The organism is Paenibacillus lentus, from assembly GCF_003931855.1.
Lineage (GTDB): Bacteria > Bacillota > Bacilli > Paenibacillales > Paenibacillaceae > Fontibacillus > Fontibacillus lentus.
In genome coordinates, this window is record NZ_CP034248.1 from 5,017,422 (window position 1) to 5,075,092 (window position 57,671).

At 46.8% G+C, this 57,671-nt stretch carries 47 protein-coding genes and 2 pseudogenes (2 of these 49 cut by a window edge); 6 read left to right on the forward strand and 43 right to left on the reverse strand.

Annotated features, from left to right (window positions below; genetic code table 11):
• From EIM92_RS22590 to EIM92_RS22690, 21 genes are all read right to left on the reverse strand, one after another.
• Window positions 1-1,863: the 5' portion of an Mbeg1-like protein gene (locus EIM92_RS22590; protein ID WP_125084773.1), read on the reverse strand. It extends 138 nt beyond the left edge of the window; 1,863 of the gene's 2,001 nt are visible here — the first part of the coding sequence; its start codon is at window positions 1,861-1,863; the stop codon falls past the left edge of the window.
• Window positions 1,856-2,596 (reverse strand): hypothetical protein, encoded by a 741-nt coding sequence (locus EIM92_RS22595; protein ID WP_164515190.1) that lies wholly within the window; start codon window positions 2,594-2,596, stop codon window positions 1,856-1,858. The genes EIM92_RS22590 and EIM92_RS22595 overlap by 8 nt, the downstream gene beginning before the upstream one ends.
• 51 nt (window positions 2,597-2,647) lie before the next feature.
• Window positions 2,648-4,660 (reverse strand): Mbeg1-like protein, encoded by a 2,013-nt coding sequence (locus EIM92_RS22600; protein WP_125084775.1) that lies wholly within the window; start codon window positions 4,658-4,660, stop codon window positions 2,648-2,650.
• Complete coding sequence (locus EIM92_RS22605) at window positions 4,644-5,393, reverse strand: hypothetical protein (protein WP_125084776.1); 750 nt, start codon at window positions 5,391-5,393, stop codon at window positions 4,644-4,646. Before EIM92_RS22605 ends, EIM92_RS22600 begins: the two co-directional genes overlap by 17 nt.
• 270 nt (window positions 5,394-5,663) lie before the next feature.
• Complete coding sequence (locus tag EIM92_RS22610; RefSeq protein WP_164515191.1) at window positions 5,664-5,954, reverse strand: hypothetical protein; 291 nt, start codon at window positions 5,952-5,954, stop codon at window positions 5,664-5,666.
• Window positions 5,955-6,379: 425 nt separating this feature from the next.
• Window positions 6,380-7,543 (reverse strand): hypothetical protein, encoded by a 1,164-nt coding sequence (locus EIM92_RS22615; RefSeq protein ID WP_125084778.1) that lies wholly within the window; start codon window positions 7,541-7,543, stop codon window positions 6,380-6,382.
• Window positions 7,544-7,558: 15 nt separating this feature from the next.
• Window positions 7,559-7,879: a WXG100 family type VII secretion target gene (locus EIM92_RS22620; RefSeq protein ID WP_164515192.1), complete on the reverse strand. Its 321-nt coding sequence runs from the start codon at window positions 7,877-7,879 to the stop codon at window positions 7,559-7,561.
• A gap of 77 nt (window positions 7,880-7,956) precedes the next feature.
• The gene (locus EIM92_RS22625; RefSeq protein WP_125084780.1) at window positions 7,957-8,247 is read right to left on the reverse strand and encodes a WXG100 family type VII secretion target; all 291 of its coding nucleotides are present in this window, start codon (window positions 8,245-8,247) and stop codon (window positions 7,957-7,959) included.
• A 35-nt stretch (window positions 8,248-8,282) separates the two neighbouring features.
• Entirely contained in the window at window positions 8,283-8,591 is a 309-nt protein-coding gene (locus tag EIM92_RS22630; protein ID WP_125084781.1) for a WXG100 family type VII secretion target, read from the reverse strand.
• A 38-nt stretch (window positions 8,592-8,629) separates the two neighbouring features.
• Complete coding sequence (essC, locus tag EIM92_RS22635; RefSeq protein ID WP_125084782.1) at window positions 8,630-12,544, reverse strand: type VII secretion protein EssC; 3,915 nt, start codon at window positions 12,542-12,544, stop codon at window positions 8,630-8,632.
• A 12-nt stretch (window positions 12,545-12,556) separates the two neighbouring features.
• On the reverse strand, window positions 12,557-13,372 hold the full coding sequence (locus tag EIM92_RS22640; protein WP_164515193.1) for a DUF5050 domain-containing protein: 816 nt from the start codon (window positions 13,370-13,372) through the stop codon (window positions 12,557-12,559).
• Window positions 13,373-13,386: 14 nt separating this feature from the next.
• Window positions 13,387-13,617: an EsaB/YukD family protein gene (locus EIM92_RS22645; protein WP_125084784.1), complete on the reverse strand. Its 231-nt coding sequence runs from the start codon at window positions 13,615-13,617 to the stop codon at window positions 13,387-13,389.
• A gap of 18 nt (window positions 13,618-13,635) precedes the next feature.
• Complete coding sequence (locus tag EIM92_RS22650) at window positions 13,636-14,139, reverse strand: hypothetical protein (protein WP_125084785.1); 504 nt, start codon at window positions 14,137-14,139, stop codon at window positions 13,636-13,638.
• An 8-nt stretch (window positions 14,140-14,147) separates the two neighbouring features.
• Window positions 14,148-14,651 carry a hypothetical protein gene (locus EIM92_RS22655; protein WP_125084786.1) on the reverse strand — a complete coding sequence of 168 codons (504 nt, stop codon included), beginning with the start codon at window positions 14,649-14,651 and terminating at the stop codon, window positions 14,148-14,150.
• A gap of 33 nt (window positions 14,652-14,684) precedes the next feature.
• On the reverse strand, window positions 14,685-14,912 hold the full coding sequence (locus tag EIM92_RS22660; protein ID WP_125084787.1) for a hypothetical protein: 228 nt from the start codon (window positions 14,910-14,912) through the stop codon (window positions 14,685-14,687).
• Between the two features lie 29 nt (window positions 14,913-14,941).
• Window positions 14,942-15,823: a hypothetical protein gene (locus EIM92_RS22665; RefSeq protein WP_125084788.1), complete on the reverse strand. Its 882-nt coding sequence runs from the start codon at window positions 15,821-15,823 to the stop codon at window positions 14,942-14,944.
• Window positions 15,820-16,803 carry a 6TM ABC transporter family protein gene (locus EIM92_RS22670; protein WP_125084789.1) on the reverse strand — a complete coding sequence of 328 codons (984 nt, stop codon included), beginning with the start codon at window positions 16,801-16,803 and terminating at the stop codon, window positions 15,820-15,822. The genes EIM92_RS22665 and EIM92_RS22670 overlap by 4 nt, the downstream gene beginning before the upstream one ends.
• Window positions 16,781-18,250 (reverse strand): TadA family conjugal transfer-associated ATPase, encoded by a 1,470-nt coding sequence (locus EIM92_RS22675; protein ID WP_125084790.1) that lies wholly within the window; start codon window positions 18,248-18,250, stop codon window positions 16,781-16,783. Before EIM92_RS22675 ends, EIM92_RS22670 begins: the two co-directional genes overlap by 23 nt.
• A 17-nt stretch (window positions 18,251-18,267) precedes the next feature.
• Entirely contained in the window at window positions 18,268-19,095 is an 828-nt protein-coding gene (locus tag EIM92_RS22680) for a CpaE/TadZ family protein (RefSeq protein ID WP_125084791.1), read from the reverse strand.
• Window positions 19,074-19,949: a CpaB family protein gene (locus tag EIM92_RS22685; RefSeq protein WP_125084792.1), complete on the reverse strand. Its 876-nt coding sequence runs from the start codon at window positions 19,947-19,949 to the stop codon at window positions 19,074-19,076. The genes EIM92_RS22680 and EIM92_RS22685 overlap by 22 nt, the downstream gene beginning before the upstream one ends.
• A 4-nt stretch (window positions 19,950-19,953) precedes the next feature.
• Window positions 19,954-21,330, reverse strand: a complete 1,377-nt coding sequence (locus EIM92_RS22690) for a P-loop NTPase family protein (RefSeq protein WP_125084793.1) — start codon at window positions 21,328-21,330, stop codon at window positions 19,954-19,956.
• A 275-nt stretch (window positions 21,331-21,605) separates the two neighbouring features.
• On the opposite strand from EIM92_RS22690, the gene EIM92_RS22695 reads away from it, so the two are divergent.
• Window positions 21,606-22,052: a prepilin peptidase gene (locus EIM92_RS22695; protein WP_125084794.1), complete on the forward strand. Its 447-nt coding sequence runs from the start codon at window positions 21,606-21,608 to the stop codon at window positions 22,050-22,052.
• 99 nt (window positions 22,053-22,151) lie between these two features.
• Here EIM92_RS22695 and EIM92_RS23970 read toward each other — a convergent pair.
• The 3 genes and pseudogenes from EIM92_RS23970 to EIM92_RS22705 all read right to left on the reverse strand — a co-directional run.
• Window positions 22,152-23,315 (reverse strand): annotated as a pseudogene (locus tag EIM92_RS23970) (right-handed parallel beta-helix repeat-containing protein); the annotation flags it as partial.
• A gap of 87 nt (window positions 23,316-23,402) precedes the next feature.
• Window positions 23,403-24,032: pseudogene (locus tag EIM92_RS23975) on the reverse strand (LamG-like jellyroll fold domain-containing protein); the annotation flags it as partial.
• A 220-nt stretch (window positions 24,033-24,252) separates the two neighbouring features.
• Window positions 24,253-25,263, reverse strand: coding sequence for a Gfo/Idh/MocA family protein (locus EIM92_RS22705; protein ID WP_125084795.1), 1,011 nt, complete (start codon window positions 25,261-25,263; stop codon window positions 24,253-24,255).
• Window positions 25,264-25,456: 193 nt separating this feature from the next.
• Here EIM92_RS22705 and EIM92_RS22710 point away from each other — a divergent pair, with 193 nt between their 5' ends.
• Both EIM92_RS22710 and EIM92_RS22715 read left to right on the forward strand, forming a co-directional pair.
• Window positions 25,457-27,406 (forward strand): BglG family transcription antiterminator, encoded by a 1,950-nt coding sequence (locus tag EIM92_RS22710; RefSeq protein ID WP_125084796.1) that lies wholly within the window; start codon window positions 25,457-25,459, stop codon window positions 27,404-27,406.
• 106 nt (window positions 27,407-27,512) lie between these two features.
• Window positions 27,513-29,498, forward strand: a complete 1,986-nt coding sequence (locus EIM92_RS22715; RefSeq protein WP_125084797.1) for a PTS fructose transporter subunit IIABC — start codon at window positions 27,513-27,515, stop codon at window positions 29,496-29,498.
• 64 nt (window positions 29,499-29,562) lie between these two features.
• Here the strand turns inward: EIM92_RS22715 and EIM92_RS22720 are convergent, their stop codons facing one another.
• The 6 genes from EIM92_RS22720 to EIM92_RS24555 all read right to left on the reverse strand — a co-directional run bounded on the left by EIM92_RS22720 (window position 29,563) and on the right by EIM92_RS24555 (window position 36,443).
• The gene (locus tag EIM92_RS22720; RefSeq protein ID WP_246021133.1) at window positions 29,563-29,877 is read right to left on the reverse strand and encodes a copper amine oxidase N-terminal domain-containing protein; all 315 of its coding nucleotides are present in this window, start codon (window positions 29,875-29,877) and stop codon (window positions 29,563-29,565) included.
• A 154-nt stretch (window positions 29,878-30,031) separates the two neighbouring features.
• A complete protein-coding gene (locus EIM92_RS22725) occupies window positions 30,032-30,712 on the reverse strand; it encodes a stalk domain-containing protein (RefSeq protein ID WP_125084798.1) in 681 nt (226 codons plus the stop codon).
• Between the two features lie 103 nt (window positions 30,713-30,815).
• Window positions 30,816-32,159 (reverse strand): MATE family efflux transporter, encoded by a 1,344-nt coding sequence (locus tag EIM92_RS22730; protein ID WP_125084799.1) that lies wholly within the window; start codon window positions 32,157-32,159, stop codon window positions 30,816-30,818.
• Window positions 32,160-32,688: 529 nt separating this feature from the next.
• Window positions 32,689-34,092 (reverse strand): MATE family efflux transporter, encoded by a 1,404-nt coding sequence (locus EIM92_RS22735; protein ID WP_125084800.1) that lies wholly within the window; start codon window positions 34,090-34,092, stop codon window positions 32,689-32,691.
• A 192-nt stretch (window positions 34,093-34,284) separates the two neighbouring features.
• Window positions 34,285-36,240, reverse strand: coding sequence for an elongation factor G (locus EIM92_RS22740; RefSeq protein ID WP_125084801.1), 1,956 nt, complete (start codon window positions 36,238-36,240; stop codon window positions 34,285-34,287).
• A gap of 74 nt (window positions 36,241-36,314) precedes the next feature.
• Complete coding sequence (locus EIM92_RS24555) at window positions 36,315-36,443, reverse strand: hypothetical protein (protein WP_281279645.1); 129 nt, start codon at window positions 36,441-36,443, stop codon at window positions 36,315-36,317.
• Between the two features lie 117 nt (window positions 36,444-36,560).
• On the opposite strand from EIM92_RS24555, the gene EIM92_RS22745 reads away from it, so the two are divergent.
• A complete protein-coding gene (locus EIM92_RS22745; protein ID WP_125084802.1) occupies window positions 36,561-37,145 on the forward strand; it encodes a GNAT family N-acetyltransferase in 585 nt (194 codons plus the stop codon).
• 141 nt (window positions 37,146-37,286) lie between these two features.
• Here the strand turns inward: EIM92_RS22745 and EIM92_RS24430 are convergent, their stop codons facing one another.
• The 11 genes from EIM92_RS24430 to EIM92_RS22800 all read right to left on the reverse strand — a co-directional run bounded on the left by EIM92_RS24430 (window position 37,287) and on the right by EIM92_RS22800 (window position 53,019).
• Window positions 37,287-37,520 (reverse strand): group II intron maturase-specific domain-containing protein, encoded by a 234-nt coding sequence (locus tag EIM92_RS24430; protein ID WP_246021469.1) that lies wholly within the window; start codon window positions 37,518-37,520, stop codon window positions 37,287-37,289.
• 266 nt (window positions 37,521-37,786) lie between these two features.
• Window positions 37,787-39,013, reverse strand: a complete 1,227-nt coding sequence (locus EIM92_RS22755) for an RtcB family protein (RefSeq protein ID WP_125084803.1) — start codon at window positions 39,011-39,013, stop codon at window positions 37,787-37,789.
• Between the two features lie 122 nt (window positions 39,014-39,135).
• Window positions 39,136-39,918 carry a nucleotidyltransferase domain-containing protein gene (locus tag EIM92_RS22760; protein WP_125084804.1) on the reverse strand — a complete coding sequence of 261 codons (783 nt, stop codon included), beginning with the start codon at window positions 39,916-39,918 and terminating at the stop codon, window positions 39,136-39,138.
• A 24-nt stretch (window positions 39,919-39,942) separates the two neighbouring features.
• Window positions 39,943-40,674, reverse strand: a complete 732-nt coding sequence (locus EIM92_RS22765) for an alpha/beta hydrolase (RefSeq protein ID WP_125084805.1) — start codon at window positions 40,672-40,674, stop codon at window positions 39,943-39,945.
• 15 nt (window positions 40,675-40,689) lie between these two features.
• Window positions 40,690-41,955: a GGDEF domain-containing protein gene (locus EIM92_RS22770; RefSeq protein ID WP_164515194.1), complete on the reverse strand. Its 1,266-nt coding sequence runs from the start codon at window positions 41,953-41,955 to the stop codon at window positions 40,690-40,692.
• 317 nt (window positions 41,956-42,272) lie between these two features.
• Window positions 42,273-44,711, reverse strand: a complete 2,439-nt coding sequence (locus tag EIM92_RS22775; protein ID WP_125085326.1) for a beta-glucosidase family protein — start codon at window positions 44,709-44,711, stop codon at window positions 42,273-42,275.
• Between the two features lie 203 nt (window positions 44,712-44,914).
• A complete protein-coding gene (locus EIM92_RS22780) occupies window positions 44,915-45,931 on the reverse strand; it encodes a glycosyltransferase family 2 protein (RefSeq protein WP_125084807.1) in 1,017 nt (338 codons plus the stop codon).
• A 12-nt stretch (window positions 45,932-45,943) separates the two neighbouring features.
• The gene (locus EIM92_RS22785; RefSeq protein WP_125084808.1) at window positions 45,944-46,549 is read right to left on the reverse strand and encodes a hypothetical protein; all 606 of its coding nucleotides are present in this window, start codon (window positions 46,547-46,549) and stop codon (window positions 45,944-45,946) included.
• 30 nt (window positions 46,550-46,579) lie between these two features.
• Window positions 46,580-49,003 carry a glycoside hydrolase family 3 C-terminal domain-containing protein gene (locus EIM92_RS22790; protein WP_125084809.1) on the reverse strand — a complete coding sequence of 808 codons (2,424 nt, stop codon included), beginning with the start codon at window positions 49,001-49,003 and terminating at the stop codon, window positions 46,580-46,582.
• A 71-nt stretch (window positions 49,004-49,074) separates the two neighbouring features.
• Window positions 49,075-51,954: a glycoside hydrolase family 3 N-terminal domain-containing protein gene (locus EIM92_RS22795; protein ID WP_246021134.1), complete on the reverse strand. Its 2,880-nt coding sequence runs from the start codon at window positions 51,952-51,954 to the stop codon at window positions 49,075-49,077.
• Between the two features lie 183 nt (window positions 51,955-52,137).
• A complete protein-coding gene (locus EIM92_RS22800; protein ID WP_125084810.1) occupies window positions 52,138-53,019 on the reverse strand; it encodes a LysR family transcriptional regulator in 882 nt (293 codons plus the stop codon).
• Window positions 53,020-53,198: 179 nt separating this feature from the next.
• Here EIM92_RS22800 and glf point away from each other — a divergent pair, with 179 nt between their 5' ends.
• Window positions 53,199-54,302, forward strand: coding sequence for a UDP-galactopyranose mutase (gene glf, locus EIM92_RS22805; RefSeq protein ID WP_125084811.1), 1,104 nt, complete (start codon window positions 53,199-53,201; stop codon window positions 54,300-54,302).
• Between the two features lie 318 nt (window positions 54,303-54,620).
• On the opposite strand, the gene EIM92_RS22810 is transcribed toward glf, so the two are convergent.
• Window positions 54,621-55,508, reverse strand: coding sequence for a spermine/spermidine synthase domain-containing protein (locus EIM92_RS22810; RefSeq protein WP_246021135.1), 888 nt, complete (start codon window positions 55,506-55,508; stop codon window positions 54,621-54,623).
• 35 nt (window positions 55,509-55,543) lie between these two features.
• A complete protein-coding gene (locus EIM92_RS22815; protein ID WP_125084812.1) occupies window positions 55,544-56,713 on the reverse strand; it encodes an aminotransferase class I/II-fold pyridoxal phosphate-dependent enzyme in 1,170 nt (389 codons plus the stop codon).
• Window positions 56,714-56,856: 143 nt separating this feature from the next.
• Here EIM92_RS22815 and guaD point away from each other — a divergent pair, with 143 nt between their 5' ends.
• Window positions 56,857-57,671 carry the 5' portion of a guanine deaminase gene (gene guaD, locus EIM92_RS22820; protein WP_246021136.1) on the forward strand. The gene runs 403 nt beyond the window's last position, so 815 of the gene's 1,218 nt are visible here — the first part of the coding sequence; its start codon is at window positions 56,857-56,859; the stop codon falls past the right edge of the window.

A 57,671-nucleotide genomic window follows, 5' to 3' on the forward strand; every position in this document is an offset into this window, starting at 1 on the left:
GCAGGCTCTATGGACCTGGTGAACCTGCCTTTGTACATAGGATTCACTGTAAGCCCGCCCTGTACTAGAGGCTATCCGTTCCGCCTGAGTGACCATTTGCTGCACCCGGTTGCCGAGGTGATCCTCAAAACTCTTAAACCTCGATTTCAAGTGGTTTAAACGCCCGAAATCTACTGCTAATTGTGCCGATGTATACGAACTGTATCCTTTCATAATCTTGGCGCTATAACTCTTGTTCTTATTAGAAGAGGCTTTCTTAGCCGTAATAAGTCCCGCCGCTCGCTTAGGCAGCTGAGCTAGCAATTTGACATTGTTTTTAAAAGCTTTATAACTTTTGGTGATTACTGTTTTGGCTTTAGTAACCGCGGTATTGACGCCTTTCGCGACATTGTTGACGGTCTTATCCCAGGCATGCTTAATGGCTGTAAGAATTTTTTTCGTTTTCTCCGCCACACTTTTGAAGAAGCTAGTTACTGCATTTCGCAGCTTTTCTTTAAACCGCTCTATAGCCTGAGCCGCTTTTATTCCGGTAATAACGACACCTTTGGCAAATTCCTTGGCCCGCTCCTTAAATTTCCCCCATTCTACCTTCACTTGTTCTACAAACCTAGTAAAAGCTTTAGCTACCATCTTCCCAGCCTTCACTAACTTGGCAGCGGCAATCGTCAATTGCTTCACGATCCAATCGCCAAACTGGTTGAGCTTATCCATGGCATAATTAATGGCGTTCATGATGTTCTTACCTAGAGATTTCAAGAAATCATCGACGAACAAATAAGGAAAAAGACTTGCCGCTATATAAGTGACCACGAGCTCAGCTGCATCTCCATATTCCTCTGCAATTTTGTTGAACGCATAATCGTCCAGATGGCTTAGCACCATCACCGTACCGACCCATTTTTGGAAATCGCCTTCTTTTTCAAAGCCCTCCGCTCCGCTTTCCATATGGGCCAACACACCATCCAGCGCGTAGCTGCGATACGGCTCCTCCATCGTCTCATTAATATAAATACTGAAGTCATTGATAAATTTAGGAATTTCCCCTCGCTCAGTGGTCTCCCTCATTTGGCCATTCTCATCAAGCACGATATTCGGCCGGTGGTTATAAACAAACTGCTCCTGCTTCTCCGTATCGATATATTTGATCGTTCCCGCAACGGGATTAAGAAGACAGTTCACAAAATCATCTTTGGCTGAAATGGACGTAATTTTATGTGCATTCGCAGCAATTTGATCTTTATATTTCTCCAGAAACTCCTTAGAAAAGCCTTGTCCGTCAAACGACAGAGCTCGGTCGACCTTATCCGACAAAATGGCGACATATTGTGTCTTATTACCGCCTTTGGAATGACCCGTCACGGTAATATTGTCGTATTTCGATCTCTCGATATAGTTCAAGGCGGCTTTTTGCTGCTGTGTATCCGATAGATAACCACCTTGCCCGTTGTCATGCCATTCATAGTCGCCACCCGTCCCCCGGAAAACGACAGTTGCATCCCCCTGAGGATCGACAAATGTCGCTACACGCATCCCTGCCTCAAGCGGCTTGCCATCACTACCCCGAATCGTCTTTCCGCTCTGGTCGACCATAGTTCCCGTTCTACCGTCAGTGACCTTGAGTGAACGCAGCTGCGGATCCTTCTCGATTGCCCGTAAAATAACGAGCCATTCCTCCTTGGACATCTTGCAGGGATATTCGTCATCGGTGCCGATTTTGCTGAGGTTCCGGCTTTTATCGAGACCGTTACCATATAAAAAAGAATCAACGATATCCCCGACCTTCTTGTCGTTGCTATCAGCCACCCCTTGGAGGTAAATCAAGTTGTTCAGCAGCAATAATTGATTCTCTTCCAATTCAGCCATCCACTTGTACCTCCTCTCCGTTCTGCCTGATTGTCATATCCGGAGTTACCATGACCGATTTATAGTCTCCTGCAAAATAACCCTCATCCTGCAGGGCGCTTAAGTTTTGAGGCCCTGATCCGATAGATTCATATTTGTCATCGACTACGACATACAATCGCACGAACCCGACCAATTTTTGCTCACGCATTTTCCCGGCGATTTGCCGTAAGCTTGCCTCTGCATCTTGATCACCTGTCTTGGACTGCTTCACAAAAATGACCGTATCCGAGGAGAAGCTCTCGTCTTTGCGGTAAATCTGATCCACTGTTGTGTCCTTATTCAGACGGTCGGGCAGAACACCTTCGCCAAATTCCGTATATAATTTAAATTCATCATAAGTACCGCCAACAATATTGGAGAGAACCTCTTCATATTGAGGCCGAATGAATATGCCGAAATAACCGTCGCTGATGTTATAGGAGCCGTCTTCCATTTTTGTGCCCCATACCTCAAAATGATCCTCTTCGGTACCCTTTTTCGGATAAGCAATTAATCGGTCATAACTGTATGCCCAACTGCTCAAACTGAGGGATTTAGGAACGAACTCCTCCCCATACTTCTCTTCCAGATGTGACATCATTTGCTCCTTGATCGCTTCCGGGTTCGGTTTCTTATTCATACATCCGCTCACTCCCCATAAAATAATGATCGCTAACAAACTCCAAATAAAACGCTTCGTCCAAATGTTCACCGTACTCCTCCTCTCTATTGAATTCTAATCCTTCCATTTAGGTAACATGCATTATATAAAAGAGACACCCGCTGAAAGGTAGCTCGAAATCATGCTCTCTACTTTTCTATATTGCTGCTCGGCTAGCTGCAGAAACTTCACTTTACTCTGCAGTTTGGCAGCCACCTTATAATTTCTCTGCCTGATTTGTTCGCATGTCCGGTTAAGCTGGTGAACTTGCCTTTGGACATTGGGCTCGCTGTAGGCACGCCCTGTACTCGAAATTGTTCTCTCCGCTTGAGACAGCCTTTGCTGGATCCGTGATCCTATCCGTTCTTCTAAGTTTCTAAATTTCGTCTTTAAATCAGCTAATCGGCTGAAATCTACAGTCAATTGGGCTGAGGTGTACGAGCCATATCCCTTAACTACCTTGGAGGCATATTTTTGTTGGGTCACAGCAGGGACTGTTTTTTGAGCACTCAGATCGTTCTTCCCTGCTACCTTCTTTTGTAGCTCTCTAACTAGAATGATATAGGACAAAAACACAGCCAATTTGGAAGGATGATCCTCCTTCACTTTGTTGAGCATGTTAATTGCACCTTGCTTGGCATGATTTACTGCCTTATTCCATAATCCCTTAATGGCTGCAAGAATCTTCTTAGTCCCTTCTGCGACCTGGATACAGAAATTCGTGACAGCCTTCTTCAACCGATTCATAAAGTGTTCGATGGCCTGCTTCGTCGTGTCTACAAGCGTACGTGAAAAAACGATTACACCTTCCTTCAACTTCTCCCACTCGCTTCTTACCCGTTCCGCAAATTTCGCCGCCCCAACAGCCACCATGTTTCCCGCCTGCTTGAGTTTGGCGATTCCTTTGTTCAACATGCTCATTAGCCAATCACCAAACTGTTTCAGCTTCTCAGTGGCATAATCGATGGCATTCCTCGCATGTTTAATCAAGACCTTAGCTGCATCATCACTAAACAGGGAGGGAAACAGCATGCTTGCGCTAATTACTGCAACGAATTCCGCTCCATCCCCATGCTCTTCAGCAATCCGGGTAAACGTGTAATCATCCAGATGACTTATTGCCATTGCTGCGGCAGACAAAAAATGAAGTGTACTCTCTTTTGGAAAACCCTCGTCTCCCTCTTTCAAATAAGACAACACCCCATCAAATGCATAACTACGAAAGGGTTCTTCCATCGTTTCGTGGACATAAATCGTGAACGAATTAATAAATTTAGGAATGTCCCCTGGCTGATCGGTACGTCCGCGTAACTGACCATTTTCATCCAACATGATGTTGGGATTATGGTAGTGCAGGTGATTCTCTTTCTCCTCTGTATTTATGTAGTAAATCTTCTCAGCGATAGGATAAAGTAGACAGTTAACGAAATCTTCTTTTGCAGAAATCGAGGTAATCTTGTGGGCATTCGCTTCAATGCGGTCTTTATACTTGTCCAAAAACTCCCTCGAAAATCCTTGACCATCAAAAGAGACAGCTTTCTTCACCTTATCCGACAGAATGGCAACATACTGTGTCTTATTACCACCTTTGGAGTGTCCTGTAACGGTAATATTGTCGTATTCTAAACTTTCAATGTATTCTAGAGCAGCTATCTGCTGCGGTGTATCTGCTAAATAACCACCTTGACCGTTATCAAACCATTCAAAGTCGCCCCCCGTTCCTCGAAAAACTACCGTAGCCTCGCCATCTGGATCGACAAAGGTAGCTACACGCATTCCCGCCTCAAGAACTTTGCCGTTTTTCATGATTGGCTGTCCGTTCTTGTCGGGCATTTCTCCGGTTATACCATGATTTATTTTTAAGTCCTTTAACTGCGGGTCTTTATTTATCGCATTTAATATAGCAACCCATTCTCCCCTAGACATATCATGAGGGTATTTCTCCTCTGTACCTCCTCCTTTTTTTTTAACTATTTCTATGTTTTTGTCGAGTCCGCCTCCATTTAGAAGTATATCCACAACCTCTCCAACAGTCCTTTTGTTACTATTGGCGACCCCTTTTAGATACATGATATTGTTTAGAAGCAACAGCTGACTTTCATTTAATTCTGCCATTCGTGTTAACCTCCATTCCGTTCTGTCTGACTTTTAAATCAGGGGTGACCATTACAGACTTGGGATTATCCACAAAATACTCTTTATCTTTCGAAGCACTTATATTCAAGACCTCTTGCCCAATTAAGTCAAATTTTTCATCAAATATAACAAATATTCGTACATATCCTACCATTTGTTTTTGACGCATTTTCCCTGCTATTTGAAGTAAGCTTAGTTCTATATCTATATTTTCTGCCGAAGTTTGCTTTACAAAAACCACCGTATCTGATGAGAAATGTTCATCCTTATTGTATATCTCCTCAAAGGGGGTATCTTTATTCAACCGATCAGGTAGAGCACCTTCACCAAAGTTCGTATAAAGCTTGAACTCATCATAAATCTCGTGTACGAAACCTGACATCACCGCTTCATATTTAGGCTTAATAAATACCCCAAAATATCCATCCCTGATACTGTAGGAGCCGTCTTCCATTCTCGTCCCTTCTACCTCGAAGTAATCCTGTTTGGATCCATTCTTTGGATAGGCCAATAATGTATCATAGCTGTACGCTAAATTACTGAAGCTTAAAGACATCGGCAGGAACTCTTCCCCATACTTCTCTTCCAGATGCGCCATCATTAAGTCCTTGATCACTTCTGCTTTAGGCTTCTTGTTCATGCATCCACTCACTCCCCACAACATGATCAGGCTCAAAAAAACTAGAATGAATCGTTTCGTCCAAGGCTTCATACTATTCCCTCCTTAAAGGGTTCATTTACTATCCGCAACCTCTTCGACAGTTCTTTTGTTGTTATGCGAAGACTCCTTTTAGATAAATGAGATTATTTAGAGCAACAACTGACTTCGTTTAATTCATTCATCCGTTTTGATCTTCTCGCCATACTGTCTAACTTCCAGATCAAGAGTGATCATTACAGACTTAGGTTTATCCACATAGTACTCTTTATCTCTGAAGCACTTATATTCAAAACTTCTATCCCAATGGACTCAAACTTTTCGTTAAATACAACGAACATTTGAACGAATCCCACCATTTGTTTTTGACGCATTTTCCCTGCTATTTGAAGTAAGCTCAGTTCTATATTTATATTCTCTGCCGAAATGAATCGCTTCAGCCAAGAATTCATACTTTCTCTCTCTTAAAAGATCAGGCAGAACTCCTTCACCAATATCCGTGTAAAGCTTGAAATCGTCATAAATCTCACTAACAATATCTAGACATAATAGCCTCATATTCCGGCTTAATATAAATTCCGAAATAACCGTCACGAATCTCGTAAGTACCGTCATCCTCTTTCGTACCCTAGACCTCAAAACTATCTTCGCCACCCAGTCCAGGTTTAGTAGGGGGATCTGAAACATGAAAAATCAAACATACTCCCTTGTACGGTGGCCTGATGAGGAAATGTATATGAAAAACCATACAGAATTCCATGATCTCCTCACCTTAAAACCAACGATACACCTAGGTTGAAGTTTTTTTCCTGCGAAAGTTAAGTTATTAAGAAGTAGAAGTTGATCTTCGCTTAACTCAGCCATCACTTCCACTCCATATTCCTTACTTTCTAATGAATTTACTTTTCCCCAAAGCGTTATCTGGTTTTAAGTGAAGTACTCTTTCTTCTTGACAGGACTAATATGAATGATCAAGCTCATAAAAAACAAAATGAATCGCTTCATCCACAGATTCACACTTGCCCCTCCTTCAGAGCGGATCACCATTCCAATGAGATTTCGGGAAACATCAGCATATTGTCCATGTAATTCTGGAATTCTTGCTCTATTGTATTCGTTATAAACACGATCTCCCTGTCCAGCAATTCGCCAGTTCTTTCATTAAAGCTCTCCATCACAGGAAGGACCGTAATTGTATTCTTATTCATGGCAAACAAAGCAGCCCCCGCTAAAATAGATTCAACACTTCGATAAACATCGTATACCATGTCCACCGCTTGGTTCGTCAACTGCTCTCCGCATTCACGGATAAAATCCTTGATCTGCTCGACCTTAATATGAATGAACTCGTTTTGCAGCGTGCTTCGGTTCTTCTCCAGCTGTTGCTCCGTATATCTAAGTACTTGTTCTATGGAGCGTCCCACGCTCTCTTCCGTTAATCCATCCATTTTTAAAAATAAGGAATATAGCCCGTAATCCAATACCGCCTCTTCTTCCTTATTCTCTCCAAAGAAAATATGCCACACATCCGGACGGATTGTCCCGACCGCATCATAAAACCAACTTACGAATTTAGAATAATCGCTTTGAATACTTGGAATCGTGTTGCCTTCCGAATCAAACTCAAGAATTTTAAAATAAGCTTCCTCCAAATCGGTTTCTTCCGTCTGCTGCTTTACGAAAGTCACCTGATCCAAGTGAGCCCCAACCGGATCATGCTCGGCCACGAGATTTCGTATTCTTCCGGGAAGCTCATCGCCTGTAGGCACGGCGAATACAGTCGCCTCCATTTCCAGCCGCTCGGCAAGATGTGACACGCAGTAACCCCCGGCTCTCATCCCGGTCAATACACAATTGCCCTTGCTCCTCCAATGCTCCACACATTCTGTGACTTCATCCAAAAAATGATGGATATCCAGCTGAATATCCGGGTGTTCCAGCGCATGTGCTACAACTATGCTGTTATCCTCGTGGTCTGCGAATACATACAGATTCATATATTCCAGATTCTTATGCTGCTGCAAAGATAAGCTATGCAGTGCGGGACTCGCGGTAATTTCGCTTATCAAAAGCTCTAAATCCGGGTTTCCGCCCAGTTCCTTCCCCCAGTCAGAAATCTGCTCCAAGGGACGATGAATGAATCGCGCGATATCCCCAGTACTCGCTAGCTCGCATAACAATATTTTATCCTTATCCCTCAACACGCTAGGTACACCCCTTTACTTCTTCGCATTCCTCTGCTGCTCCAGCCGCAGCGCCTTCTCCCGAGCTTCGATGCGCCTTTGTTCATCGGCCCTTCGAACCTCACTAGCTAGCCTTTCCAGTCCCGATTGCAAATCCTCAACTTCCCGATATAATCGATTCAAGTCATTTCTCGTCTGAGAACGATAACTGTCCGTCAACGCTTTACCCGCGTTGCCCTTCCACCAGGAGGTTACTCCGGCAAGCTCCGCTTGAAGCCTGAATTCCTCACGTTTCACATCAGCCAGCTCATTACGAATATTTCGGGCTGTCCCGCTGATCGCGCTTGGTGTGCTCATCTTCCCACCTCCATAAAACATTAGATTTAGAAAATGGCGTGATAACAGCCCTTAACTGTATACCACGCCGATCTTCATTATTTGCGAAGCGCGCTAGCGATATCTCTCTCGCTTTGTTCTTTGATATCAGCGATTTTATCGAGATTTCTGCTGATGTTCTCCACGCATTCAACCAGCTTTTTCAAGTTTGGTTTCAAATCTCTGAACTCTTGAATAAAAGCCTGGGAGGATTCCCCTTTCCACCAGCCCTCAACAGAACTAATTTCTCTGTCCAGTTGCTCAACGATTTCATTCGCATTTCTACCCTTGTTCAGAATGGATTTGGCCACGCTGCGGGCTTGTCCAGGACTAAACGTTAAATTTGACATAATCTCACCTCCTTTCAAGAGTAATTTCCGCTCAGCTACTGCCGCATTGCGCTCATGCCCTGTCTCTCCATAGCTTCACGTCTTCTCTGCTCTTCCGCCCGTTCAACGGCGTTAGCCAGATTATTCTTCACCTTGGATTCCAGGCTATCCAGATTACGAAGCAAAATCCTGATATCATGCTGAATCCCTTCGTATCCAGTTTTGAAGCTCGTCCCAGCCTCACCCTTCCACCAGGTAGTCACATCATTGACCATCCTTTGATATTTCGATGTTTCGCGCCTTATGTCTTCCGTTATCGCACGAACCCCCGCTGCTTTTCTGCGGATTTCTCCTGCTGAAGGCATATACACCCCTCCTCAAATACTCGGCTTGCTTGGATGTTTTATATCATGACCTTCTCATTTTGATGCAGGAACGTGGCCGTGCGCAGGCCCGTAAATTTGTTCTTTACAATAAAGTAGCCATCGCCAAGTTCCATTTCCTTCTCCTGGCTTCCGTAAGGGAAACGTATATTAAACAGATTCTGATCCTTAATGCTGCCGAACAAAAGACCCGTCTGCTCCTCGCGAAGCACCTTCCCAAGGCTATCCCAGTTGTTGGCGAGCTCTGAAGTCTGATCCGCCGCTATGACAGCGACCTTCATATTGCGCTCTTGCTTGATGATGCGCTCAATCAGTTCTTTGAGCGAATATTGATCCCCATTTGTCAGCTCGCTTAAGTTATCAATGACAAATATGATCTGCTTCCAGGAACGCACCATCGCATTCAGGTCACCGTTATCCTGCCTTGTGGCCAGGAACTTCGCCCGGCGATCATCCAGCTCCTGCTTAATCCCATCGATGAAATCATACATATCCTCGATCTGTGACAAATCCGTCACGCAGGGCAGCTTCATCATTTCATAAATTCCCATGGAGCTGGAGTCCAGCGCGTAGACATCCAGTCGATCCGAACCCAGCTTCTCGTCCAGCATGCTGATCCATGAGACGAGCTGCGTGCTCTTGCCCGTCATCGCATCTCCTGCAATCATAATGAACGGAGTCGCCGTTAGGTCAACGTAGACCGGCATCAAGTCATGGTCGCCAAGACCGATAGCGAGCTTTTCTCCCTCACGGTTAATTTCCTGCATATCAATTTTGCTAGGCATAATCGGGATTGGAGTGGCCGGCTCAACCAGGTTCTCCCTCACGAAGTGCTCGAAATCCTGAATCATCTCTTCCATGTTCCGGGCTCTGAACTCCGGCATGGCCGTCTGAAATTCCAGCGGTGGCTTGCCACTAACCAGGCCTCTTCCTGGTACTTTGGCCGGTTCCAACCCTTCCGTCCGTCCAACGATATTGGCGTATTCCCCTTTGTCGGTTAACTGCAGCGCCACCGCCATTTTGAAATTCACGGACAGCTTATATCGGACAAGTGACGCATTCGTTGCCGTCACGACCATATATATTCCGAATTTAGAGCCTTCCCGGGCCAACGTAACCATCTTCTCGTCAATATCTTCATAGGTCTCCGATAAAGCAAAGTAATTGTCAATAATAAGAACGATAGCCGGGAGTTTCCCGCCATGGTATCTATAGTCGTTAAATCCGTCACGCTGGCTCTCTTCAAACAGCTGCTTGCGTTCTTCCATGACTCTGAACAGGAACAAAACAAACTGCTGAATCGTCGATTCCTGCTCCAGCGTCATCACTCCGCCGCAATGCGGCAGCCGCTCGAACAGCTTGAAGGAGGAACCGCCGAAATCCATGACGTACAAATGAACATCCGATGGCGAATACTTGTAGGCCAACGACATGCACAGCGATCTGAGCAGGTATGTCTTGCCTGTTCCCGGAGAACCATAGATGAATAAATTGCCCTCAGTGGCAAAATCGATCTCCAGCGGCTCCTGCAGTTGTCCCCGCGGATCATCCACCAGACCAATCGGTGCGCTCAGAATTGCCTCTTCTCTGGCCCAGCCGCTCTCTGAATTCAGTCCTGAGCCTGGGGCGAATAGATCATCCAAGTACACACTGTCCGGCAGGGGCGGCAGCCATGGCCCTTTTAACGCTTGAACACCGCGATGCTCCGAGAACGTAATGATGTGCTCGACCATGCACTTCAACTGGGATGGCATCTCCTTAGGCGCGATCTTCTCTTCCTCCAGCGGATAAATTTGCTCCGATCGACCATGGAGGGAAACTTCGTAGATACGTTTCGCACGATTCTCGCTCTTCAGCATTTCACCATCGGGGTCATAATCGGCTCCCGAATACGCCGATTGGAACAATTCGAAAATCTCATCATTCCCCACCTGAATATAAGCGCGACCCGGCTCTTTGATCATGGCCGCATCCGGCCGTTTGATCACGTCTTTGCTGTCTGCCTCATCTTGAACCTTCAGACAGATTTTAAATTTAGAGTTACTCCAAATCTGATCATCCACGACTCCTGCCGGCTTCTGCGTGGCCAGAATCAGATGGACGCCAAGGCTTCGGCCAACCCGAGCCGTACTGACCAATTCCTTCATGAATTCCGGCTGATCTTGCTTCAATTCAGCGAACTCATCGGCAATCATGATCAGATGCGGGATTGCCGGCATTCGCCCATCCTCGTTATCGCTGTAATACAGCTTCTGGTATCTGTCGATGTTATTTACCCCGTATTCGGAGAACACGCGCTGTCTTCTCATCAGCTCGCTCTTAATGGACAACAGGGCGCGAGACGTCTGATTTCCACCCAGGTTCGTAATCGTCCCCACAAGATGCGGCATGCCTTTGAATACATCAGCCATCCCGCCGCCTTTATAATCGATTAATACAAAAACAACGTCATGCGGATGATAGTTAATTGCCAGGGAAATAATGATGCTTTGCAGCAGCTCACTCTTCCCAGAGCCCGTCGTTCCCGCGACCAATCCGTGCGGGCCATGTCCGGTCTCATGCATATCAAGCTGGAACAGGCTGCCTCCGGCCTTAACCCCGATCGGAACGCTCATTCCCTTAAACGGCTTATTTCTGGACCAACGGGACAATAAATCGACTTCCGCGGTCGTTTTCGTCTGCAGCATATCCAGCAATGTCAGGGAGGTCGGCAGCGTGAAGCTGGCGCTCGAGTTCTTGATCCGCAGGGGTGCCATCAAGCGAGCCGCCTGCTCCAGCTGCTCCATATGTATTTGATCCGGGATAAAGGTCGATTTCTCGCCAGACTCACGATCAGCGAGCTCACCGTTCTTCCCCTGCAACACAATAACCTGCTTGCAGTTCATTGGGAGATAAGCCTGATTCTTCGCGATATATACGGACGATACCCCAAGCGCAGCGCACTTGTTATACAAATATTTGTTAATCGGCTCCTCTTCCAGCAGGGACGGATCTTCGATGATGAAGACGAAATGCGGTAGCGGGCTTCCCCCTACTTCTTTGCGTTCGCGTTCCTTCAACACTTCGTTCAGCCCGCCCAGCACCTGATGAGCGATTGCCTTGCCGCAAAGCAGGAACCTCGCATCAAATCCGTCCGTCCATAAATGCGGCAGCTGACGGAGCCAATTCCACTTCTCCAGTCCTTCCTCTGCGGCTAGTACAACGACGCGCACATCATCATAACCATGATGGGTCACGAGCTGCAGCAGCATTTGCGTTACGACGGCGAACGTCCTCTCTTCTTCGCCAGCGATACCGCAAATCTCCGAAGTCATTAGGTTGATCGACACGGGCACATCCTGCACCCGCTCGAACTCGAGAGCAAGTCTTTGCGGCTCCATAATCAGCGGATCGCTCTCCATAATGATGGCCTGCTTCGTATACTTGATCTCTAGTGCCGAAGGGACGCTGCCAACGCCGAGCCGAAGGGACAGAAAATCCGGAGAGGAGGGCGTTCTCTCCCACAGCCGGTGATCGATTTCCCTAATTCGCTGCAGGCAAGCCGCAGGCTCCGGGCTCATCTCGTTCATCGCTTTAATCTGCTGTTCTCTAGCCAGTGTCAGTTCGCTGCGAGTATCCGCGATAAATTGCAAATACTTCTGCTCCCGCTCTTTCTTCTTCTTCCGGTATTTCTTGATTTGAGATGCCGCGGTGGCAAGCGATACAACCAGCGTCGTCACGGTCATCGCGATGGACAGCATCATGAACAGCGATTGATGCGTTAACGCAAGCAACAACGTAATGACCAGCATGACCACCGGCGGTGCCAGCAGCGTGAACCAGGAAATTTCCGGCTTCTCATAGGCATGCGGCGGATTGGGAATTTCAATTTCTCCGCTAGGCATCTCCGGTAAGAAACGGGGCTGACGGCTAAATACATATTTTTCTTTTATCATATTTACCTCACGCTAAAATGTAATGACTTTCTCCGCTTGTCCACCGTTTAGCGACATCTTATACCATTCAAAACCACTGCTGAAATAGATGATATTTCCTAAAATATGAATATGATCGGCGCGTTCTCCGCAGATGCGGATTTTATTGCCTGTATCCAAATCAACGCGATACACCGAACTGTCATTATTACGGTTCGCGCAGTATACATAACGGCCGTCGCTATTCAGACTATTCGGCGACACATCGGCATATGTGCGAGCCTCGCCCGTTTCCAAGTGCAAAGCGGTCAGCTGGTACTGGTTCTTGGAATCGGCAAAGATGAGCGTATCGCCGATTTTAATCATGTGCATCGCCACGGATTCCGAAAGCTGCTCCCGGTCTTTTCCCGTGACATCGCACGATCGAATCCCCTGCTGGGTGGCGTAATACACCTGCTCTCCTTCCACGACAAAGCATTCGACCGGTTCGTCCGTAACCCGGGATTCGTTTCTCCCATTTAATAAACAGCGATACAGCTTATGGTCTATCTCACTCTTGTAATACAACCAGTCACCACTTAGGGCTAGGCCGTAGCATGGCCGATCCTGAATCCGCTCCACGCTTTGCGTGGAAAGATTCATTCTGTACAATCGGTTCCCCTGCAGCTGATCGCTATAATAAATGTCATCCCCGGCTCTATTCATAAACCAGAACATACCGTCCAAGTGCGCCTTTTCCTCGGAGGTCGCAGTCAGCAAGCGGGTGCCGGAATAATGGCGAAGATCGGCGAGGAGCAGGTTGCCGTCCGCCTCGCAAACGAGGCCGCCGCTATTGATGTTGTAATTCACGATATCCACTCCTTCTAAATGAGAGTCAGCAGCGCCCCGAAGGCAACGCCTTCTTCCTCCAACGTTCGGGTGGGATCAAGTATCCGTCCGAGCGGCTCAGCCTGAAGCCGATGCTCCGGGGCAATGGACAGACCTAGCGCCTCAGACAGCATCGTCAGCAATTCTTCTGCCGTGACGAACGTCGGCACCTTCAATTCCTTTACGAGCCGTTCGCCGGCTTGAAACGTGATCATGATATAGTCCATCCTGCTTTCTCCCTTTCTTCAGTTCTTGACCGACAGAGTGAACTCGCGCTGCGACTCCAGCTGATAAGCAACATCCTGCCCGGCATCCTCGGCCAGCCGCAAATATTTCGTCTGGAACTTATATTCGGATTGCGCCTTGAGCTCGACCTTCGTGGTAATGAGCTCGGTTATTTCATTCTTCTCTTCCGTAAACTCAACAGTTACTGTGAATTCATTGTATTTATCGTTCGTGGATTCAAAGGTCAACTCACGCGAACTTAGTCCTTCATTCGTCCAAGTCAGCTTTAGAGCATCAGAGAACGCCTTTGCGAAATACTCTACGAATTTTTCTTCATCAACAACCGCATCCAAATTCCGATGAAACTCATAATTCAAGCTGCGATCCCTTGCTGAGCGCGCAGCATTGCTAAGCGCTGAACCCAAAACGACCTTCTCTTTTCCCAAATACATGAGCTCGACCACAGGCTCTAGGAACACCGACAGCAACAGAAGCAGCAGCATCGCTATAGCTATATTTTTCATAGTCCCTCTTATTTGAGCCCCAGGTATTCTTCATACGCTTCGCCTAAATCCTTATAATGCTTGAGCCCTGTTGTTGTGAGTGAGAAGGATACAGGAATCTCTTGCTCGTATTTCTTCCCCCACAGCTTGATGCTTAGCGGGTACACCGCCTCAATCCTTACCGTGACCGGGTTTCCGCGCTGCATGTAAGGCTTCTCTGCATCCGTAGTAGCGTCCTCGTATAATGACGCAGGCCCGCCTTCAGCGGAATGCTTGCCCCCTCCATCCTTCTCGGCGGAGATGACGATTTGATCGGCCTTGTCCCGGTACACCGGGCGTTCTTTCAGCCTTTTGAGCGCATAATCCTTGTTGTCATTCGTTAAATAATTATCACTGGCTACGGCCTGCGACAGATGGAAGGTCTCCACCACCAGCGTCATGTACCAGGGAAAGAAATAAATGAAATTCGTAAACAACAGGATGGCTACCGAAACAAGAATAGAGATAAGAATCGATTTTGCAAATGCACGCATTTCATTCACCTGTGCCCCAATTAATCGGCTGCTTTAAGCCATCATGTCCTCGATCGCCTTCATGAACATATCCCAAACTTCCCTAATCCATTGCTCTAGAAATGTGTTGCGAATTAACGTTACGGCTACGGCGATAATGACAATAACGCCGACCGTAACTGCAATTTGCTTCACACCGATATCCCCGCGTTCATCGCGCCAGAAAGAGAGCTTCTTCTCCTCCTCACGCTTGCTGAGTTGCTTGCGCTGTTGATATTCCATAGACATGAACCTCCTCAATGAATCATAAATTATTGAAACATTTTGATAGAATCTAGAACCGTGAATAAGTAATAAATCGCGATATACACGACCAGTACCAGGATGAGAACGAGCTGAATGCGGGAATTCGTCCGCTGCCTTTTCTCCAAATCTTCCTCCAAGGCGATGATCCGATAGCTGTCTACCTCGTTCTTGAGATAGACCATTTGCGAAATATTGTCATAGCCTTTAAGCCGGGTCTCCATCAAATCGCAAAACTTGATAATGTAATGGATCGGTACTCGTTTCTTAAGCTGCTTCAAGGCATACTCTTCGCCATATTCGATATTATCGAGCATGACGCCGAGCTCCTCCGCCATGTCGCTATTGGCATTCGGCAGGTAGTCCCGGATGACGTCCGCCAGGTAAATATTGACCGACTTTGAATATTGGTAGTACACCATGCTATAGAACGCTGGAAAATCAAACGCGATGTTCTTGTTCTTGCGCTCGATCTTTTGTTCCATTTCCGAAATAGGGTAGAGCCATCCAAGAATAATGAAGATCGCTGTCACATATCCGAGCAATTGATTAGCGCTCATAAACACGATAGTTACAATTAATCCTCCGGCTGCATAAAAGATCTGCTCCGCCCGAAGCTCTTCGGGCTTCATCGGCAGATCAAGACGGTCGATCATTTTCTGATACCGCAAACGTTCCGCATTTCCTAGCAATCTAGTAACGTATTTGGTAGCGAACGTTCTTTTGAAGCCTTGCAGCTTATGATTAAACTGGGCATTTTTGCGTTCCTTCAAGAATCTTCGGTTACGCTTCTTCTGTTTTCCCTGCACGGGCTTAAAAAAAGGATAAATGAATACCTTCACCAGATAGAGAATGGCGGCAAGCGCGCTAAATTTAGCTATGATCGTCATTTCCTATCACTTCCTGGCCCCAGATTGCCTTGAAGCGCCTGCGTGCGGGCGAAGCTCAGGCAAATAATACTAATCATGACCGTGTTGATCATTTTGCCAAAGCTGCTGTACAGCATAAATTCCCTGAAATCATCCACCGATAAGGCGTATAGAAAGAACAGCACGATAATTACTGTTTTTAATAGAAAGTCTCGATTCATCTTCCGGAAAATTCGATCCTTGCGGGCATTAATCTCGCGAAGAACTGCATTCTCATCCACAATATCGAGAAAAATATCCGCCATTCCCTTCCGTTCGTTATACTCGAAAATGATCGCCTTCTTGGCGAAGTTGTCGAATTTAGGCCCGAGCTGCCGATTGAGCAGCTGAATAGCCTGCTTGAACGAATATCCGTTATTTTCGCAATTGTCAATGAACTGCTGGAAATAAGGGCGAATGCCCGGTTTTATGTATTCGTCGCTTTCCATTACCTTCTTGATGGCTACCAGCACCCCTTCCCTTGCCAAAGGACAAAGGATGTCCTCGGCGTCCATGATGCTCTCCAGCTTCTCAGCTTTGATAGCCTTGGATTGCATGACGAAATACGTCAGCAGCCCGATGAATATGGCTACGGTAATAACTACAGCCAGGGTAACGTTCTTCATGAACACCACGATGATCAGCACGACAATGGCGAATGCAATGCATAGCAGCGAGGTGAAGCTCTCCAACGTCAACGGCAAGTTAAAATCAAGGATCAGCCCCTCCACAAGCCGGTTGTATTTGGCATACACATTCTCTTTCTGCTTGACGATTCGCTCCTTCTTGACCCGTTCCACATATCGCTTGGTATTGTATCTGCCGAGATGCTCGGCTAGCGTATCGAGTATACCGAGGAAGAAGCGGCCGGTTCCCTCGAAGAACCGAACTTCGAATATGGCGTTAAACACGATGAATGCAGCAATCCCTAAAGATAGACTAATGATTGAAGTGGTATCCATCGAATCCGTACTCCTCTATTTCATCTTCCCCCGGCGGTTTCGTCAGGAACTCGAAGCGGCTGCGCTTGATCCCCGCTTTAATCATCGTCTGCTGCACCTTTTCAGACAGCATGCCGACACGCTTGTGCTTGCCGATAATTTTTAGCACGCGATGAGTCCCTTCCTCCTCCAGTACATCCTCCGACACGAACTTGTAAATCGGATTGACGATCGGCTCCAATCCCTCGGAGCCCAGCACCTCTGAGATCGAGGTAACTTTTCTAGTCCCATCGGCCAGCTTCTCCTGGAACACGATGAACTTGACGGCGCTGCAAATGTTGCGGAGTGCCAGCTCGGCCGGTTCATTGGAGGCCATAAGGTAAGCGGTCAGAAAACGATAAATGGCCTCCCGGTCCCCCTCCGCATGCAGCGTCGTGAAGAAGAAGTGACCGGTCTGCGCGGCGCGAAGCGCTGTCGCAAATTCCCCAGGCGTTCGCAGTTCGCCCGGGCCAATCCAGTGGGGCGATTGTCGCATAGCATTGATCAGCAAATTTTCCATCGTCGCTGGACTCGCGTCATCGTCATCCGGCACGGATTCGTATTGCAGCACATCATTAATAACTCTTCCATGCTCGCTATTGCCCTCTCTCTGCAGCAACCGCATCTCCGAAGGATTCTCGATCGTAATGATACGGGACAGCGGATTAATTTCCTTGACCATCATTTCATTCAGCGTCGTCTTCCCGCTGCCTGTCGGACCAACCGTAATCCATGACAAATCGGCTTTGGGCAGCAGGGACAGCAGCTTGAACATATTGACCGAGAAGGATTCATTACGCAGCATCATCTCTGGCGTGATGCTCTTCTTGCTGAATTTTCGAATAACGACCGCCGGCATATCATACGGCGAAATATCCGCATGAGTGGCGTTAACACGATAACCTTCGATTGTTCGGGCATTAACCATCGGAATCTTCGGGGTGAGCCGAACCTTCGAGACCCCCAGCAGCTTAGAGATAATCCGTTCCAAATGCTCCCGGTCGATAAAATGCTGATCCCAAGGAAGCGTCTTTCCGCCGCTCTCCACAAAGATCTGATCCGTCCCGTTAATACGAATTTCATCGATCAACGGGTCTTCCATCGCCTTCGTAATCGGCCCGTAGTGCGTAATCTCGTTAATCAGCGCCTGCTTCAGCTCAACAAGCTCCAAATATCCCTCAACGACCGGCTTTTGCGAATCGACGAACTCATTAATATAGGATTTAGTCATTTCACGTTTGCGGGACGGGTCATTTTCTCGCCGGAAGGCATGGGTGGCCACTTTGGTTATGTACTTCTGACACAGGTCCAGCGCTTCCTCAAACTGAATGGTCGTATATTTATTCTTCAGTTCCTCCATGTCTTCCGCTTTGTTGATTTGATGCGTCACTTTCTGCTGCATGTCGCTGATTTTTGCACGGGTGAGCATTTCTTCCAATCCCTCCCTTACTGGTTGCCGAGAATGTCTGCCAATCTGCGCATCTCTCTAAGAAAGTATTTATTCACCAATGGGTTGTCCCTTACGTACAGCTTCCCTTCAAGGGAATATGCATAAGCCGCTTTAATCAGCGGCAAAGACGCCACGATATTGAAGCCAAATTCTTTAAATCCCTTATAGTCGTAGTTGATGTCCTGAATATTCATCAGAATAACGCTCGTGAACTTCGCCGTACTAATCCCTACGGAGGAAGCAAAATCCAGCATGCGGGTCATGTTGCTTGGCGCCTCAATCCGTTCCGTAGCCGTGAAGAAGCCTACGTGCGAATATTTCATCGCTCCCAGGCAGAATTCGAGCGGCGGATTGTTCGGGATATCCAGCAGGATGATGTCGAACATCCCTTTTAACGTATCGATGACCCGTTCTAAATGATCGAAGTCAAAATCAAAATACTCTTCGAGCAAATCATGCGGACTTGGAGACAATACATACAATCGTTCATATTTCGTAGCCTGAATTTCCTCCCGGAAGTCGACCTTATCACTCTTCAGCACCCGAATCAGCCCGTGTCCCTTTTTGCTAGGCTTAGCATCCAGGTAGTGGTAAATGTTCGGGTTGAACACTTTCAAATCGACAATGCAGGTGTTTAGGCCTTTCTGTGCCAGCAAATAGCCTAAGTTGCTAATCACCAAAGCGTTGTCTACCATGTCGCACGCGGGTATAAAACCGACGACACTGTAAATCAGCTTGCTCTCCTGCAATTCCGATCCCATTAATTCCTTAGCCGAAATTTTGCTCAGTACGTCATCAAGTCTCAGTCTTTCGTTTTGATCCATGATTCCACCTCTCTTTGCAAAGTAGGCAGTTGATCCAATATAACCTGGCTGTTCTTGCGGCTCAGAATCGTAATCAAATATTTCTTCCCATCGTAGCCGTTATATTTAGCAAATTTATCAATTTGCTCTCTGGTGCCTTCCAGAAGCAGTGATCTGGGCTGAATGCTCTTAAGAAAGTCATTGCTCTTCATGACTTCCTGCCTCTTGTCCTCACTCAGCTTGAGCACCTCTTTATACACCTCATAGATCGAATGGCTATTGGAATTGAGCATGTCCCGGACTTCGATGCTGTCGAACAATACTTCCGTTTTCATTTGGGTTCTCGTCAGGCCGTAGCTGACATTGGGATTTCCCGAGCCGTCAGATACCTCTTGCTCATAAGACACGCGAATTCTTACTCTATCTCCTGGCATCAAGATATCCCCGCCCGCTTCCAGGAAGTTATACGGCAGGGTCAGCACCTCATGCTCTTCCCCAAGCTCATACAACCATTCATTCTGCAGAGGCTTCTCTTCCATCAGCTGATCCTTATACAAAACACTGCCATCTCGCAAATAATACTTCGTATATTTATTCGTGACGGAAGGCATGTCTTCGGCCAGAATCATATCGTCGGTATATTCCTTGCGGATGATGGAATATTTCTTGATGTGCTTCTCCGTTAAAACGACGTACGCAGGTATCCCACCTGAATGGTTTACCTTTAGTACCTCTACCGTATCCTTAGCCGCCTCATTGGCGTTGTTCAATACGATAAATGACACGACGATAACGGCAATGCTAAACAGTAAAGCTAATATCTTTTTGAACAATTTTTTGTTAGGGGAGACGCTTTTTACTGTACTTAAATCCATGAGCTTACGCACCCTCCATTAATCTTAGAAGCATTTGTCCAAAAGCCTTCTCAAATTCCGCTCCCGTGTTCGTCACTGGAATATCCGTCTCAATTTGTGCATCAAAGCTGTCGCTGTGCGGCACGATACCAGCCGTCTTCATCTCGTATTGAAAAGAATCGCTGATTCCGGAGGCGAGAATCCCGTTCACCTTTTCCGGGGAAAACAAGGAGCCCTGAAAGCGCGAGCGATCATTGTACTTCGTGACGATCACCTTCGACTTGGCATTGAAATAGGACGCCTTTTCCCGGTCAAGAACCACCTCCACATTCCGGGCCGTGCTAAGAACCGCATGCAAATTGTTCGGGATGCAGAGACCGAACACGTCGATATGAATCATCGTTTCTTGAAAGCTTCTGAATAAATCCAACGGCATGTCTAATAGCACCAGATTGAATTTAGTTCGCAATACAGAAATCAGACCCACCAATTTTTCACTGTTATAAAATTGATCCATCAGCTTGCGGTCATTGAAGGAATAGCCCAATGAAGTCAGCCAGAAATGATCTTTGATATTAAAAGCTGTCGTCATATAATCCTGAGGCCTCGCCAGCGTGCGAATCAGTGATGCGCTCATTTGCTCATCTTTATTCGTCTGCTCGTGGAATTGGCTGAAATACATGTTCATACTGCGATATTCCGCATCCATGTCGATAATGATGCTGCTAAGCCCTCTCTTGCTAGCCTCATGCGCCAAATTGACAGTCGTGCTGGTCAATCCGTTTCCGCGATGGCCGGTAATCGCAACGACTCTGCTAATTCCCCGGCTTATATTAGCGATGTCTTTCGTCAAACGATCGGTGGCGGTTAGTTCAGCAGTCGCCCCCGGCTTCGAACGAAAACGGTCAAAGAAGGAGCGTTTCTTCACGCTCCGCCCTAATTCCCTCGTATTCTCGCTTATCATCTTTGATTCTAGGTTTGAATCATTATGTATTGGGCCAGTTCCCTTCATGCCCATCTGCTCCACGGAGCGTTGATATACTTCCCCCGGTATTCTTACCGTATCGCTGAGAATAATCTTCAAATAGTCAAATCTTTGCGTCAGCATTCCCAGTTCAAATGGCTTCATGAAGTCCCGGGTGATAAGAACAACAGGGATCGCTGAGGCACTGTTCGCCTCAATCCATTCCAGCAGCTTGGTCAATTCCTCCTGGTCAAGGCTCGGTTTCTGTGTAAATGCTTCATCCGTAATGAGAACACCGTCGCCTAGTGGGTTGCCCCCTTCCAGATAATCCGACAAATTTCGCATTTCAAGCGCCTCTGGATAAATGATCGCTGCCTTCTTAGACAAGTACTGCGTCACGATTCTATGAAACCCACCACTAACGATAAGCAGCTTCATATGTTCACCTACTAAAGAAAAAATCTTTTGTAAATCTCTGTATTAGTAATATTTACCTCGCTAATGCTGAACATTATACAAGTAACCTATAGAGCGTACAATACCTTATTTGTATAAATAATCCTTAATATGGACTAATTACCCACCTTCAAAGGTCTTAAGGTTCACCGTTTTATTAAGATCAGGAATAAAGTAGGATGGTGGTTTTTTGACAAAATACGGGAAATACGAGAGAATATTGACATCTTTCAATCCAATCAAAGAGAGGCTTATCTATGAAAATAGCGTTTACAGCTAGCTTTTTTCTTCTCCTGCTCCTTTGCAGCCATATTGATCTGAGATGTCGAATCATCCCGAATCAAGTAATTATTCTCCTACTTATATTGGGGCTGCTGAACAGCTGGCTTTATACAGATCTGGTAGATTCATTAATAGGTATCGTTGTTCCTTCTTTACTTTTGCTCATTGCGAAGTCCAAATGGAATTTCAATATTGGCGCCGGGGATATCAAGCTATTATCGGCGATCGGGACTTGGGTCGGCTGGTATGCCAACCTTTATGTGCTTCTGGCAGGCAGTGCGCTTGCGCTGATTTATGTAGGAGTAGTAAGGGGCTTGCGCCGCGAAAAGGTTTTGTCTGTGCCTTTTGCTCCATTCCTATCTGCGGCAGCTTTGTTCATATATGTAGGTGAGGTTATTCTACAACTATACTTCCTACCATAACGTTAAATAGTTCACTGCACGTAAAAAGCCCATCCCCTCTCTACTGAATCAGAGTGGGAATGGGCTTTGTATTCTTTGTATACTTATTAATAATATAGTTTAACGAGCCCCGATATTCGTACCGCTAGGCGTGCCAGAGCCGATTAAGTCACTGCCGGCAGCAAGCTTCAGGAAATTGCCAAGATTCGGAGAACCATCGCTATTTCTCGTCACTGAAGGAATCAGGCTTACGAAATCCTCGGCGCTAGCCAGTAATCCTTTGGCATTTTCACTTTTTTTGTTCTTCCACCATACGTTTGTGCTGGACACATCGGTGCCGCTAGTCTTGTCACTTGCTCCACCTTGGAAGGATAAGTTGTTCGTGAAAATATGTGTGCCCACATCGAAGGCGAAATTGCTCTGTCCGTTCGACCAGGATGTATTGTTCTTCATTTGGATGGAGCCCGGATTACTGTTATAAGTAAAGCCATGCTTTTTGTTCTAAAAGGCGATACTGTTCTCGACAATATGATTTACCGCGATTTTCTCTCCGCCCAGCTTGAAGCCATTCCCATCGCTATTCGACGTAGAGGTGCCGTCAGATGTTTGCCCATTATGATAGGCAATACTATTGCGGATCGTAACGGCTCCTATCGGGCCGGTATTCGATTTGGAATAGAGATCCCAACCGTCATCAACGTTATAAGCCGCGATACAACCATCAAACACATTACCTGGGCCGACGGTCAGCTTGGCTGCAAATCCGTCCGCATCTTCCCCATCATCCGGATCATAATTATTATGAGAATACGAATTGATCACCAGGTTATAGCTTGGCCATTCATCGAATTGTGCGGTTGAAGCATGGCGCCCGATTTGAATGCCTGTATCCCGGTTATGATGCGCCTCGATCTGCTCGATCCGATTATAGTTGCCGCCGATATACAATCCGTTATCTCCCGCGCCTTTAATTTCAAGCCCTTTGATAACCCAATAGTGCCCGAATAGCTGAATACCGCGATTCGTTGAAGCAAAGGCCTGGGCAGAGAAATCGAGAACCGGCTTTTCATTCCCATATGCAACCAGATTTTTGCGGGCGCTTGAGGTACCGTTATTGCCTCGTTCGATCGTAATCGTCGAGTCAAAGCTATATGTTCCTCCGCGCATATAAATCGTTTTACCTGGCGCTATTCTGGTAATAGCAGCTGCAAGTGTGGTTGGTTTATCCAAGGTTCCAGGGTTGCTGGCAGAGCCATTCGCCGCTACGAAAAGATCCCCCTCGGCGGGAGCCGGCTCCTGTGGATCCGGATCAGTCGGGTTCGGATCTGGATCCACCGGCGTATCTCCACCCGCCGCTTCCGACACGATGACGTTATCGAATTTAGCTGCAGATTTGCCTGTAACGAAACCGACTGCTCCCGCAGTCAGGCTGGTATCCGTTGCTGTCAGCTCGAGCGTATCATTTACATACATTTTGAGGACAGATCCCGATAGCTCCAGCTTGACGTTATACCAAACACCGGTTGACAACGCATAATCCTTAGTCACAAGCGTCGAGGAGGAACCGCCTACCTTCTTGCGAATTTCCAGCTTGCCCCCTCCGCTATTGTATAGAGAGGCTGCATAATAATTATTGCCGTCCTTATAGCGCCCCGCCACATAAGTACGGTTGGTGCCATTGAAATTATCTACTTTAACGTCGGCTTGTATCGTATAGTTGTTCCAGGATGCATTTCCCGCAGATGTACGTCCTTCGCTTGTGCTCGTCTGGGCATATACGTAAGAGCTTCCTTCCTTTACTATGGACCAGGTACCTGTCGTGGACGTCCAATTATTGCTGTTGCCGCTTTCAAAATCATCACTGAACAGAGTTGCTGCATTGACCTGCCCCCCAGGCAGCCATGGAAGCATCAGGGTAATACACAACACGATGGCGATGATTTTATAAGGATGAATATTAAAGGACCGGCTAAGCTTCATAACGGATAATTTAGAGCTCATAACATTACCTCCATTAATAAAGGATATACTAACACTTTTTCCCTGACATGCCGGGTCAATACAGAATATTCACCTCCCCCTTGACATAGGATCACACACGCTGTACACGAGTGCTACTAGTTATGCTAGGTAATTAAAGCGGTTACATCAATAATCATTTTTACATATTATAGATATTTCCCGTTAATAGGGAGGGTTTCGAAGGGACATACTCGTCTAATCATTGCTCGCTGCCAGCTTCGAATGGATACTTTACTCCCCACTGACTGCGTACCTGGTCGAGCAGCCGCATGATGCCGAGCGATTCCGCCAAAGTTATTGCGGCGCTCTCCGTTTCTCCTGCCAGCAGGCATCGCCCCACCTCTTCGGCTTCAAAGGCATAGCCTACAGCTTCCCGGTCATCGGTAACAGTCTCCGCTTCCCGACCTTTCACCTGAAGAGTTGCCGTCTTGGCATTCAAGAAAGAAGGAATGTGGATCGAGCCTTCTGTCCCATAAATATATGCCTCGTTCGTAAGATCAAGCCTGATCGCACCGTGAAGTGATGCTGTGCGCCCTTGTCCGTAGTCCAGCAATATCGAAAATTGCTCGTCCACTCCAGTAACTCCGACATGGGCTGTACTCCAAACCTTCTCTGGATTCGAGCCAAAAATCATCGATGCAAATGACAGCGGATAAATCCCCGCATCCAGCAATGCGCCGCCGCCAAGCTCTGGATTGAGCAACCTTCCACTTGGATTCCAGTCGCTGCGGAAGCCGAATTCTGCTTTAACGAGCCGTATTTCACCAATTCGACCTTCCTCCAGCCATGTTCTGACTTGAACGATCGGCGGCAAAAATCGCGTCCACATCGCTTCCATCAAAAACAAGCCCTTCTCCTTAGCCAAATCGACAATCTCTTCAAGCTCTCGGCTGTTTACCGTAATCGGTTTTTCGCACAGCACGGCTTTTCCTCCACGCAGAGCGGTTATTACATTGTCGCGGTGAAAGGGGTGCGGAGTCGCCACATAGATCGCATCGATTTCAGGATCATTTGCTAGTTCCTCATAGCTTCCATAAGCGCGAGGAATATTAAACTTAGCAGCAAACTGCTCAGCACTATCCCGGGTACGCGAGCCGACCGCAGCTCCTTCCCCGTTGCGGACATAACTTAGATCTGCGGCAAACTGCTCAGCAATCCAGCCTGTACCCATAATTCCCCAGCGAATTGCTTTCTTCGTGTTATCTTTCATACCTTCCCTCCATACCCCTTTTTTGTTCTTGGCTATTACATAACCTTATTGGTTTGAATCCTCTTCTCATATACTACCAATTTCCAGTCGTGATCACCATCCCGGTTGGATAACAATGACGACTGAGCTATAATGAGAACGATTTAAATCCGACCATGAATAAGAACTATTAATTAAGGTGTTGATCTAAACGATGAATACACGTCAACAAGAGATTTTGCGGATACTGCTAGGTGAGCCTAACCGCTCCTTTGTCGTGCGCGAACTGGCTGCAAATCTGAACTGTTCGGAGAAGACGATCCGGAACGATTTCGAAGTGATTGATGCCTATTTGGCCGAGCATGGGGAGGCGAAGCTGCTGCGCAAGCCGGGAATCGGGGTAAACCTGGACATCGAGGAGCATGAGCGGGCCAAGTTGTTCGATCAACTATTCCGCTCGACCACGGATACCGGGTATGAACGAGATGATAACCGAATCGCCGCCATTGCTTACGAGCTGCTTATGAATACCAAGCCGACAACACTTCAGGAATTGGCAGACAAGTATTATGTCAATCGAGCTATCATTAAAAGGGATCTGGACTCTCTGAATCCATGGCTTCAAAAACGACGACTCGAGATTATTTCTAAGCAAAGAGTGGGTATAATAATCGAAGGCGCTGAGAAAGACAAACGTGCCGCATTGTCCAAGGTATCCCAATTAATCGGAACCTCGACCAATGATTTCATTAAAAAAAGGTTCGAAACCTATGAGGTAGACCTCGTCACGCGCGAACTGAAACGGCTGGAGGAGAAAGAATTCTTTCATTTTACAGATGAAGCCTTCGAGAATCTGCTAATTCATACGCTACTGATGGTTCGCAGGACGAAACTGTGTCAACCGATCCATTTTTCGGAGCAGGAACAAGCCTTTATCCAGAAAAAAAGGGAGTACCAATGGACGCTGGCCTTCATCCGGCAGTTGGAGCATTACTTCTCGGTTAGCTTTCCTCAGAGCGAGCTTGCTTATTTTACAGCGCATCTCCTCGGAGCAAAGATCCGTTCCCGCACCCGGCTGGACAGTACAAATCTGGCGGAGCAGCCACTGAAAATTACCGCTGAGGTGACGGAGATCGTGCAATCCCTCATGCGAAAAATGTCCAGCCTCACATTCATCGATTTCGAGCAGGACCTTACGCTGAAGGAAGGACTGAGCATTCATTTGAACTCAACGATCCATCGTTTAAGCTATGGATTGAGCGTAACGAATCCGCTGCTGCAGGATATAAAGAAGATGTATCCCTATATATTCAGCATGGTCATTTATGCGACTAAAGAATTAAGTCATTACTTTCATTTCACCGTTCCGGAGGATGAGGTCGCATATCTTACTCTGCATTTTCAAGCGGCGATTGAGCGCCTAAACAAACAGTCGAGGCTCATCAAAAACATCGTTACCGTATGCCATATGGGAGTAGGCATCTCACAAATCCTGCGTACAAAGCTGGAACGGAAATTCAGCGGAATCCAGGTCATGGATACTGTTAGAAGAGCAGATTTGAATACATACCTGGAGCAGCAACCGGTGGATTTTATCGTGTCCACAGTTCCGCTGAACGAGTTGAACACCATAAACGTCCCATATATTGTGGTATCTCCATTACTAGAGCCTGCCGATATTAAAAAAATTACAGATTTCCTTGAGCAGCTGGAAGAACATCCGCTGGAAGCTGCAGCCTCTTTTTTGCAAATATACACGAAGCCCGCGCTTATTTTCTCACAAGTCGAGGTTTCTCACCGCTTTGAGATTATTGAGCGATTGGCTAACAGCTTATTTGCCGAAGGCTATGTCGAACAGGATTACGCCCATCAAGCATTACTGCGGGAGAGAGTCTCCTCGACGACGATTGGCGGAGGTATTGCGATCCCTCACGGCGATCCTAAGCTGGTGAAGCAATCGCAAATCGCCATTGCTACTTTGAAGGAGCCGCTGGAATGGGAGCAGGATAAGGTCTCGATCGTATTTATGCTGGCGCTTCGGAATAATGAGCAGGAAAGTACGAAAAAACTATTCCATCGCCTTTCTCTTCTAAGTGAGCAGCCGTCTCTTATTGAGCAGTTGATTCGGACTAAAAGGCCTGAGGACATCTACTTGCTCTTATAAACATAAATTTCCGCAAGCTACGGTAAAAAATTGAGCTTTTCCTCTGTTTTTATTAGGTTAATATTTGGATGTAAACGTTTTAAAAAAAACACAGGGGGTTCGCCATATGAAATTTCTAGCCATTACCTCATGTCCTAACGGCATTGCACATACTTACATGGCTGCTGAAAATTTGCAGAAAGCAGCAGACAAACTAGGCGTCAGCATGAAAGTGGAAACCCAGGGCTCCATCGGAGTAGAAAATGAATTTTCGGCAGAGGACATTGCACAAGCGGACGGTATCATCATTGCCGCAGACAAACACGTGGACAAAAGCCGCTTCGTCGGTAAAAAACTGTTAGTCACCGGAGTGCAAGACGGCATTCGGAATCCAGAAGGCTTGATTGAGAAGCTGATCAACGGGGAAGTGCCTTTGTATCAAGCGCAACCGGGACAACAGACTTCCGACAGCAGTGAGAAGCAGCCTGCCGCTAAGCAAAATCAGTTCTATCGCCACTTAATGAGCGGAGTATCCTACATGGTTCCGTTTATCGTTGTAGGCGGTCTTCTGATCGCAATCGCTCTATCCATCGGGGGTGAACCGACCCCTGGCGGGCTGCAAATTCCGGAGGGCTCATTCTGGAAAATCGTCGAAAGTCTCGGCGGCGCATCTTTTACATTTATGGTTCCCATCTTAGCGGGCTTTATTGCCTTTAGTATTGCAGACCGGCCGGGTCTTGCTCCCGGTATGATCGGCGGCTTGATCGCCGCAAACGGCAGCTTCTACGGCAGTGAAGCCGGAGCTGGATTTATCGGTGGAATTATTGCTGGTTTCCTGGCAGGTTATGTAGCACTGTGGATCAAGAAATGGAAGGTTCCCAAAGCGCTTGCTCCTATTATGCCGATTATCATTATTCCGGTACTAGCATCGCTAATCGTGGGCCTAGCCTTTATCCTCCTGCTTGGCGGGCCGATAGCAAAGTTTTTTGAAATATTAACGACCTGGCTTGCAAGCATGCAAGGGACCAGCTCCATCCTGCTTGCTTTGATTCTGGGAGCGATGATTTCCTTTGATATGGGCGGACCAGTGAATAAAGTTGCTTTCTTGTTTGGCTCAGCCATGATTGGCGAAGGAAACTATGAAATCATGGGATCAATCGCTGTAGCTATTTGTATTCCGCCGATCGGCCTGGGACTCGCCACCTTCCTCTTTAAGAAGAAGTTTCATGACACCGAACGGGAATCAGGTAAAGCATCCTTTACGATGGGGTTATTCGGAATTACGGAAGGTGCGATTCCTTTTGCATCACAGGATCCGCTGCGCGTCATTCCTAGCATCATGATCGGCTCCATGACCGGCTCGGTCATTGCCATGCTGGGTCATGTCGGCGACCGGGTAGCTCATGGCGGGCCCATCGTTGCCGTGCTAGGTGCAGTAGACAATGTTGTTATGTTCTTTATCGCTGTTATTATCGGCTCGTTCGTAACAGCGCTTATGATCAAGCTCCTCAAAAAGGACGTCACTCAGACTCAACCGATGATCGCAGACGGCACTGTTTCAGCAGGTAGCAGCACAGGTGGTTCTGTTGCAAGTAGAGCAGTAGCTGATCCTAAAGTGACCTCATCGGCCGATGCTGTAAATCAACACAAACCGGTGAGAAAATTAACGGATATAATTAGCCTTGATCTAATTGAGACTGAACTCAAAGCAAATTCACGTGACGATGTTATCGATGAGCTGATCGGAAAGCTTGAAGCGGATGGCGCAATCAGCTCGGCCTCCGAGTTCAAACAGGCGATCCTTCACCGCGAGCAGGAAAGCTCGACTGGAATTGGCATGAACATCGCCATTCCTCATGGAAAATCAACAGCCGTCATCAAGCCCCGCGTTGTCTTTGGAATGAAACAGGACGGCGTCGATTGGAACAGCGTAGACGGTACAGCGGCTAGACTAATTTTCATGATTGCAATCCCTGCGGAGAACCCAGGAAATGAGCATCTCAAAATACTGCAAATGCTCTCCCGCAAACTGATGGATGATGATTTCCGGGATCAGCTATTGAAGGTGCAAACGAAACAGGAGGCCTACGCGCTTCTGGATCAAATTCACTAAAGTTAAAAGCAAACAGCCCCCGAGCAGGAACACCGATTCTGCTCGGGGGCTGTTTTATACGTTTTTATTCTGTCGTTGTACTGCCACTCCCCGTGCCAGGTACCGCTTCCTCTGCCTCAGAAGGGAGGATATCCCCATTCTCTGCGGCTGTCGTGGTAATATTGACGGTCCACGTCACACGATCCCATTTCACAGTAGCTCCTAACGACTCGCTAATGAAGCGGATCGGTACCATCGTATGTGAGTCGACCAGCTGACCGGGAACATCCAGGTTAATCACCTGACCATTCTTCTTTGCCGAAGTTACGTTCTCTGATTGACGAAATCTCTGCAACTTTTCATTGTCAACTAAACCAACGTCCAGGGACAAAATCACCACACCCTCCAATTCGTCAATTACAAAAATTCACACACTGATCGATATTTTGGCACCCCTCGAGAAACACATACAAAAGGAGACCATAAAAATACCCCTTGCCAAAAGCTGGCAGGGGGTATTTATCGAAGCTCCCCATACGGAGCGCTTCATATATTTATTTATAGTAGGAAGTTGTCAAAGGAATCATATATCCCGCATCCTTATCCTTCCTAATATTAATTGTAATGGTCTTCACGCCAGTAATGTCGACTTCGATCGTTTGCATTCCGCTTTCTGGTGTAATCCCTTCCACCTTTTTCAGCAGAGCTTTGTTATCGAGGTCTTTAATTTCTATGTGCTCCACGTCCTTATCGATTGCCGCGAATTGCAAATACAGCTTCGTGTACTTTCCATTCGGAGTTAAGGCCGTGTAGTTTATATTCCTCCCAGGGGCACTGTAAAGCACCTCTTTATAATCCTGCCCATTAAGCGTGGTGTGGCTCGGATCCTTGGAATACAACGTATTATTAAAATTCTCCCGACCGATCGGAACACCTTCCAATTGTTCTCCCAAAAGTACCTCATTGGCCTGGGCATCATATTTCACGGCTACGCCCAGTACATCCGCTACAGCCCTTACAGGGAGATATGTAGTACCATTATACGTAATCGGTAGCACGGATTTACCGTTCGCATCCTTAAGCTGAGCGATATTTCCGTCGACTCTAACTTTAAGGCCCCCATTTAGAAATGCCTTAATTTCTTGAAGCTGAGAGCTAGCTGCAGCCCCCAAGCTCATTCCGCCGAATAGCAGCACAGCTCCTCCGAGGATAAGAGCTAATTTCTTCTTTTTCATCAGATTCTCCTTCCACCTTTTAGGTAAATTTTAAGTTATTATAGCATTAAAGTACTTTCAAGGAATATAGTACATTGGAACTGCATGCCAACTCTTGCAAGTCTCAGGACTCAGCCTTTGCGAATAAGTTCTTAGTCCGCCAGCGTCCGAATCGGTAATAGGCATAGGAGATTACACTACTAATCATGAAGCTTAACCCGATACCTACCGCTATTCCCTTCTCGCCAAGCAGACCGGCAAACACGTAAGTCAGCGGATAACGTAAAATCCAAAAGGAGATGATATTGAGAACAAGCACCTGCAGCATCGCCCCTGAAGCTCGCACTACACCGTTAAAAATAAAATTCAAGCCTAAGAAGGGATAGAAAAAAGCAATCATTTGCACATAAGAGGCTCCAAAGACTACAGCTCCTGGCTCAGAGATAAACATTACAATTCCCGGCTTAGCCATAATGAAAATGACCGACGAAATGAATAGCATAATCGCTAAATTAAGTACAATCGCATACCCAGCAATTTTTCGCACGCGCTCCCATTGCTGTACGGCAATATTTTGTCCCGCCATACTTGTTACAGCCACACCAAGCGCTTGAGCCGGCAGCATGATCAGGCTATCCAAACGCTGTGCAGCTCCAAAGCCAGCCACCGTATCCTTCCCGAACGATGCGACAACGCTCATGATCGCTGCTGAACCCGCAGAAATGGCCATCATTTGCAGGCCGGAAGGAATACCTTGCGTTAATATAAGCGATACTTCCGCTTTCTTGGGCCACCTAGGCATCGAGAACGGAATGAACTTGCGGCGCAGACTAAGTACAAGTCCGTAGAAAAAAGCTGCCCCTTGGGCAATCACTGTAGCGTAAGCCGCACCTCGAATCCCCCATTGAAATACATAAATAAACAAGGGATCAAGCACCGCATTCAAGACAACTGCAATCATGACAAACCGCAGCGGCGTTTGGCTATTCCCCAGTGCCCGGTACACCGTGCCAATAAAGTTATAGCCAAATAAGAATAGAATACCTAGAAAGTTAATTTGCAAATAAGTCACAGCCAGGGGAATCATCTCACTTGGCGTTCCCAGCAGGAGCAGAATTTTTTCTGTAAATACAAATCCAAACACACCTAGCACAATAGCGATCAAGCCTAAGATAACAGAAAATGCATTCACATAACTTTTTAATCCCGACTCGTCTTGTTTGCCTTTGATCTGCGATAAAATGGTGAGTGCCGCATTATTGATCCCGATGATAAAGGACAGGATCGTAAATAATACTGTGCTGGATATTGCCACAGCTCCTAGCGCGTTGGTTCCCAACAGATTACCGACCCACAAACTGTCGATGAATTGATATGATACCTGAAGTAAATTCGTAAGCAGCAGCGGTGCGGAAAACGTGACAAGCTGCCTCCAAATATTCCCCTTCGTAAAATCATGCTGCTTCATATCACAATCTCCTCTCCCCATCCCTATCATAACAGACAAATAGAAGGAGATTTCTCCCCTTCCAGTCTAGAATTAATGATTTAATTAGAACCCGTACCAGTTGTCTCCCGCAACAAACCTATCATTCAGCTGATCGCTACAAAGATGTCATCGCCTTTATTCGAGAAGATGGAATTCATGTATCTAATTTTACTCAAAACAAATACTTCTGGAAATTAGATGGATTCTATGTATCTCAAATCTAGTATCAACCCCTAATCGAACAGTTCCCTTCTTCTAACAACATGAAATCCATTTAAATCTACTTTCCCTTCTCTGCCGCAAGAACGAACTACTATAAATCCATCTAATTCAAACAAAAGCTTGGTCGATGGATACCTGCCGGCTCTGCTCTTGCCACTTCTCTTGTCACTGTTCTTGGCTCTGCCATCGCCACTGCACTATATATTCATTTAGTTCAAAATAAAGCAACAACTACACTATGAAATCGCAAAAAAATGGGGCCTCGGGTACTACCCCAAAGCTCCCATTATATCAATTTATGTGCGTACCATTTCTCTCCTTTGAACCTCCAGGCGAAAACCAGCCCGCGGATGCCCCATTCGGCTACCATCGCAACCCATACGCCCATAATGCCGAAGCCAAGTGTAATGCCTAAAATATACCCCAGAATGACGCGGAACAGCCACATCGACAACAGGGAGGAGAGTGATGTAAAATTGGAATCCCCTGCAGCACGCAAAGCCGCCGGCAGAACGAAGCTGAGCGACCATAAGAATGGCTGCGCAATAGCAATAAGCAAGATCAATCCAAAAATCGTAGGTATAATTTCCGGCGGCGGCGAGAACATTCGCACCATCAATGGAAACAACGGGAGCAGTATAAGTGATGCAATCACAAACAGCACCGTCGAAAGCCCCAGGAACGATTTAATGAACTTCCGCGCATCCTGAATGTTTCTCTGGCCAATGCACTGGCCGACCACGGTAACAATTGCGATGCTAAGCGCGCCTCCTCCAATTTGAAAGACAAGCGATATCGACCCGCTGATGGCATTCGCCGTCATGGCCAGCGTCCCCAATTGTACGATAAACGTCTGCGTCAAAAGCTTGCCGCCGTTGAAGAACATCTGCTCCGCAGCAAATGGAAGGCCGATAAACATGATTTTCTTCTGAATCGAGAAGTCCAGCTTCAGCGTATTTTTCAATTGAACGCGCAAGGTCTGGTTATATTTCAACAAGTAAATCAGCGAACTGACCATGCCCAGAATCCGGGCAAGAAGCAATGAAATAATGAGGCCGATCACACCTAAGTCCATTACCGTAATCAATAATATGTTTAGGCATAGGAAGGTGATATTCATGATCAAAGACAGATTCAAGCTGGCTTTCGTCTCTGCCACACCTCTTAGCACCCCGTTAACTGCTTGGAATATTGCAATGAACGGATAGGAAATACAACTGCCGATCAAATACAGTCTGGCATTCTGGAAGACTTCGGCTTCCGCCTTGCCGAATAGCAGATTCAAGGTCGGCGTATGAAAAGCAATAATCAAAATACTTATCAGCACAGAAATCACTGCCACAGCGGACAACGCCTGCGTAGCCGCTTTGGATACCATTTGCTGATTGCCGCTGCCCTTGTATTGCGCGACGATGACCGTACCACCGGTAGCTATGGCCACAAATACATTAATCAAAAATATGTTGAGCGAATCTACCATACTGACTGCACTAACGGCTGCAACCCCGGAAGAACTAATCATCGCCGTATTTAATAGACTCATTAATACGATAAAGCCCTGGTCTACAAAAATAGGAATAATAATCGCGATGATTTGCTTATAATCCATCGAGGTTCCGGTAAAATAACGATTTAACAGGGAAACACTGCCCTGTCGTATTCTCGGCCCTATACTATTCACCTGAGTCATCACTTCTTTGGCTGATTATTGAACTGGCTGATATATCTATAGCATTTCTGAATGATCGCATGGCTGAATTGTGTGTTTATTGCACTATAATTTCAATTTTCTACTACTTCATATCATTATACCACTCTTCCACGAGAAGGGGTTGAACGATCATCAACACTGCCGCAAATCCCATCGCTTCTGCCTTTCTCTTCACAAGCAATGCATTAGCTTTTCTGCTTCATCCCAGGGTACTGTATAGCCTTGTCCTTTGGCGCAAAATATCGAGGAGGAAGTGTATTCCGGGTCAGCATCCTTATTGTAGCCGATTCGTGCAATGACCTCTTGCTCGTTATGACATCGATCATAGCCGGCGAATGTGAGGCTCAGCGTACCTCTTCCTTGCGTAAAGGAGGCTAATTCGCTGCCGTAATCCATAAAGGTGGCAACCGGTACTTTTCCTGTCAAAATCGCTTTGTCCCCTTCCGTACAAGGAGCATCATAAGTTCCGTGAGCTTGCTGAACATCAGAAATAACTCGGCCGAGCTGATCAAGCTCAACTTTGATTTTGAATTGATAGTAAGGCTCCAACAGCACATTCTTTGCCTTTTCCAATCCTTGCCTCAACGCGCGATAAGTCGCTTCTCTGAAGTCACCGCCGGACGTGTGCTTATTATGCGCCCTTCCCGTCAATAAAGTTACGACGACATCTGTTAGCGGCGAGCCCGTTAACAAGCCATGATGATCCCGTTCATACAGATGATGGCGAACGAGGTTCTGATTCCCGAAGGACAAGTCATCGGCATGGCAGACATTATCAAATTGAACTCCGCTGTTCCGCTCGCCCGGCCGTAGGCGAAGATGCACCTCGGCATAATGCTTCAATGGTTCAAAATGGCCATAACCGACCGTCTCCGCCTCGATCGTTTCCTTATATAGAATTTCCGGATTCTCGAACGATACAGTTAAGTTAAACCGCTCCTTCATAAGGAGTTCCAATACCTCAAGCTGAATTCTTCCCATGACGTGAATATGGATTTCCTGTAGGCTCTCTTCCCAAAGCACATTTAAGGAAGGATCCTCAGCATTCAATATTTTGAAGTATTGCAAAGCCTCTTTCTTATTCACGGACGGCTCCAGCATCACCTTCGACTTCAAGGTCGGCACCATCTCGTAGACGGCTTTTTCTTTTAAATTACCTAATCCATCACCGACCGCAGCCATAGATAGACCTGTAACGGCAAATAGCTCACCGGCCTCAATCCGTTCGACAGCTTTAAACTCCCGGCCATTGTACATGCGAATTTGGGTAATTTTCTCGCTCATCGGGTTCTCCGTATCACCATACTGGAGGGTATCTCTCACCTTTAGCGTTCCGCTCAAAGCTTTAATGAATGTGATTCTCGTCCCCTGCTCATCATGGCGAATCCGGTAGACCCGGCCGGCAAATGGCCCCTCACTGGAATAATCAGTTACCGTCAACATGTCCAGCTTCCGCAAAAAGCTTTCGATCCCGGTCCCTTGCAACGCCGAGCCGCACGCATAAGGATACACGGCATTATCCCGCAGCAAGCGCCGCATCGCAGCAAGCCAAAAATCCCTGTCATATCCTGCATCCATGTACCGCTCCAGGAGAGCTTCATCCCGCTCAGCCAGAAACTCTGCCAATTCCTCGCCCATAAAGCCGTCCTCGTTCAAGTTATCCGTTATGTCGCATACATCCACGGCAAATGTACTACGAATCTCCTGCACTACCTGCTGAACGTTCGCCCCTACCCGATCAATTTTGTTGATAAAAAAGAAGCAGGGGATGCCATGCTTGCGCAGAAGCTCCCATACAAGCTCCGTCTGCCCTTCGATCCCCTCAACGGCGCTAATAATAACCACCGCATAATCCATCGCCTGTATCCCCCGCTCCATCTCAGGAGAAAAGTCGGCATGACCCGGCGTATCGATGAGATAATAACGGGAATCGCCATAGCTGAACATCCCTTGATCTGTAAACACCGTGATTCCCCGCTGCCGTTCGATCTCATGGCTGTCCAAAAAGGCATCCTTATGATCGACCCTGCCCCGCTGTTTAATGCTGTTCGTATAGTAAAGCAGTTGCTCCGAAAACGTCGTTTTCCCGGCGTCAACATGCGCTAGTATTCCAATCGTCTTGTTCATTGTAGATCCTCTCTTCAAGCATTCGATACTCTAATCATTTTATGATATTCGAATTCCTTGCTCTCTCATAGGCTCTAAAAGGCTTTCTTCATAGCTTCAAGCTCTTCTTCAAAGCTTGGTGCTTTATCTAGCAAGGCATCAATGACCACTAATTTAAAATTAAAATCCGCGAATAACCCTGTTTCGTCTACATATCTTCTCATCGCTTTCTCCCTCCCAACACCTTGCCATAAATCTTCTTAATAGTAGAATATCACATCTTGTTTTTGTTACTCGTCTATGCTATGTTTACTGGAAAAATTTCCTCGGGGAGGCGTCCTATGAACATGAACAAAACGAATCCACTCTTGCTAGACATCCCTGATTATTTCGAGAGCGAGCGATTGATAATCCGGGCTCCCAAACAGGGAGACGGCGACGCGTTAAACGAAGCTGTTAAAGAGAGCTTCGATCAATTACGCCCCTGGATGCCCTGGGCACAGGAAATACCTGCGCTCGTAGATTCAGAAAGCGTCGTCCGGCGCGCCCACCTGAAATTTATGGAACGGACGGATCTCATGCTGCTGCTTATCCTCAAAAAATCCGGCCAGCTCGTCGGCTGCAGCGGCCTTCACCGCATCGACTGGGAAGCTCGCAAATTCGAAATCGGATACTGGGTTCGCACTTCCTTCAGCAAGCAGGGCTTGATCACTGAGGCCGCAGATGCAATTACAGACTACGCTATCCATGAGCTGCAAGCCAATCGCATCGAAATCCGGTGCGATGAACGCAACACGCAAAGCGCCAAAGTGGCGCAGCGTCTGGGCTTTACATTGGAAGGCATTCTGCGGAATGACGCCAGCGGCACGGATGGCACTTTAAGGAGCACGAAGGTTTTCTCTAAAGTCCGCGGTATAGAGTTTTAAATTTCTTCGTCAGAGGTGCAGGCAAACGCATTGTTGACTAGAGTAAAGGGCTGAGTTTTATTTCAGCCCCTCCTCATCAAACCGTACGTGAGGTTTTCCCTCATACGGCTTTCCGATGTTCTTCTTTCATGCGCATGCAGATTACAGTAGCGTTTTTAATCCACTTTGTTTTGTTTGAAACTTCACTTCATGGAATGAGCTCATCCATCTTCGTTTTTGCCTTTTCTTGGCGTACCAACGTGTAAAGCGTTGCAAAATGTACCCATCCAGTTTGGCGAGTTTCCGTTGACTGTAGTTGGTGTAGTAGTAATTCCTCCATCCTACGATCTTCGGATTTAGCCGTGCAATATGGTCTGTAAAGGACAGTGAACGCATTCTTGGCGGTGCAAGTCTTTCTTTTACTACCTCACGAATGCGTTCTTCCCTTTCTTCGTCAGCCACTGTTGTGTCGTATAATACACCTTATTCGTTGACGTTTCCGCCTTCGTTTTACGATGGTGCATGCCTAAAAATTCAAAACCTTCTTTCCCTGGACTTTCACCAACTAGATGATGCGTGCCTCTGGGCACACCTTAAACAAAAGGAGGGGCATCAGCCCCTCCTTCAAATCCTACCACGAACATCGCTCTGCATTTCTGCTGCTAATCTTTATATGGGTCAAATTCATCCGCTCCCGCCATACATACGCCAATCGGCTTGAGCACATGCAGCACCTCGAGCGTCTCGCTGTGCGCATCTAAAACCTCCTGCAGCTTGCGGTAAACGAACGGACTCTCATCTGTACCAGCGCCCCGCAGCTCCACGCCAAACTCCCGAACGGCATCCATCATCTGTTTCGGCGTAATCTGACCGCCACTGCGAGTGCGCGTCTTCCAGTTCATTTTGCCTGCTGCCTGAGTCCGACTCATAATGCGGCCTGCGCCATGCACTGTACTGTAATAGGCATCCCGATTCTCCTCCGTATCCTTCCCCCGGACAATGACAGAAATGTCGCCCATGCTCCCGCCGATAAAGCCAAGCTGATCCGGTGCAGACGGCGTTGCCCCTTTGCGAACGACAACGACTTCCTTCCCCTCATGTGTTTCCTTCCAGGCATAGTTATGATGGTTATGCACCTCGAAATCCGCTTCCGCTCCGAGAATGGACAATACCTCCTGCATGACATAGTCCCGTCCTGCGTAGGCGTAGCGCCCAGCGAGCCTCATTGCCCGATAATACATATCGCCGACCTCGCTGTTCAAGTCCAGCAATAAAGGCGGCTGATCCATCGATTCGCCCGGCGCCTTATCCGCAAAGCGTCTGCCCGCCGCAAGGTTCATAAATCCGCTAGCTGTCTTATGGCCAAAGCCGCGGCTCCCGAAGTGATTGCCGACCCACAGCCGTCCCGTTGCCGGCTCCTCGAACAAATCGACATAATGGTTACCACTGCCTACGGTGCCGAGCTGACTGCGGGCTAATGCCTTCAACTTGTCATGCTCCTGCTGACCGAAGGCCTGATATACTGCCCAATCTGGATCATCGAACAATTCGTGATCCACTCTTTCATTGTTAATCCGCCCTACCCCAAACGATATTTTTCTCGCGATATCATCCATGATCTTCCCGAGTCCCAACCGAATATCCTTTGCATACAGGTTCGTGCGCACCGCCTTATTTCCGCAGGCGATATCATACCCTACGCCGGAAGGTGATATTTGCCCGTCATACACAACGACGCCGCCAATCGGCTGGCTATAACCTTTATGATGATCCGCCATCAACAGGGACTGAACGACATTGCCTGTCCTTGCACACATTTTCGCTTGAGCTACCGCCCCTTCATCCGGCCTCCCCCAGACACGCACACCATCGATATTTTGATAAGCCATACTGCTCTCTCCTCTATTCCATAATTCCACGATCTCTTTCTATTCTTTGATGATTTCGTGATTGATAACTCTATGTTGCCATATCTCCGTAATGCTATGCTATGTGATGCTTCCTGCTGCCCTTATCCCCAAGCTTCCTTTAACAGCGACCGGAATAGCTCGTCGAGCTGACGATCCTGTCCGTCAGTAGAGGTAGGCATCCTCTTAGCGGCTTGCTTATAATACTGAATTTTCTCATCCAAATAGGTGTTGATCGGACCGATTCTCGGCTCAAAGTCCATTTCATCACCAGCTTTTTTTCGTACTAGCAGACTGTCGATGGCTGCCTTCACCTCGCTCTCTGCCGGCAATAGCTGATCCGTAAGCGTTGTGAACTCGATCGGCGGCATCGTACCATACTTCTCGATCCACTCGCAGGCCAATACTGGCCGAAGCACATAGAAATACTTCTTGATCTTCACCTGTTCTCGCTGCAAATACTCACGATAATTACCCTCGGCCATGTGCAAATAGTGATACATGCAAGCTTTAGGCGAGAAGGTTAGCGATGAGAATCCGCGGATTTGCTCTGCCGCCGAATAATCCTCCATGTAAACGATGGGCGATTGCAGCCACTCCAGCAAAGGTGGATTGGATTTGCGGAACAGGTTTAATGCTTTCTTCAAATCCCAACCGTTAATGTCAAGCAAATTGTTGATCGGGCGCTCAATGACATCTCTTTTTTCAAAAATTGATAAATACCATTCTATCGGTCTGACATATATGAATCTTACATCATAATCGCTGTCCTTTGAAGGAAAGCCCCACGCCCGGCTCCCTGACTCGCAGGCATAAATAATCTTCACCTGCTCCTCTTGCTCGATTTGCCGCAACTGCGCCAAGATTTGCTGTCGCTGTACAGTCATGCGTCGCACTCCTCTCTCCACAATTCACTTCTTCTCTTCATCCAAAATAAAATCTATTATTTCCTCCACTGTTTGCCGCTGCTGCTCTTCCCGCGTGATCGTCGCCAGCCCGTCCCCCTTCTGCTCCCCGTAGTTGCCGAAGTAGGCGTGGTTTCCTCCCTCGATCACATGCTGATTTGGGGTGTTATCCAGCTTGGCCGAATCCATGATCATATCTTCGCTGCCATAAATGGCGAGCGTGGGAAGCTCGGTTGCACCGACGGAATAAGCGCCAAGGAGAATCATCCCTTCTAACTTGTCCACATGTTTGCTGGCATAGCTGCTCGCCATTGCGCCGCCGAGGGAATGTCCGCCGATATACCAGTGCTTCACCTCGGAAAGCGGAAGCTGCTCAAATACTCTATCTGCAGCATTCATATCGAAAACAGCCAAGTTGAAAGGCATTTTTAACAAAACACAGGTAATGCCTTGCTGCGACAGCTGTTTTAACAGCGGGGCATAAGCCGCCGCCTCCACCTTGCCGCCGGGGTAGAAGATCAGTGCGCTATCGCTGGACTGCCCCTGCTCGGGATAGAACACCCACATTTTTTCCAGGCTGTCGACACTGTTCTCTTGGCTGGCAATGGCTTGCACCGCGGCCTCATCCGCCCGGTAGTAGTCCAGTGTATACATGTAAAATGCGCCTATGACAAGGAGTAACAATGCGGGGACACTGATGGCTGCAATTTTGAGGATTTTTCTCTTTTTCAGTTTCATCGATGATCTCCTTCATTATTTACTTACGCAGTTCCGGCCCTTCTTCTTGGCGCGGTAAAGTGCCGTATCCGCAGATTTCATCACGGCATCCGGCTTTTTGTGCTTCTCGCTTTTTTGAGCCAAACCGATGCTAACCGTTATGTGTATTTGCTTTCCAGTTCTATTTCGAGTTTTACGCCGAGATTTGCTTCGGCCCTTTCCTTTGCGATTGCGCAGCGTGAAGGGTCTTTTAGAGATTTGCTCCCTCAGCTGCTCCAAATGCGGCAAAGCATCTTGGACGCTTTTCCCCGGAAAGAGGATGGTGAACTCCTCACCGCCATAGCGGTAGGATTTCCCTCCGCCCGTCACATCCTTGATGACCGAGGCCACCAGCTTCAGCGCCTCGTCACCTGTGTCATGCCCATAGGTATCATTAAACTTCTTAAAGTGATCAATATCCAGCATAGCGATGACATAGTTCATACCCAGCTTCATCATATCCTGCTTCAAAGCCCGCCGCGACGGCAAACCCGTAAGCTCATCCGTAAAGGCCATCGAATACGAATCCTGAATAATCGAAGTCATTAGAACAATGCCGGATACGGCAAAAAACACAGAATACTGCATAGAATCAGCATTCTTATGCAGCACATAGAGCAGAGCACACAGCACGGCAATAAATGAAATATCCTGAGAGCTCTTATATTTAACCTGCCTAATGATCAGTAGAATTAAAGCAATCAGGAAAAGTCCGACAGACACTTGGATTACCGAAGTCAATGGAACCAGGCTGACTGGCAGCACATCTTTTTTTAGGAGAGAGAGAAGCTCCCTTTGCTCAGGCCGCAGCAGCCACATGGATATCAAGACTTGAGAGAGGATAATCCCTATTCGCAGCAATCCCCATACACTTAATACCCCTCGTTCCTTAAATAGAGAGAACAAACCGATATTTAGCGGAATCAGCACAGATATGATCGTATAAATGTCGGCAGTTGTCGTCGGAATGGATGCCCTTGTCTTTAATAGGTCCGGCAAATATTCCATGGACGCCAAGCTGAGAGCGAGTAGAATTAAAATAAAGAATTCCCTGCTCCGATTAAATTTCCAAGAGATGATGGCCCCTATCGCGAAAGTGACATAGGGAAGAATCCGAATTATTTCGAGCTGCGCCTCTGCCATCGTATTCGTTTCCTGATACAAAAAATAGGCTGCAGCAATTAGAACAAATGGAAGTACAAGTTTAACAATGGCTCTAACAGTAGTCTTCAAGTCCATAATTCCCTTCATGATGTTTTGCATTTGCTTCTTCTTCATTATCGGCAAAAGTAATGTCCCAACTTAACAGGGATTCATCGAAATCAGGAATTCTTGTTATGCAAAGCTTGGGCTAGTGAAGTTTTCAATCTATGGAGGAAATTTGGCTGGGACATCTATTCCAACGGAGAAAAAGCAAAGGCGATACACGCTATTGTGCAGGAGGTTGAATATTATGACGGTTCGAAATGGGAGAACGAGTAAACGAGTACTACGACTACTGGGTTGAAGAATATAAAGAAAAGCCACTAAAGTAAATCTTTAAAAAAAGAAGCCGCTAGTTAACGGCTTCTTTTTTAACTTCACGCCAGCCCCTTGTTCTGTTGGCGCAGCTTATCAGCCTTTACTTTGCGGCTTCTCTCTTTCATAAAATGGCTCAAGCCCTTAAAGAAACGGCCGTTGGCCATCATTAAAAGACCATCTACCATAGCCATGTTTACCACGCCGCCCGTCATTCTGGCAATTCCCCTAAACGGTGTATGGTAGACAGACATCATAATCAGATTCGCGGTGCTCCGCTTGCCGATTTTTCTCAAGAACCAATAGGCGAACACAATCAAGTGGTAGGCCAGCCTGGCCACGGCTCCCTTCGCATACTGGCATTGCTCGATCGTATCGTTATAACCAAGCGGCTTGGATCTATCCCAGGTAGCAACTGGCACCTTATGTCCGATCAAATTCTCAAATTCATCAACGCCGACGTCGTTAACCCGGCCCAAGTAATAGGAGGGAAGCTTCTCCTTCTCGTAGGGAAGGGGGGCCCCCGTTCCCATCACTTGAAGGTAACCGGTCAATCGGATATCCGCGCTGGAGGCTCCGATCATAATCGTATATTGCGCTTCTTCAACTTCCCACTGATTGGTCTTGACGTTGAAATAACGAAAAGTCTTGTCATCAAAAGGAATCGTCACCATCTTCGATTCGCCAGCATTGATAAATACCTTGACAAAGCCTTTCAGTTCTTTCCGCGGTCTGAATATATCGCTAGACTTGCAGCCAACGTACAGCTGTGCGACTTCCATGCCCGCCCGATCGCCCGAGTTGGTTAATTTGAAGGTTACCCCCATTTGACCAACCTTAATATCCGAATAATCAAAGGTAGTATAGCTAAGCCCGTACCCAAATGGAAACAGCACATCAATATCCGCCGTATCATAATAACGATACCCAATAAAGATGCTCTCCCGGTATTCGACCGTCAATTCGTTACCGGGAAAATGGCGATACGAGGGAGTATCCTCATAACGGAGCGGGTACGTCTCGGCCAGCTTTCCCGAAGGGTTTACATCGCCGGACAATACACGAAGGATAGCTCTTGCTCCAGCCTGGCCACCCAGATAGCCGTGCAGCAGCCCCCTCACTTTGCCGATCCAAGGCATCTCCACTGCAGAGCCGCAGGAGAGGATGGCGATAATATTCGGATTTACCTTATGCAAAGCATGGAGCAAATCAATCTGGTTCTCCGGAATCTGCATACTTCGGCGATCAAGTCCGTCAGCCTCAGTAACTTCATCCAGCCCGAGGTACAGCAGCACGACGTCGGCCTTCTCGGCAAGCGCGCATGCTTTGGCAATTTTTCGCAGATTCTTCCTGCCATAACGCTCAAAGCCAGACTCGAAGCCAATGCTGACAATCCCCGATTCCTCAAAGCAATCCAGGGTATGATCCAGAATCGTTGGATTAACGATCGATGACCCTGCCCCTTGATAGCGCGCATCCTTGGCAAAGTCACCGATGACAGCCACCTTTTTGCCGAATTTGAGCGGCAGGATGCCGCCCTCATTCTTGAGCAATACGATAGACTCCTCCGCCACCTTCTGCGACACCCGATGATGCTGCTCTACATTAAAATCCAACCGGGGCCGCTTATAGACCGACTCCGTTGTAATAATTAGATCAAGAAGCCGATCCACGCATTTGTCCAGGACTTCCTCTGGAACTTCTCCGGTGCGAACGGCTTCTACGATTTCTTGATCGGTTTCCCCGGACGTCGTCGGCATCTCCAGCTCATTGCCGGCCAATAGTCCAGCCACACGGTCGTTGCTTCCGCCCCAATCCGTGACGACGACGCCCTGATACCCCCATTCCTTGCGCAAAATATCCTGCATTAAATGTATGTTCTCATTCGCATATGTACCGTTGATTTTATTGTAGGATGACATGATCGATTTCGTCCGGCCTTCCTTGACTGCAATTTCGAAGGCGGTCAAATAAATTTCCCTAAGCGCCCTTTCGTCGACAATGGTGTCTATCGACATCCGTCTCTCTTCTTGATTGTTTACGGCAAAATGTTTGACGCAGGCGGAAATTCCCTGCGACTGAATGCCTTTAATATAACTGGCGGCCATTTTGCCGGCTAGATAGGGATCCTCGCTAAAGTACTCGAAGTTTCTTCCGCACAAAGGATTTCGCTTCATATTGACGCCAGGACCAAGCAGAACATTAACCTTCTGGGAAATTGCCTCTTCCCCCAGATACTCTCCTACTTTTTCCCCCAGCTCAACATTCCAGCTATTGGCTACCGTCGCTGCCGTAGGATAGCAGGTTGCGGGAACCCCGGCATTAAGGCCAAGCTTGTCTGCCGCGACGGCCTGTTTTCGGATACCATGCGGTCCATCAGCAAGGAATATACTTTGAATGCCCAGCCGCTCAATGTCCTGAGTCTGCCAGAAGTCTTTGCCTGACATTAATGAAGCCTTCTCTTCCAACGTCATTTGCGCAATTAGTTCTTTATATTTCATCATTTAGACCTCTTATATTTATTAGACGGTATGTTCAAAGATGGCACCGATATCTTAAAATATTCTACTATATTATATAAGTACATTCTACAGCACACCAAATGCTATAAGAAATTGCGATATAAAGAAGCGGCAGACTCCTATACTCATATTTTCGTCTATTTTAAAAAGCAGGACGCCTATTTTAGGCTCCTGCTTTTATATTAATTAAATCCGACTAATCTTTGGGTAATCTTGTAGGCTCCCACCGAAATCAGTCGGCCGACTCTTCCCGGCAAATGAATTAATCTGCCCATGAATCCGTATTTGAGCTCTCGATACAGCTTATTATCCGTGTCTTTAATAAACTTCCACAGCTCTTTCTTCTTCTTCAGATTCTCAGCCGTCCCCGAGCGAATTAAAAGAATCGCCGACACTACAGTGACAATCTCAAGATGACCGAGCATATAACGGCGAAGATTAGGATGGGGGATGCTGTCCATCCCCACCTGCTCAATCATTAGTTTGTTGACTTTTAGCTGCTGATCAATCCTCTTGATCATAATGCTTTCCTGAACCGATTGATCTTCCCGGCCAATAAAATACCTGTAAAAATCAACATTAACATAGATCATCTTCTTCACATGCACCAGCGGCACATAGACAAATAAATTATCAACATAAAAAGTATGCTTCGGCAGCTCCAGTCCGCAGTCCTTCAGCAACTGCGTCCGATATATCAAGGAGTGCATCAACAGGTACTGACCTTTACGAAACGGCTTGACCTCGTCCCAGGAAAATATTTTTCCTTCCGGCAGTACATGATTATACTTCATGATTTTTCTGTAGCTGACTTCTTCCTTTTCATAGACAAAATTGCTAATGACCATGTCCACAGCTTTGTCTTCACTTCGCAAATCCCGCAAGGTATGCACTATTTTCAAGTAGGCGCGAACATCTACCCAATCATCGCTGTCCACAACCTTCAAATACAGTCCCGTTGCGTTGCGAATCCCGGCATTGACAGCCTCTCCGTGTCCACCGTTGTCTTGATGGATGGCTTTGACGATAGTTGGATACCGCCTTGCATACTCGTCGGCAATGTTTGCCGTGCGATCAGACGAGCCGTCATTGACGATTAGCAGTTCCACATCATCTCCCCCAGGCAAGAGAGATTCGATACAATACCTCATATAATCTTGTGAATTGTAACAGGGGATCACTACAGTTAATAATTTCATGCTAACACTACCCTATGATTTTTGTTTGAAAATAATTTTAAAGATCGGAAAGAACACCCAAAAGGAAATCGCGCTGTTGATGATCATTGTGATGACATCTGCCGTTGTTTCCCCGACGGAACCCATGCCCCAGGTATTCATGAACAGATTATAAATGGGGGCTTTATAGAAGCCCTGGGCTGCGGCTGCTCCAATCGTGATGACGATGTAAGCTACAACATACCAGAAGGCCGCCTGCCAAATGTTGCTGTTCGATTTAAACGTAATGCTTCGTTGAGCGAAGAAGTTAATAATCTGTGCGATAGCGAGAGTAATTTGCACCGCAAGGAAATAGGCCAGCCCTCCCCCGCCACCGGATGATAGTGCGCCCGCCGCATAGTCAAATACATAATAAGGGCTCCCATCAAAGTTGTGTCCGAACTGTAAAATTTGAAAACTAGTATTGACTAGAGCTGTCTTTGCAAACAAACTCTTAAAAGCTGGCATTAACACAAGCTGCAGCACTGTGATTCCATTACTCAATATAAAGAATACTAGAAATTGCGCAATATTAGGATGTTTTTCCTTATATCTATTCCAGATGCCCAACAGGCCAGCCACATTTTTATTAGAACTCATTTTCCCACTCCTCTATCGCTCATGTCAATCTTAATTATTGCTCTTAGCGAGCTTCAACATTTTAGCTCGCTCTTTGAAGAAATGCCGGAACCCTTTAAAAAACTGACCATTTACTACCATCAACAGCCCATCCAACATCGGCATGTTCACGATGCCGCCCGTCATTCTCGCAATTCCCCTAAACGGCATATGATAGATAGACATCATGATCAAATTGGCAGTGCTTCGTTTCCCTATTTTCCATAGGAAACCATGAGCGAAAGATATTAAGTGAAATGCGAATCTAGCAAATGCGCCTTTGGCATACTGGCACTGTGCAATCGTGTCGTTATAACCGATCGGCTTCGTTCGATCCCAAGTCGGCACGGGAACCTTCCAGCCTAGAAGACTCTCAAATTCCTCTTGACTGATCTTGCTGACCTGTCCTGAATAATAGGAAGGCAGCTTCTCCTGATCATATGGAAGCGGAGCATTCGTTCCTTCCACGACCAATGTTTCCGTCAATCTAATATCCGCACTGGATGCGCCAACCATAATGACATATTCCGCTTGTTCGACTTCCCATCTATCCGTCTTTACATTGAAATAACGGAAGGTCTTATCGTCGAAAGGGATCATAACCGTTTTGGTTTCTCCCGCTTGCAGGGACACTTTGGTAAATCCCTTTAATTCTTTCTTTGGTCTGAAAATCTCTCCCGTCTTGCAGCCGATGTAGAGCTGCGCTACTTCCATTCCGGCTCTGCTCCCGGTATTCGTTATTTTAAAAACGACACCTTCTTCAATCACTTGGATATCGGAGTATTCGAAGGTGGTATAGCTCAGGCCGTAGCCAAACGGAAACAGCACCTCTACGTTCGCAGTATCATAATAGCGGTAGCCGATATACAAGCCTTCTCTATATTCAACACTGACCTCTTTGCCCGGAAAATGATAATATGCGGGCGTATCCTCATAACGAAGCGGATACGATTCCGCCAATTTGCCGGAAGGATTCACTTTGCCGGACAATACTCTAAGAATCGCTCCTGCACCTGCCTGACCGCTTAAATAACCGTGAACTAGGCCCTTCACTTTATCAATCCATGGCATTTCTACCGCAGAACCGCACGACAAAACAACTACGATATTCGAGTTCACTTTATACAGCTCATGAAGCAAATCGACTTGGTTCTGGGGAATCTTCATGCTCTGCCGATCCAGTCCTTCAGCCTCCGTCACTTCATCCAGACCCAGGTATAATAGAACTACTTCCGCCTGCTTGGCGAGCGCGCATGCCCGGTCTATCTTTCTCTGGCTTCGTTTCCCGTAGCGCTCAAATCCAGGCTCATAGCCCACACTAGCAATTCCCGCCTCCTGCAAATAATCCAAGGTGTGATCCAGAATCGTCGGATTCACAATCGATGATCCAGCCCCTTGATATCTGGAGTTTTGTGCAAAATCGCCAATAACCGCTACTTTAACACCGGCTTTGAGCGGCAAAATATGATCTTCATTTTTAAGAAGCACGATAGATTCTTCAGCCGCCTCCCGGGCCGCTCTATGGTGCTCCTCCGCATCAAACTCGGTACTAGAAATTTTCTTAAACACTTCTTCCGTCGAAAAAACTAGCTCAAGCAGCCGATCTACGCATTCGTCCAGAACTTCTTCTTTCAGCTCTCCGCTTCGCACGGCTCGAATAATGTCCTCATTCGTCTCCCCTGCTGTCGTAGGCATCTCAAGTTCATTGCCGGCCAAGAGCCCAGCCACGCGATCATTGCTGCCCCCCCAATCGGTAACGACAACGCCTTCGAAATTCCATTCCTTGCGCAAAATTTCCCGCATTAAATGCAGGTTCTCATTCGTATACTCCCCATTCAGCTTATTGTAAGAAGACATAACGGTCTTCGTCTTGCCTTCCGTAACAGCAATCTCGAACGCCGTTAAATAAATCTCCCTGAGCGTCCTCTCATCCACGATCGTATCAATCGACATCCGTCTTTCTTCCTGATTATTGGCGGCAAAATGCTTCACACAAGCTGAAATTCCTTGCGATTGAATCCCGCGGATATAGCCCGCAGCCATTTTACCAGCATGATAAGGATCTTCGCTGAAATATTCGAAGTTTCTCCCGCATAAAGGGCTGCGCTTCATGTTCACTCCCGGCCCGAGCAGCACGTTGACTTTCTGGGCAACGGCTTCTTTGCCAAGATATCTTCCAATTTTCTCTCCTAGCTCCGGATTCCAGCTATTAGCTACCGTTGCTGCCGTTGGAAAGCATGTCGCTGGAAGACTGGCATTCAGCCCCAAATGATCGGCTGCGGCCTGTTGCTTGCGAATCCCATGTGGACCATCTGCTAGGAACATGCTAGGAATGCCGAGTCGGTCAATATTTTGCGTCTGCCAGAAATCTTTGCCCGACATCAAAGAGGCTTTCTCTTCCAATGTCATTTTCTTTATAATTTCAGTATGTTTCATCGTCTCTTCCTTTATTTTTGGCGGTACCCCATACAGAGTACCGCCAGAATATTTTTAATTTAATTTTTAACTTAAGCCGCGGCTTGAACAGCAGGTTTCCGTTTGCGGAATAAGAAGTAGAAGCCGGCAGCAACGCCAATAACAATAATAATGTCTACTGCAATCGTAATCTTCGCCCATCCCGGTAAATCCGTACTCATCCCGTTATCCATCCCATTACTGTTCGCTACAGTGTACAGCACATTATGTGCGTTATCTCTCATTGCCCATAACGTATCATTGCTCTTTGCATCGACTTCCGGCACACCGTACGGCGCAACCCCGGTAAGAAGGATATCATTGCCTGCCCTGAAAGCGAGCTCAGCGGTCATATACGGATAAGAAGGACCAATAAAGAAGTCTGTATTGACGATCCCTTTGAAGCCCCATTCATTGCGAAGTACTTCTTTCATTAGCGCCGGACTCGCTCCAACCCATGTATGACCAATACTGTTGAATGCGGACATCGCGCCTTTTGCGTCCCCTTCCTTCACCGCATATTCAAATGCCCTCAGGTAGATTTCACGGATCGCCTGTTCGTTGCTCCAGGTTAAAACGCCTAAAGTACGATTCTTCTCCTGATCGTTAAGCGCAAAGTGCTTCATGTAGACGAACCCGCCATGGCTTTGATAACCCTTAGTTACAACAGCAGCCATCTTCCCGGAAAGAAGAGCATCTTCGGAATAATATTCAAAGTTTCTTCCGGAAAATGCGGTGCGGTGGATGTTAACGCCCGGTGCATACCAGCCGCTGACTCCGTATGCTTTCGCTTCTGCGCCTACGGCATCTCCCATTTTTTCCGCCAGTTCAATGTTCCAGGTTTGTCCAATCATCGTCTCCGAAGGGAATGCGATTCCAGACATCGGATTCTTAGATAACAGAGCACTGATGCCCGCTGGACCATCATAGTCTGTCGTTGCCGGTTTGCCGATGGATGCGACCTCTACAGTCCGATAACCACCAAGCGTTCCAATCGATACAAGGTCTTGAACAGATAACTGATCTAACAGTTCACTCCAGCTTGCATCCTCATAATCAACACCCACATAATCCTTTAATGTCTTCCCATTATTCGCTCCCGTCGTCGGCGGGCTCTGTTGCTCGTCCGCAGGAATGTCATAACGTTTGCTGTTAATATAATCAACAAATGAAGCATCCACGAGCGTACCTCTTACTTCCTCTACAGCACCTTCCGCGTTCTTCACCTGGAAGGTTTCGTTCGTGTTCAGGACATCCATATTCGCAAAACCGTTTGCTCTAGAAAGATATGTTTGGATGCTGCCCTCTCCAGTCACCAAATCGTCAAACTGATTGACTGCGACTTGCTGATCCGTAGAGCGGCCGTTCTCGTCAAACACCACTTGATTCAAGTTTTTCGAACTTACATCCACGATTTTGTCATGCGAGTTCTTCATCAGCATGAGCTTGTATTCACCTGCTTCAAGAACATAAGAGCCGGTTTGACTGTAAACTTTAGCGTAATCATACGAAGCCATATCTTCTACTTTAAATGTCAAGTTCACTGTCTCTGATTCGCCTGGCTTTATGAGGCCCGTTTTGGCAAAAGCAGCTAGCTCGACGGATGACTTTTCAATTTTTCCTGTGTAAGGCGCGGAATAATAAAGCTGTACAACCTCTTTACCTTCCATGGAGCCTGTATTCGTCACTTTGACCTCGACGGAAATGTCCGTATCATTCCAGTTTAAGCTGTTCGGAACAACCTCTTGTTCAAAGGTCGTGTAGCTTAGCCCATGGCCGAACGGGAACATCACCTTCTCGTCATAGTTGATTGCTCCTTCTGCTGCTGCAGTCTCGTAGTAGCGGTAGCCTACATAAATCCCCTCGGTGTAATTAACATAAGTCAAAGGAACATTGTTCTTATCTACGGCTACCGCATATGTACCGTCCCCGTTGTCTATCACATATCGTAAATCTCCAAAGTTTCTCATCGCCGGCGCATCAAGCACATCTGTTGCAAACAAGTCCACCGTTCTTCCCGACGGATTGAGTTGTCCCGCTAAAATTTTGCCCAGCGATGCAAATCCTTTTTGTCCCGGTCCGGCGACCGTCACAACACTTTTGATTTGGTCATATTTCTTGATCCAATCCAGTTCAAACGTATTCGAGCCATTCACGATCACGATAATTTTGTCAAAATGATTCGTCACCGCATCGATCATGCCAAGCTCTCGATTGGACAGCTCTAGGTAATGCTTATTCGGATCCAAATCGTCAAGATTACCGAAGCGTTCCCCGCTTGGGCCCATCGTGGTTCCATTCGGATCATAGGTATCCGGGCCGTCCAAGACGTCCGGAAGATCTGTCCCTTCACCACCCGCACGAGCAAGGAAGATAATCGCTGTATCCGAAAACTCGGTGGCTTGCTTCATTCTTTCCTCGGTGTAAAACTCAGAAGCCACGGGTTCTGGAATCGTCCAATCATATCCCTCAATTCCCGATATGGGTCTTTCGAGCCCAGTTGCTACGTAATCGTTATATAATTGCTCGTTGATCTCAAAACCAGCTGCTTCCAAACCAGCCTTTGGCGTTACCGCCGTAGAGGAATCTGCCGCACCGGAACCAGAGCCCAGGTATACAGGCGCCGTAAAACTCCATCCAAAAACATTCACTTTTTTGTTCGTCGTCATCGGCAGCATACCATCATGATTCTGGAGAAGAACGATCCCTTCATCCGTAATCAACTCTGACACCACTTCAGAATTAGCCCGCGCTTTCTGCGCTTCTGGCGTTGTGATATCGATTTTTGAAAAATACGCTGTGATGACATCCGAGTAGTATGCCAGTGCAATGTTCGCCCCTGTGCCGATAAGCAATACAAATACCAGCAGAGAACTCATGATAATACGGAACTTTTTCTTGGATTTACCTGACATAAAATTTCTTGCCCCCATTTTCTTGCCCCCATCTAGTTATTTGAAACGCTTTCATCTGTTGTAAATCATGGATGAGCGTTCATTTCGACTGCAATTTAAGCTTAGCGCAGATAAGTTAAATATAGAATCAACGAAACGTTAGGGGGCGGCAACTTTTAGTTGACTACAAAAAAAAGCCGTCCTGACGGGCGGTTGCTCCCATCAAAACGACTTGCATCGATCCTTGACGTATCTTTGAAATAAAGCTACTGCTTTTGACTGAACTCCTCTTTTTCTGAAGACGAGGTAAATGTCCTGTGGAATCTTCTCTTTCAGTTTAATCCGCTTTAAGTTATCATTCATAAGTGCTTCTTCCACAAAATCGATAGAGATTCCTACAGTTCCATTTCTCTCGCATAATCTATGGGCAGATATAATACTGCCGAATTCATGGATAATCTGAGGCGAAAATCCTTGCTCCATGCATTTCTCGACAAAGCCGTTCTCCTTCCCTTCACCAGCCGCTTTAACGACCAACGCTTCACTTGTCAGATCCATGATTGAAATTTCGTCTTTACCGGCTAATGGATGTTCCTTCGACACGATGACCACGAATTCGCCTTCGGCAATTAACTCAAATTCACAATTCTCCATTTCTTCCGTACCGATAACCAGGCCGACATCCACTTCCTCTTGGAATATCTCGTTAATTGGATACTCATCCGGATATTCCTTCAACTTGATTTGAATATCAGGGTAAACTTGAGAGAATTGATATAAAAAATCCACGGGCAAAATCGATGTTATGGAATATGTAATCACCACATTCAAGCTGCCTTTTTTTCCGCTAATAATATTAATTTCCTTCTTGATGTCCTCGATCAAATAATGAATATGTTTAGCCCGGGCATAGAGGAGCTCACCGGCTTTGGTTGCTTCCATCCCTCGAGAGCTTCGGTAGAATAATTCAGCTTCCAGCTCAATTTCTAACTGCCTGATGGTTTTGCTTACTCCCTGAGGGGTAATAAACAGATCTTTCGCTGCCGCTGTAACACTATTTTTCTCATATACCTTGATGAAGTATTCCAGTGCTTCTGTGTTCAATTCGGCTAACCCTCCTAATTCCGGACACTCCTTAGCCAATGGTTGCTATTGTTATTTGCATTGATAGTACAGCATATTTTACTTTATATCAATCTAGCTGCATACTGCAGAGATGCTATAGTTCATTGCATTCGATTATGCTAAGATGTGAAATAACGATCGATTAAGGGAGTATTCACATGTATGATTATTTAGTAGTTGGTGCAGGATTGTTCGGAGCAGTATTCGCCTATGAAGCGAACAAGAGAGGCATGAAATGCCTGGTCATCGATAGAAGAGATCACATCGGCGGAAACATATATACGGAAGAAATAGAGGATATTCACGTACATAAGTACGGGGCTCATATTTTTCATACGAACAGCAAAGAGATATGGGACTATGTGAATGGTTTTGCCGAATTCAATCGGTTCACCAATTCACCGATCGCCAACTATAAGGGAGAATTGTACAATCTGCCCTTTAACATGAACACCTTCAATAAGCTATGGGGCGTTGTCACCCCGGATGAAGCCAGGCAAAAAATCGAAGAACAAAGGTTAGCAGCCGGCATCACCGAACCTAGAAATTTGGAGGAACAAGCGATTTCACTTGTCGGCACGGATATATACGAAAAACTAATCAAGGGATATACGGAGAAGCAGTGGGGAAGATCCGCCAAAGACCTGCCCTCCTTCATTATCAAACGGCTTCCCGTCCGCTTCACTTACGACAACAACTATTTCAATGATAGGTACCAAGGCATCCCGATCGGCGGATACGGGGCGATTATCGAGAAGATGCTGGAAGGCATCGAGGTCAGGTTGAATGTGGATTTCTTCGAAGACAGGAATGCTTTTCTTGGCTGTGCCAAAAAAGTAGTTTATACCGGCATGATCGACCAATATTACGCTTACGAATACGGTGTGCTCGAATACCGGAGCCTGCAGTTTAAAACGAAAGTGCTGCATGATACCCCCAACTACCAAGGCAATGCCGTCGTTAATTACACGGATCCGGAAACGCCGTATACGCGGATTATTGAGCATAAGCATTTTGAATACGGTACGCAGCACAAAACGGTCATCACCGAGGAATATCCTCAAGAATGGAAGCCAGGTGACGAGCCCTATTATCCCATCAACGACGGTAAGAACAATGAAATCTACCGAAAATACAAAGTTCTGGCCGACCGCGAGCAACAGGTCATCTTCGGCGGACGCCTCGCTACCTACAAATACTACGACATGCATCAGGTCATCGGAGCGGCTTTGGCTGCTGTTAGCAGGGAGTTTGGAGAGTGAGTGTTCGTTTACTGGAAATAACCCGCCCCAGTGCCTGGGGCGGGTTGTTTTATGCCATCAGGTTTGGAGGTAATTCCCTTAACCGCCCCCAACTCCACTAGGAGTAAATCCTTCCGTTCATATTTCGTGGTATTCTCAGGTTGAATCATATTCTTAATCCAGCGATCATGGTGGATAATCCAGTTTCCCAAATTGAAAACATCAAAAATTTACAAATTATCCGCCAAATTCCAAACCTCAAGTTTATATTGATCATACACAATAGGTACCGCATCAACAGCTTGTTCTAAAACCCCTTCATCCAGTCTGACCCACCCTTTATAAATAACACAATATGGATTTCTCGATCCAATACGTAAACACAGTACCCGGACATTGTTTCTCGTACTGCTTCATTTGCAAATACATGTCCATCCCATCAGAAACATCATGCCATAAATCCGTAAACACAAAATCATATTTCCCTTTGCCCATCTGCTCTTCCGCATATTCAAAGGCATCCGCCTGAACAATGTGAATCTTATGGCCATGCTTGAATTGCGGCAGCACGTATTGTCGAAATAAATCGATCACATGCTTATTGCTTTCAACGACCGTTACACTCGTAACATTCTCTTTCTCCGATACCATATACGCATAGTAACCAAGTCCGAGTCCATACGTAAGTACGTTACCGAAAGCTTGTTCGACAGGCTCCTTCATCGTTTCGATTTCGTTCGGCGTAATGGTCATCCAGATGCGGTTATTTTCCAGAATGGCCGGAAATCGGAAGGCCGTATCAAAAAAACCGATCTGGGGAATTTGCCTTCCCTCTTCCGTACGGACGATATCGTTGCATACGAAGCCTTCGAAAGGCTTGTATTGTTCATATTTCAACTCGCTGGTGCCTATTTGGATGGCAGGAATCTTGATCTGGCTATAATATGCGTTCTTATAATACTCCTCAGCCTCAAGTTTATGAAGCATTGACTTAAAATAATGATTGAACAACTGCTTATCGTCCGCGTTATCTACAATGTCCAGTCCGAAGGCAGCTGCCAATAAGACAGCAAAAGCATATTCATGAGAAACGCCACTTTGAACAATCTCATCCATTTCCTCCTGAGTAATCAAATCAGGGGCATGATTCAAATAATGGCTTAGCAAAGCAAATACCTTGGCGTTATCTTCCTTTATTTTCTGTTGTATCGTTTGATTATGTTCCATTTTCTCACCTGTTGATAATTTGGCTTACGTTATTATTACACATTTAAAATCCCGCTTTGGCGAACCGCCTCTACCGCCTGCTTCAGATTCTCTTCACTTTGAACCAGCGCCATTCTCACATATCCTTCGCCCGAAGGGCCGAAGGCACTGCCCGGCGTAACGATGACTCCGGCTTTGTTGACCATGTCCATGACAAACTCCTCCGATGTCTCGTAATGTGAGGGGATCTCCGCCCAGACAAACATCGTTGCCTCCGGCTTGTCGATGGCCCATCCCAGCGCATTCAAACCATCGCATAAAATATCTCTTCGTTGCTCGTAAGCTTTACGCATTGTCTCTACACCGGTCTGATCACCTGTTATCGCCGCAATCGCAGCTTGCTGAATCGGCAGAAACATGCCGTAGTCCATGTTCGACTTCAGGATTTTCAGGCGGGAGACGACCTCCTCATTTCCCACGCAAAAACCGACTCTCGCTCCAGCCAAACCATAGGTTTTGGACAAGGAATTAAATTCGACCCCGACCTCTTTCGCACCGGGGTAGGCGAGGAAGCTGCCGCAGCTTTTGCCATCAAACACTAATTCACTGTAGGCATTATCATGAAGAACAATAATATCATATTTCTTCGCAAAGGCGACCAGATCAATGTAGAAGCTATCCGGTGCCATGGCGGCAGTCGGATTATTCGGATAAGATACCAGCATCAGCTTGGCTTGCTGTGCCACATGTTCGGGAATATCAAGCAAATCGATCACATAGCCGTTTTCTTTTTTCTGCGGCATATAATGAAGCTTCGCTCCCGCAAGCAGCGGCCCATCTGCGAATACCGGGTAACAGGGATCGGGCACCAGCACAATATCTCCCTCATCCACGATGGACAATGAAATATGCGCCAGTCCTTCCTGCGAACCTAATAAGGAGCAGATCTCCGTTTTGGGGTTCAGCTCAACCTCATATCTCTCCCTGTACCAGGCGCTTACCGCTTCCAGCAAAGCACTTTGATCGCTGAGAGCATACACATAGTTCCTTTCGTCGGTGGCAGCCATACATAGGGCTTCGATGATATGTCTCTCCGGCGGAATGTTCGGTGCGCCGATGCTCAGATCGATCACCGTTTCTCCACGTTCCAATTTGCTACGTTTTATATCCGATAATTTAGTGAAAATACCTTCACCAAACCGATTCATTCTTTTTGCGAACTGCATCTTTGTTTGCTCCTTTTTGGCTTAAACTTTATACAAACGATATAAATTATAATAATGAGTTACCAAAAGGTTATCATAATAGAATAAGTATGAACAATAACCTGTGAAATGTTCCAAGGTACTAGGAAGAGCCAATCCAGAGCATGAACCGTTACCAAGGCACCCCCAACTTCCGCCGACTAGCTGACGGCCAGTATTTCTTGCCTGGCTTTATCGATCTGCATGTTCACGCGCCGCAATGGGCCCAGTCCGGAACCGCATTGGATATCCCGCTCTATGATTGGCTAAATACGTACACTTTCCCGCTGGAGTCTAAATTTTCGGATCTCGACTTTGCAAAAAAAGTCTACGACGATGTGGTGTCCGCTTTACTTGCAAACGGTACAACCACAGCGCTTTATTTTGCCACCGTGCATAAAGAAGCCAGCTTGTTGCTGGCGGAAATATGCGCCACCAAAGGCCAGCGCGGTCTCGTCGGCAAAGTCGTCATGGATGATCCGCAGCAAAATCCAGAATACTATCGCGACGCTGACACGAGAACGGCACTCCTGGACACCAAAGAATTCATTATAGCTGTACAGAAGTTAGCCAAGTCCACAAAGCAAGGCGTGTATCCGGTAGTGACCCCGAGATTCATTCCAAGCTGCACGAATGAAGCTTTGAAAGGCCTAGGGGAACTGGCCGACAAATATGACGCCTATATCCAATCGCACTGCAGCGAAAGCGACTGGGAACACGGCTATGTACAGGATCGCTTTCACAAAAATGATGCCTTCGCCCTGCATGGTTTTGGCCTATTTTGTGATAAATCTATCATGGCCCACTGCAATTTCCTCAATGATCAAGATGCGGATTTATTCGCAAAGACAGGAACAGCCATTGCCCATTGCCCCATCTCCAACGCATATTTTGCCAACAGTGTCATTCCGATCGCCCATTTGCATGGTAAAGGCGTCGA

What these genes read in the sequence shown, in the direction of transcription:
- EIM92_RS22765 (WP_125084805.1), bottom strand. Translation starts at nt 40,674, where the DNA reads ATGAAACTGAAAAAGAGAAAAATCCTCAAAATTGCAGCCATCAGTGTC.
- EIM92_RS24555 (WP_281279645.1), bottom strand. Translation starts at nt 36,443, where the DNA reads ATGAGAAGATATGTAGACGAAACAGGGTTATTCGCGGATTTTAATTTT.
- EIM92_RS22650 (WP_125084785.1), bottom strand. Translation starts at nt 14,139, where the DNA reads ATGAAAAATATAGCTATAGCGATGCTGCTGCTTCTGTTGCTGTCGGTG.
- EIM92_RS22795 (WP_246021134.1), bottom strand. Translation starts at nt 51,954, where the DNA reads ATGGGGGCAAGAAATTTTATGTCAGGTAAATCCAAGAAAAAGTTCCGT.
- EIM92_RS22710 (WP_125084796.1), top strand. Translation starts at nt 25,457, where the DNA reads ATGAATACACGTCAACAAGAGATTTTGCGGATACTGCTAGGTGAGCCT.
- EIM92_RS22690 (WP_125084793.1), bottom strand. Translation starts at nt 21,330, where the DNA reads ATGAAGCTGCTTATCGTTAGTGGTGGGTTTCATAGAATCGTGACGCAG.
- EIM92_RS22625 (WP_125084780.1), bottom strand. Translation starts at nt 8,247, where the DNA reads ATGTCAAATTTAACGTTTAGTCCTGGACAAGCCCGCAGCGTGGCCAAA.
- EIM92_RS22655 (WP_125084786.1), bottom strand. Translation starts at nt 14,651, where the DNA reads ATGCGTGCATTTGCAAAATCGATTCTTATCTCTATTCTTGTTTCGGTA.
- EIM92_RS22645 (WP_125084784.1), bottom strand. Translation starts at nt 13,617, where the DNA reads ATGGACTATATCATGATCACGTTTCAAGCCGGCGAACGGCTCGTAAAG.
- EIM92_RS22755 (WP_125084803.1), bottom strand. Translation starts at nt 39,013, where the DNA reads ATGGCTTATCAAAATATCGATGGTGTGCGTGTCTGGGGGAGGCCGGAT.
- glf (WP_125084811.1), top strand. Translation starts at nt 53,199, where the DNA reads ATGTATGATTATTTAGTAGTTGGTGCAGGATTGTTCGGAGCAGTATTC.
- EIM92_RS22610 (WP_164515191.1), bottom strand. Translation starts at nt 5,954, where the DNA reads ATGACGGTACTTACGAGATTCGTGACGGTTATTTCGGAATTTATATTA.
- EIM92_RS22630 (WP_125084781.1), bottom strand. Translation starts at nt 8,591, where the DNA reads ATGCCTTCAGCAGGAGAAATCCGCAGAAAAGCAGCGGGGGTTCGTGCG.
- EIM92_RS22605 (WP_125084776.1), bottom strand. Translation starts at nt 5,393, where the DNA reads ATGAAGCCTTGGACGAAACGATTCATTCTAGTTTTTTTGAGCCTGATC.
- EIM92_RS22620 (WP_164515192.1), bottom strand. Translation starts at nt 7,879, where the DNA reads ATGAGCACACCAAGCGCGATCAGCGGGACAGCCCGAAATATTCGTAAT.
- EIM92_RS22760 (WP_125084804.1), bottom strand. Translation starts at nt 39,918, where the DNA reads ATGACTGTACAGCGACAGCAAATCTTGGCGCAGTTGCGGCAAATCGAG.
- essC (WP_125084782.1), bottom strand. Translation starts at nt 12,544, where the DNA reads ATGATAAAAGAAAAATATGTATTTAGCCGTCAGCCCCGTTTCTTACCG.
- EIM92_RS22815 (WP_125084812.1), bottom strand. Translation starts at nt 56,713, where the DNA reads ATGCAGTTCGCAAAAAGAATGAATCGGTTTGGTGAAGGTATTTTCACT.
- EIM92_RS22705 (WP_125084795.1), bottom strand. Translation starts at nt 25,263, where the DNA reads ATGAAAGATAACACGAAGAAAGCAATTCGCTGGGGAATTATGGGTACA.
- EIM92_RS22685 (WP_125084792.1), bottom strand. Translation starts at nt 19,949, where the DNA reads ATGGATTTAAGTACAGTAAAAAGCGTCTCCCCTAACAAAAAATTGTTC.
- EIM92_RS22735 (WP_125084800.1), bottom strand. Translation starts at nt 34,092, where the DNA reads ATGACTCAGGTGAATAGTATAGGGCCGAGAATACGACAGGGCAGTGTT.
- EIM92_RS22660 (WP_125084787.1), bottom strand. Translation starts at nt 14,912, where the DNA reads ATGGAATATCAACAGCGCAAGCAACTCAGCAAGCGTGAGGAGGAGAAG.
- EIM92_RS22770 (WP_164515194.1), bottom strand. Translation starts at nt 41,955, where the DNA reads ATGCAAAACATCATGAAGGGAATTATGGACTTGAAGACTACTGTTAGA.
- EIM92_RS24430 (WP_246021469.1), bottom strand. Translation starts at nt 37,520, where the DNA reads ATGCGTTCACTGTCCTTTACAGACCATATTGCACGGCTAAATCCGAAG.
- EIM92_RS22725 (WP_125084798.1), bottom strand. Translation starts at nt 30,712, where the DNA reads ATGAAAAAGAAGAAATTAGCTCTTATCCTCGGAGGAGCTGTGCTGCTA.
- EIM92_RS22730 (WP_125084799.1), bottom strand. Translation starts at nt 32,159, where the DNA reads ATGAAGCAGCATGATTTTACGAAGGGGAATATTTGGAGGCAGCTTGTC.
- EIM92_RS22785 (WP_125084808.1), bottom strand. Translation starts at nt 46,549, where the DNA reads ATGAGTTCTAATAAAAATGTGGCTGGCCTGTTGGGCATCTGGAATAGA.
- EIM92_RS22695 (WP_125084794.1), top strand. Translation starts at nt 21,606, where the DNA reads ATGAAAATAGCGTTTACAGCTAGCTTTTTTCTTCTCCTGCTCCTTTGC.
- EIM92_RS22680 (WP_125084791.1), bottom strand. Translation starts at nt 19,095, where the DNA reads ATGGATCAAAACGAAAGACTGAGACTTGATGACGTACTGAGCAAAATT.
- EIM92_RS22675 (WP_125084790.1), bottom strand. Translation starts at nt 18,250, where the DNA reads ATGCTCACCCGTGCAAAAATCAGCGACATGCAGCAGAAAGTGACGCAT.
- EIM92_RS22790 (WP_125084809.1), bottom strand. Translation starts at nt 49,003, where the DNA reads ATGAAACATACTGAAATTATAAAGAAAATGACATTGGAAGAGAAAGCC.
- EIM92_RS22745 (WP_125084802.1), top strand. Translation starts at nt 36,561, where the DNA reads ATGAACATGAACAAAACGAATCCACTCTTGCTAGACATCCCTGATTAT.
- EIM92_RS22775 (WP_125085326.1), bottom strand. Translation starts at nt 44,711, where the DNA reads ATGAAATATAAAGAACTAATTGCGCAAATGACGTTGGAAGAGAAGGCT.
- EIM92_RS22665 (WP_125084788.1), bottom strand. Translation starts at nt 15,823, where the DNA reads ATGACGATCATAGCTAAATTTAGCGCGCTTGCCGCCATTCTCTATCTG.
- EIM92_RS22715 (WP_125084797.1), top strand. Translation starts at nt 27,513, where the DNA reads ATGAAATTTCTAGCCATTACCTCATGTCCTAACGGCATTGCACATACT.
- EIM92_RS22740 (WP_125084801.1), bottom strand. Translation starts at nt 36,240, where the DNA reads ATGAACAAGACGATTGGAATACTAGCGCATGTTGACGCCGGGAAAACG.
- EIM92_RS22810 (WP_246021135.1), bottom strand. Translation starts at nt 55,508, where the DNA reads ATGGAACATAATCAAACGATACAACAGAAAATAAAGGAAGATAACGCC.
- EIM92_RS22600 (WP_125084775.1), bottom strand. Translation starts at nt 4,660, where the DNA reads ATGGCAGAATTAAATGAAAGTCAGCTGTTGCTTCTAAACAATATCATG.
- EIM92_RS22780 (WP_125084807.1), bottom strand. Translation starts at nt 45,931, where the DNA reads ATGAAATTATTAACTGTAGTGATCCCCTGTTACAATTCACAAGATTAT.
- EIM92_RS22670 (WP_125084789.1), bottom strand. Translation starts at nt 16,803, where the DNA reads ATGGATACCACTTCAATCATTAGTCTATCTTTAGGGATTGCTGCATTC.